This is a genomic window from Pseudomonas sp. 43NM1, assembly GCF_002836905.1.
GTDB lineage: Bacteria > Pseudomonadota > Gammaproteobacteria > Pseudomonadales > Pseudomonadaceae > Aquipseudomonas > Aquipseudomonas prosekii.
Window position 1 is genome coordinate 1 of sequence record NZ_MKGS01000153.1, and the last position, 43,947, is coordinate 43,947.

46 protein-coding genes, 1 tRNA gene and 1 pseudogene are annotated in these 43,947 nt (G+C 58.6%); 18 read left to right on the top strand and 30 right to left on the bottom strand.

Translation table 11 applies throughout. The features are described 5' to 3' along the window. Positions 1-1,097, bottom strand: a 1,097-nt coding sequence (locus BI292_RS17620; RefSeq protein WP_178076595.1) for an ABC transporter ATP-binding protein, incomplete at its 3' end; no start/stop codon positions are given. Positions 1,098-1,275: 178 nt separating this feature from the next. Between BI292_RS17620 and BI292_RS17625 the strand changes: the two genes are divergently transcribed. The 4 genes from BI292_RS17625 to folD all read left to right on the top strand — a co-directional run bounded on the left by BI292_RS17625 (position 1,276) and on the right by folD (position 5,325). Continuing rightward, positions 1,276-1,878, top strand: a complete 603-nt coding sequence (locus BI292_RS17625; RefSeq protein ID WP_256592705.1) for a hypothetical protein — start codon at positions 1,276-1,278, stop codon at positions 1,876-1,878. A gap of 154 nt (positions 1,879-2,032) precedes the next feature. Then, positions 2,033-2,446 carry a VOC family protein gene (locus BI292_RS17630; protein ID WP_092280115.1) on the top strand — a complete coding sequence of 138 codons (414 nt, stop codon included), beginning with the start codon at positions 2,033-2,035 and terminating at the stop codon, positions 2,444-2,446. A 946-nt stretch (positions 2,447-3,392) separates the two neighbouring features. Then, the gene (locus BI292_RS17640; protein WP_092280113.1) at positions 3,393-4,154 is read left to right on the top strand and encodes a DUF4239 domain-containing protein; all 762 of its coding nucleotides are present in this window, start codon (positions 3,393-3,395) and stop codon (positions 4,152-4,154) included. Positions 4,155-4,383: 229 nt separating this feature from the next. After that, positions 4,384-5,325: a bifunctional methylenetetrahydrofolate dehydrogenase/methenyltetrahydrofolate cyclohydrolase FolD gene (folD, locus tag BI292_RS17650; protein ID WP_101208651.1), complete on the top strand. Its 942-nt coding sequence runs from the start codon at positions 4,384-4,386 to the stop codon at positions 5,323-5,325. 239 nt (positions 5,326-5,564) lie between these two features. Here the strand turns inward: folD and BI292_RS17655 are convergent, their stop codons facing one another. Both BI292_RS17655 and BI292_RS17660 read right to left on the bottom strand, forming a co-directional pair. Next, positions 5,565-6,839 (bottom strand): glucarate dehydratase family protein, encoded by a 1,275-nt coding sequence (locus tag BI292_RS17655; protein ID WP_101208628.1) that lies wholly within the window; start codon positions 6,837-6,839, stop codon positions 5,565-5,567. Positions 6,840-6,871: 32 nt separating this feature from the next. After that, complete coding sequence (locus BI292_RS17660) at positions 6,872-8,239, bottom strand: MFS transporter (RefSeq protein WP_306092824.1); 1,368 nt, start codon at positions 8,237-8,239, stop codon at positions 6,872-6,874. A 105-nt stretch (positions 8,240-8,344) separates the two neighbouring features. On the opposite strand from BI292_RS17660, the gene BI292_RS17665 reads away from it, so the two are divergent. After that, positions 8,345-9,247, top strand: a complete 903-nt coding sequence (locus BI292_RS17665; RefSeq protein ID WP_101208629.1) for a LysR substrate-binding domain-containing protein — start codon at positions 8,345-8,347, stop codon at positions 9,245-9,247. Here the strand turns inward: BI292_RS17665 and BI292_RS17670 are convergent. From BI292_RS17670 to BI292_RS17690, 5 genes are all read right to left on the bottom strand, one after another. Next, positions 9,244-11,361 (bottom strand): EAL domain-containing protein, encoded by a 2,118-nt coding sequence (locus tag BI292_RS17670; RefSeq protein ID WP_101208630.1) that lies wholly within the window; start codon positions 11,359-11,361, stop codon positions 9,244-9,246. The two genes, BI292_RS17665 and BI292_RS17670, sit on opposite strands and share 4 nt — an antisense overlap. A 9-nt stretch (positions 11,362-11,370) precedes the next feature. After that, positions 11,371-11,760 carry a response regulator gene (locus tag BI292_RS17675; RefSeq protein WP_101208631.1) on the bottom strand — a complete coding sequence of 130 codons (390 nt, stop codon included), beginning with the start codon at positions 11,758-11,760 and terminating at the stop codon, positions 11,371-11,373. Beyond that, the gene (locus tag BI292_RS17680; RefSeq protein WP_092280105.1) at positions 11,745-13,475 is read right to left on the bottom strand and encodes a PAS domain S-box protein; all 1,731 of its coding nucleotides are present in this window, start codon (positions 13,473-13,475) and stop codon (positions 11,745-11,747) included. Before BI292_RS17680 ends, BI292_RS17675 begins: the two co-directional genes overlap by 16 nt. A 239-nt stretch (positions 13,476-13,714) precedes the next feature. Continuing rightward, positions 13,715-15,949, bottom strand: coding sequence for an ATP-binding protein (locus BI292_RS17685; protein ID WP_101208632.1), 2,235 nt, complete (start codon positions 15,947-15,949; stop codon positions 13,715-13,717). Continuing rightward, positions 15,946-16,560 carry a biliverdin-producing heme oxygenase gene (locus BI292_RS17690; protein WP_101208633.1) on the bottom strand — a complete coding sequence of 205 codons (615 nt, stop codon included), beginning with the start codon at positions 16,558-16,560 and terminating at the stop codon, positions 15,946-15,948. The genes BI292_RS17685 and BI292_RS17690 overlap by 4 nt, the downstream gene beginning before the upstream one ends. A gap of 220 nt (positions 16,561-16,780) precedes the next feature. On the opposite strand from BI292_RS17690, the gene BI292_RS17695 reads away from it, so the two are divergent. Next, positions 16,781-17,293: a hypothetical protein gene (locus BI292_RS17695; protein ID WP_101208634.1), complete on the top strand. Its 513-nt coding sequence runs from the start codon at positions 16,781-16,783 to the stop codon at positions 17,291-17,293. Between the two features lie 388 nt (positions 17,294-17,681). Here BI292_RS17695 and BI292_RS17700 read toward each other — a convergent pair. The 9 genes from BI292_RS17700 to thrS all read right to left on the bottom strand — a co-directional run bounded on the left by BI292_RS17700 (position 17,682) and on the right by thrS (position 25,136). Beyond that, positions 17,682-17,758: transfer RNA gene (locus BI292_RS17700), tRNA-Pro, on the bottom strand. A gap of 88 nt (positions 17,759-17,846) precedes the next feature. After that, positions 17,847-18,203: a MerR family transcriptional regulator gene (locus BI292_RS17705; protein WP_003179985.1), complete on the bottom strand. Its 357-nt coding sequence runs from the start codon at positions 18,201-18,203 to the stop codon at positions 17,847-17,849. Beyond that, entirely contained in the window at positions 18,184-18,486 is a 303-nt protein-coding gene (gene ihfA, locus BI292_RS17710) for an integration host factor subunit alpha (protein WP_002553164.1), read from the bottom strand. The genes BI292_RS17705 and ihfA overlap by 20 nt, the downstream gene beginning before the upstream one ends. Before the next feature lie 3 nt (positions 18,487-18,489). After that, complete coding sequence (gene pheT, locus BI292_RS17715) at positions 18,490-20,871, bottom strand: phenylalanine--tRNA ligase subunit beta (protein WP_101208635.1); 2,382 nt, start codon at positions 20,869-20,871, stop codon at positions 18,490-18,492. A 26-nt stretch (positions 20,872-20,897) separates the two neighbouring features. Next, the gene (pheS, locus tag BI292_RS17720) at positions 20,898-21,914 is read right to left on the bottom strand and encodes a phenylalanine--tRNA ligase subunit alpha (RefSeq protein ID WP_007905876.1); all 1,017 of its coding nucleotides are present in this window, start codon (positions 21,912-21,914) and stop codon (positions 20,898-20,900) included. Between the two features lie 109 nt (positions 21,915-22,023). After that, positions 22,024-22,380 carry a 50S ribosomal protein L20 gene (gene rplT / locus BI292_RS17725; protein WP_007905879.1) on the bottom strand — a complete coding sequence of 119 codons (357 nt, stop codon included), beginning with the start codon at positions 22,378-22,380 and terminating at the stop codon, positions 22,024-22,026. A gap of 27 nt (positions 22,381-22,407) precedes the next feature. Continuing rightward, on the bottom strand, positions 22,408-22,602 hold the full coding sequence (gene rpmI, locus BI292_RS17730; protein ID WP_008145659.1) for a 50S ribosomal protein L35: 195 nt from the start codon (positions 22,600-22,602) through the stop codon (positions 22,408-22,410). 60 nt (positions 22,603-22,662) lie between these two features. Then, the gene (gene infC / locus BI292_RS17735; protein WP_176469887.1) at positions 22,663-23,214 is read right to left on the bottom strand and encodes a translation initiation factor IF-3; all 552 of its coding nucleotides are present in this window, start codon (positions 23,212-23,214) and stop codon (positions 22,663-22,665) included. Next, positions 23,214-25,136, bottom strand: coding sequence for a threonine--tRNA ligase (thrS, locus tag BI292_RS17740; RefSeq protein ID WP_092279966.1), 1,923 nt, complete (start codon positions 25,134-25,136; stop codon positions 23,214-23,216). Before thrS ends, infC begins: the two co-directional genes overlap by 1 nt. Before the next feature lie 372 nt (positions 25,137-25,508). Between thrS and BI292_RS17745 the strand changes: the two genes are divergently transcribed. Together BI292_RS17745 and BI292_RS17750 are read left to right on the top strand one after the other, a co-directional pair. Then, positions 25,509-25,811: a hypothetical protein gene (locus BI292_RS17745; RefSeq protein ID WP_092279964.1), complete on the top strand. Its 303-nt coding sequence runs from the start codon at positions 25,509-25,511 to the stop codon at positions 25,809-25,811. Between the two features lie 293 nt (positions 25,812-26,104). Continuing rightward, a complete protein-coding gene (locus BI292_RS17750) occupies positions 26,105-26,317 on the top strand; it encodes a cold-shock protein (RefSeq protein ID WP_003179963.1) in 213 nt (70 codons plus the stop codon). Positions 26,318-26,389: 72 nt separating this feature from the next. Here the strand turns inward: BI292_RS17750 and BI292_RS17755 are convergent, their stop codons facing one another. After that, positions 26,390-26,710 (bottom strand): I78 family peptidase inhibitor, encoded by a 321-nt coding sequence (locus BI292_RS17755; protein ID WP_101208636.1) that lies wholly within the window; start codon positions 26,708-26,710, stop codon positions 26,390-26,392. A 167-nt stretch (positions 26,711-26,877) separates the two neighbouring features. Then, on the bottom strand, positions 26,878-27,183 hold the full coding sequence (locus BI292_RS17760) for a hypothetical protein (protein WP_101208637.1): 306 nt from the start codon (positions 27,181-27,183) through the stop codon (positions 26,878-26,880). A 134-nt stretch (positions 27,184-27,317) separates the two neighbouring features. Between BI292_RS17760 and BI292_RS17765 the strand changes: the two genes are divergently transcribed. Continuing rightward, positions 27,318-27,530 carry a hypothetical protein gene (locus tag BI292_RS17765; RefSeq protein WP_092279958.1) on the top strand — a complete coding sequence of 71 codons (213 nt, stop codon included), beginning with the start codon at positions 27,318-27,320 and terminating at the stop codon, positions 27,528-27,530. A 33-nt stretch (positions 27,531-27,563) separates the two neighbouring features. Here BI292_RS17765 and BI292_RS17770 read toward each other — a convergent pair whose 3' ends face one another. The 8 genes from BI292_RS17770 to BI292_RS17805 form a co-directional block, all read right to left on the bottom strand. Next, positions 27,564-28,592: a nucleoside hydrolase gene (locus BI292_RS17770; protein WP_101208638.1), complete on the bottom strand. Its 1,029-nt coding sequence runs from the start codon at positions 28,590-28,592 to the stop codon at positions 27,564-27,566. 44 nt (positions 28,593-28,636) lie between these two features. Continuing rightward, positions 28,637-29,041: a D-ribose pyranase gene (rbsD, locus tag BI292_RS17775; RefSeq protein ID WP_101208639.1), complete on the bottom strand. Its 405-nt coding sequence runs from the start codon at positions 29,039-29,041 to the stop codon at positions 28,637-28,639. Beyond that, positions 29,038-29,955, bottom strand: coding sequence for a ribokinase (gene rbsK, locus BI292_RS17780; protein WP_101208640.1), 918 nt, complete (start codon positions 29,953-29,955; stop codon positions 29,038-29,040). The genes rbsD and rbsK overlap by 4 nt, the downstream gene beginning before the upstream one ends. A gap of 37 nt (positions 29,956-29,992) precedes the next feature. Then, on the bottom strand, positions 29,993-31,012 hold the full coding sequence (locus BI292_RS17785; RefSeq protein WP_092279950.1) for a LacI family DNA-binding transcriptional regulator: 1,020 nt from the start codon (positions 31,010-31,012) through the stop codon (positions 29,993-29,995). A 3-nt stretch (positions 31,013-31,015) separates the two neighbouring features. Further along, positions 31,016-31,993, bottom strand: coding sequence for an ABC transporter permease (locus BI292_RS17790; protein WP_092279948.1), 978 nt, complete (start codon positions 31,991-31,993; stop codon positions 31,016-31,018). Further along, entirely contained in the window at positions 31,990-33,543 is a 1,554-nt protein-coding gene (locus BI292_RS17795; protein WP_101208641.1) for a sugar ABC transporter ATP-binding protein, read from the bottom strand. Before BI292_RS17795 ends, BI292_RS17790 begins: the two co-directional genes overlap by 4 nt. Positions 33,544-33,600: 57 nt before the next feature. Continuing rightward, positions 33,601-34,554: a sugar ABC transporter substrate-binding protein gene (locus BI292_RS17800; protein WP_092279944.1), complete on the bottom strand. Its 954-nt coding sequence runs from the start codon at positions 34,552-34,554 to the stop codon at positions 33,601-33,603. Positions 34,555-34,750: 196 nt separating this feature from the next. After that, a complete protein-coding gene (locus BI292_RS17805) occupies positions 34,751-35,212 on the bottom strand; it encodes a hypothetical protein (RefSeq protein WP_101208642.1) in 462 nt (153 codons plus the stop codon). 342 nt (positions 35,213-35,554) lie between these two features. Here BI292_RS17805 and BI292_RS17810 point away from each other — a divergent pair, with 342 nt between their 5' ends. The 3 genes from BI292_RS17810 (at position 35,555) to BI292_RS17820 (ending at position 37,782) form a co-directional block, all read left to right on the top strand. Further along, complete coding sequence (locus tag BI292_RS17810; protein WP_101208643.1) at positions 35,555-36,643, top strand: asparaginase; 1,089 nt, start codon at positions 35,555-35,557, stop codon at positions 36,641-36,643. A 154-nt stretch (positions 36,644-36,797) separates the two neighbouring features. Further along, positions 36,798-37,088 (top strand): DUF1654 domain-containing protein, encoded by a 291-nt coding sequence (locus BI292_RS17815; RefSeq protein WP_092279938.1) that lies wholly within the window; start codon positions 36,798-36,800, stop codon positions 37,086-37,088. Between the two features lie 4 nt (positions 37,089-37,092). After that, positions 37,093-37,782, top strand: coding sequence for an endonuclease (locus BI292_RS17820; protein WP_101208644.1), 690 nt, complete (start codon positions 37,093-37,095; stop codon positions 37,780-37,782). Between the two features lie 56 nt (positions 37,783-37,838). Here BI292_RS17820 and BI292_RS17825 read toward each other — a convergent pair whose 3' ends face one another. Next, the gene (locus BI292_RS17825) at positions 37,839-38,741 is read right to left on the bottom strand and encodes a siderophore-interacting protein (protein ID WP_101208645.1); all 903 of its coding nucleotides are present in this window, start codon (positions 38,739-38,741) and stop codon (positions 37,839-37,841) included. A gap of 103 nt (positions 38,742-38,844) precedes the next feature. Continuing rightward, positions 38,845-39,210 carry a penicillin-binding protein activator LpoB gene (locus tag BI292_RS17830; RefSeq protein WP_092279932.1) on the bottom strand — a complete coding sequence of 122 codons (366 nt, stop codon included), beginning with the start codon at positions 39,208-39,210 and terminating at the stop codon, positions 38,845-38,847. 248 nt (positions 39,211-39,458) lie between these two features. Here BI292_RS17830 and csrA point away from each other — a divergent pair, with 248 nt between their 5' ends. Then, entirely contained in the window at positions 39,459-39,653 is a 195-nt protein-coding gene (gene csrA, locus BI292_RS17835; protein ID WP_007938114.1) for a carbon storage regulator CsrA, read from the top strand. Between the two features lie 182 nt (positions 39,654-39,835). On the opposite strand, the gene BI292_RS17840 is transcribed toward csrA, so the two are convergent. Next, positions 39,836-40,294, bottom strand: coding sequence for a DUF2214 family protein (locus BI292_RS17840; RefSeq protein ID WP_101208646.1), 459 nt, complete (start codon positions 40,292-40,294; stop codon positions 39,836-39,838). A 155-nt stretch (positions 40,295-40,449) separates the two neighbouring features. Between BI292_RS17840 and BI292_RS17845 the strand changes: the two genes are divergently transcribed. From BI292_RS17845 to BI292_RS17865, 5 genes and pseudogenes are all read left to right on the top strand, one after another. Further along, complete coding sequence (locus BI292_RS17845) at positions 40,450-41,160, top strand: alpha/beta fold hydrolase (RefSeq protein ID WP_101208647.1); 711 nt, start codon at positions 40,450-40,452, stop codon at positions 41,158-41,160. Between the two features lie 95 nt (positions 41,161-41,255). Further along, positions 41,256-41,795 (top strand): annotated as a pseudogene (locus tag BI292_RS17850) (alpha/beta hydrolase); the annotation flags it as partial. A 127-nt stretch (positions 41,796-41,922) separates the two neighbouring features. Beyond that, positions 41,923-42,180, top strand: a complete 258-nt coding sequence (locus tag BI292_RS17855; protein ID WP_101208648.1) for a DUF2790 domain-containing protein — start codon at positions 41,923-41,925, stop codon at positions 42,178-42,180. A gap of 99 nt (positions 42,181-42,279) precedes the next feature. After that, positions 42,280-42,951: a heavy metal response regulator transcription factor gene (locus BI292_RS17860; protein ID WP_101208649.1), complete on the top strand. Its 672-nt coding sequence runs from the start codon at positions 42,280-42,282 to the stop codon at positions 42,949-42,951. After that, on the top strand, positions 42,948-43,947 hold a 1,000-nt coding region (locus BI292_RS17865), incomplete at its 3' end, for a histidine kinase dimerization/phospho-acceptor domain-containing protein (protein ID WP_101208650.1). The genes BI292_RS17860 and BI292_RS17865, both read left to right, overlap by 4 nt.

A 43,947-nucleotide genomic window follows, 5' to 3' on the forward strand; every position in this document is an offset into this window, starting at 1 on the left:
GGATAACGAAAACCGACATTCTCGAAACGCAGCCCGTCACCCGGCAGCGCGCCGACCGTGAGGTGGCCGGTGTCGCTGACCACCGGTTCGGCGAGGTATTCGTAAAGGCTCGACAGATAAAGCCCATCCTCGTACAGACCGCTGATCGCGCTGAGGCTGCTGCTGACGGCGGTTTGTCCCTGTTTGAACAGCACCAGGTACATGGTCATCTGCCCAAGGCTGATCTGGCCGTGCACGGTGTCGACCACCACCCACGCATACGCGAGGTAGAACGCCCCGGTGCCGAGCAAACCGAGGAGAAATCCCCAGCCATCGCGGCGCAGGGTCAGTCGGCGATCCTCGGCGTACAGCCGCGCAAAAGTGTCGCGATAACGCTTCAACAACAACGGCGCGAAGCCGAATAGCTTGACCTCTTTGATGAAGCCTTCGTGGGACAGCAACGTCTCGATGTAACTCTGCTGCCGACTCTCCGGCGCACGACGGGTAAACAGGCGAAACGCATCCCCGGAAAAATGCGCCTCGGCAAAGAACACCGGCAACGCACCGACCACCAGCAACACCAGCGCCCACGGCGAAAAATGCACCAGCAATACGCCGAAGCTGATCAGCACAATCAGGTTCTGGATCAGCCCCAGCGACTTCATCACCAGCGCCAGCGGCCGAGTCGACGCCTCGCGCCGCACCCGCACCAATTTGTCGTAAAACTCCGAATTCTCGAACTGCACCAGCGACAACGTCTGGGCCTTCTCCAGAATCATCGTGTTGACCTTCTGCCCCAACTGCACCCGCAACAACGACTGCTGCACCGACAACGCCCGCTGCGTCGCGCTCAACAAAGCGAGCACGCCCGCCTCCATCAACACAAAACGCACCACCGGCCACAACGGCGCACTGCCCTGCTGCGCGTGCAACTGCATCGCCGCCACCACCGCATCGACAATCCGCTGGCCGAGCCACGCCGCCAGCGCGGGCAGTACACCGGCGATCAAGGTCGCGAGGACGAGCCCGAGAAACAGCCCGCGCGAAGTGCCCCACACCAGGAGCAAGGCGCGTTTGGACTGGTCGAGCAGCGAGGTGAAGCGTGTGAGGGTTGGCATAGGGCGGCGGGCTCTGCGAGGACGGCGGCGATCTGGGCGAAGGCGCCATGGTACTTCAGCTGACAGCGACGGCGGCGATTGCTGCGGCCGTCGCGCTAATGCGCAGTGGTTTGAAGCCTGCAAAGGGTTGAGCCTGAGGGCATAATGGCGGCCCCTCAAAACACCAAAAGGATTTCGTGTGTTATCGCGCCTCAATACCCTCTGGACATGGCTGTACTACGCGATGAGCTGGCTCGTCGTTCTCGTGCTGATCTTGCACCACGCCTTTTACGACTGGTTGTTGATGGAACCCATCGACGTCGGCGGCACGTTCATGGGCGGCGGCATGGCGATTCAGCTGTATTTATTCGGCTGGATCGTCGCCACGCTGGGCATCATCGTTGCGGTGTTATTGCGTTTGCCGGGCGCGATGTGGGGCTGGATCGGCGCCGGCGTTGTGCCTTTGGGATTCGGAGTCTGGTGGCAAGTGAATTATCCGGACAACGCTGAACAGGTGATCTACAGCGTCAGTCAGCACGAAATCGGCAGCTTCATGTTGATCGGCGTTTTATTGCTGGCGAGCGGATTGTACGTTCGCGCACGCCGCAAACCCCGCGCCCCGGACCCCGAGCAGATGCCCGTGCAATTCATCGCCGCACTGCTGTTGGCCGGTTTTTTTATTGGCGTGCCGATGGCGATTTATAAACAGCAGACGATGCCTAATTGCGCGTTCAGCAAAGAGGGTCAGCAACTGACGGTTTGCCTGGGCGATGACGACAACGAACGCGTGATCGTCGACTGATCGCGCGGGCAATAAGCCGCCGCGCCGCTATAGAAAAAACGTCTGAATAAACCCGGCAGGATCTGACCTCTAAGGCTTTGCTAATTGAGGTCGAACCCCATTGAAGTTGAAGGCCGCCCTGGCCTTCAGCTCACTCGGTAACCGGGAGCACACCATGAAAATCAATCCCTATCTGATATTCAACGGCGACTGCAAAGCCGCGTTCACTTTCTACGCCCAGGCCCTGCCCGGCCAAATCGACATGATGATGACGTTCGGCGAAAGCCCGGCGCGCGAACATGTGCAGGCGGACTATTACAACCTGATCATCCATACCAGCTTGTCGGTTGGCGACCAGTCGATCATGGGCTCGGACACCACCCCCGACCGCCCCACCGACGACATGGCCGGCTGCTCGATCTCGCTCAACGTCGACAGCATCGCCGAGGCCGAACGCGTCTTCGGCGCACTGGCGGACGGCGGCAGCGTGCAGATGCCGCTGGAGCAAACCTTCTGGGCGGCACGATTCGGCATGCTCGTGGACCGCTTCGGGGTTTCGTGGATGGTCAACTGCGAAAAGGAACAGTGATCCTACAAAACACCTGATCCCCTGTGGCGAGCGGGCTTGCCCGCGTTTGAGTGCGCAGCGCTTGCAGGATTTTTGGGGCCGCTGCGCAGCCCAACGGGGGCAAGCCCCCTCGCCACACGGGGTGGTGGTGTAGCGAATACCGTTGTGGCTCTGCCGGGATGGTCACGGCGAAGAATGGCCCGACCTCCGGGAACGCCCGATACCCTGTGGCGAGCGGGCTTGCCCGCGTTTGATTGCGCAGCGCTCACAGGATTTTGGGGCCGCTGCGCAGCCCAACGGGGGCAAGCCCCCTCGCCACAGGGGGGGTTGGTGTAACGAATACCGTTGTGGATCTGCCGAGCTGGTCACGGGCAAGAATGACCCAACTTCCGGGAACACCCGATACCCTGTGGCGAGCGGGCTTGCCCGCGCTTGAGTGCGCAGCGCTCACAAGATTTTGGGGCCGCTGCGCAGCCCAACGGGGGCAAGCCCCCTCGCCACAGGGGGTGGTGGTGTAGCGAACTGGGTGGTGGCTCTGCGGGAATGATCATTGGCAAGAATGACCCAACTTCCGGGAACGCCCTATACCCTGTGGCGAGCGGGCTTGCCCGCGTTTGAGTGCGCAGCGCTCACAGGATTTTGGGGCCGCTGCGCAGCCCAACGGGGGCAAGCCCCCTCGCCACAGGGGGGGTTGGTGTAGCGAATACCGTTGTGGCTCTGCCGGGATGGTCACGGGCAAGAATGGCCCAACTTCCAGGAACACCCGATACCCTGTGGCGAGCGGGCTTGCCCGCGTTTGAGTGCGCAGCGCTCACAGGATTTTGGGGGCCGATGCGCAGCCCAACGGGGGCAAGCCCCCTAGCCACAGAGATTGGGTGTTGGCTCGGTTCGCATCGGGCTTGATGGCAACTCTATAGGTGTCTGCTACCGTCAACCCGACGTTTCGCGTGGTGTTGTCGGAGGCTGGATGAATCATCTGCTGCTCGCATTGATCGTATTCATTTGCCTGTTCGGCAGCGCACTGGTCGGTTCGGCGGTGCGGCAGCGTTTGCCTTCGCATCATTTGAGCGACGATTCGGTCGCGGTCCTGAAACTCGCCACGGGCCTGATCGCCACCATGTCCGCGCTGGTGCTCGGTTTGCTGGTGTCTTCGGCCAAGGGCACCTTCGAAACCACCAATGCGCAACTGGAGGGTGCGGCCGCCAAAGTTGTCGAGTTTGATCGGGTGCTGGCGCGCTACGGTCCGTCGGCCCAGCCGATCCGAACGCAGCTTAAGCACAATTACGCGGAGATCGTGCAAATCCTCGCCTCCCGGGATGAGTCGAGACTGGCGCTGCTCGACAGCCCTGAGGCGATCAATCGCTCGGAAGCGCTGCAACAACAAGTCGCCGACCTGTCCCCCGCCACCGACAATCAACGCGTCCTCAAGGCCTCGGCCCTGCAGATGATGGACGCGGTGTTTGCCGCGCGTTGGCTGACGGTGTTGCAGGCCAATCAGTCGATCCCGCCGGTGATGCTGGTGATTCTGATCTCGTGGCTGTCGATCATCTTCGGCTCGTTCGGCCTGTTCGCGCCGCGCAACGGCACGATTGTGGTGGTGCTGATGCTCTGCGCCGGGTCGACCGCGGCGACGATTCTGCTGGTCGAAGAGCTGAATCGGCCGCTGGACGGGTTGATCAGCGTGTCGCTGGAACCGATGGTGCATACGCTGGAACGGTTGGGGCAGTAATCCTGAATCGCAGACACGCCGTAGTCCCCCTGTAGGAGTGAGCCTGCTCGCGATGGCGGTTGATCATTCAACATCGATCTTGGCTGATCGGACGCCATCGCGAGCAAGCTCGCTCCCACAGGGGTGGTGGTGTTTTGGCGATAGCGTTTCCCCCGCGACATCCTGTCCATCTGCTGCCGGTAGTACACCGCAACCCTCGGCTGGTAACCTGCGCGCTGCTCTTTCAATGATGACGGTGACGCATTTGATCAGCAGTACCCCAACGCTGGCCCGCAATATCGATGGCAAAGCCATTGCCGCCCTGGTGCTGGAAGAAGTTCGCGCAGAGGTCGCAGGCCTTGCCGAACAGCAGATTTTCCCGGCGCTGGCGGTGGTGCTGGTCGGTGATGACCCGGCCAGCCACGTTTACGTGCGCAACAAAATGCTGCGGGCCAAGGAAGTCGGGATCCGCTCGCTTGAGCATCGCCTGCCGGACACTGCCAGCCAGACGCAGGTGCTGGAGCTGATCGCGCAATTGAACGCCGACGTCACGGTGAATGGCATTCTGGTGCAACTGCCGCTGCCGGCGCATATCGATGAAGCGGCGGTGATTCACGCCATCGATCCGATCAAGGATGTCGACGGTTTTCACCGTGAAAACGTCGGCGGCCTGGTGCAAGGCATGGACGTGCTGACCCCGTGCACGCCGAGCGGCTGCATGCGCCTGTTGCAGGAAACCTGCGGTGACATCAGCGGTTTGCACGCGGTGGTGATCGGCCGTTCGAACATTGTCGGCAAACCGATGGCGACCTTGTTGCTGCAAGCTCACTGCTCGGTCAGCGTCGTGCATTCGCGCAGCGTCGATGCGCCGGCGCTGTGCCGATTGGCGGACATCGTAGTGGCGGCGGTCGGTCGTCCGGGGTTGATCGATGCCAGTTGGCTCAAGCCTGGGGCGGTGGTGATTGATGTCGGGATCAACCGTATTACTGACGAATCCGGCAGCCGTCTGGTTGGCGACGTCGATTACGCCAGCGCACGCACGGTCGCCAGCGCAATCACGCCAGTGCCGGGCGGCGTCGGGCCGATGACGATTGCTTATTTGCTGAAGAACACGCTGATCGCAGCGCGGTTGCAGCGTGCGGTGAAAGCCCGGGAGCCGGACCCGGATGGCTGTGATTCGGATATCAACTGAGCAACTGCGCCGAACCCTGTGGAAGCCGCGTCCGCTTCTGTAGCAGCTGCCGAGGTACGAGGCTGCGTTCGGCTGCGCAGCAGTCGTGAAACCTGTGTATGCGGTTTTCCTGAAACACCGCGTCAACTGATTTCACGACTGCTTCGCAGCCGAACGCAGCCTCGCAGGCTCGACAGCTGCTACAGAACCGACGTGGCCACGTTTGGCAGCTGCTACAGGATTGTCGGTAGCTGGGGGATTCAGAACCTTGGCTTCAGGGTTTTCCAATCCGGTTTATAGCGCTGCATCTGCTTCACATCGTCGCGTTGGCGAATCCCGCAGGTCAGGTATTGATCATGCAGTTTGCCGAGCTGATCGTGGTCCAGTTCCAGGCCCAATCCAGGTGCGCGGGTGATCTTCACGCAGCCGTCGACAATCGGCAGTTTGCCGCCCTTGATCACTTCCTCGTCCGGCTCCTGCCACGGGTAATGCGTGTCGCAGGCGTAATCCAGATTAGGCACTGACGCCGCCACGTGCGCCATCGCCACCAGACTGATGCCCAAGTGCGAATTGGAATGCATCGACACACCGACGCCGAACGTCTGGCACATTTTCGCCAGCGCCTGAGTGTCGCGCAGGCCGCCCCAATAATGATGATCGGCCAGCACAATCTGCACACTGTTCAACGCCACGCTGCGGCGAAACTCATCAAAATCGGTGACCACCATGTTGGTCGCCAGCGGCAGCCCGGTGCGTTTGTGCAACTCGGACATGCCTTCGAGGCCCGGCGTCGGGTCTTCGTAATATTGCAGGTCGTCGCCGAGCAATTCAGCCATGCGAATCGAGGTCTCCAGCGACCAATTGGCGTTCGGATCAATGCGCAGCGGATACCCCGGAAAAGCCTTTTTCAACGCCTTGATGCACGCCACTTCATGCTCCGGTTCGAGGGCGCCGGCCTTGAGCTTGATGCTCTTGAAACCATAGGTTTCGATCATCCGGCGTGCCTGGGCGACGATCTGCTCTTCGTTCAGCGCCTCGCCCCAACTGTCGGGTTTGTACGGCGAATCAATGTGCTGCGCGTACTTGAAAAACAGATAGGCGCTGAACGGAATTTCATCGCGAATCGCCCCGCCCAACAGGTCCACCAGCGGCACGTTCAGCGCGTGCGCCTGCAGGTCGAGAAACGCCACTTCAAATGCCGAATACGCGTTGCTCACCGCTTTGCTCGCGTGCGAACCGGGCGCCAGTTCAGCGCCAGCAACGCTCGAAGTTTTGTTCGCCGCCACGGTGGCCTGGACGATCGCGCGCAAGTGGTTGAGGTTGAACGGGTCGAGGCCGATCAGTTGCGCTTGCAACTGTCGCTGGATCGCCAGCGCCGGGGCATCGCCGTAGCTCTCGCCGAGGCCGATGTAGCCGTTGTCGCTCTCGATTTCGATAATCGAACGCAAGGCAAAAGGTTCGTGAATGCCGCTGGCGTTAAGCAGTGGCGGATCGCGGAAAGCGATGGGGGTCACGGTCACTCGTTTGATTTTCAAAGGTCAGGCTCCGATTGATCAATATCCAGGGCTTAATGCGAGGCGGCGTGGCTCGGCACCACGACGTCAGGCGAATTGCCGTTGCGTTTGCGCGGCGTTGGCGAGGTGGCTTTTGGCGTGGTGCGGGCGAAAAAGATCACCACGGCAGCCACCAGCGACGTCGCCGCGAGGCCGTACATGCCGCCCTCGATCGAGCCGGTGGTTTGCTCAAGAAAGCCGAACGCGGTCGGGGCAACGAAGCCGCCGAGGTTGCCGATGGAGTTGACCAACGCAATCACCGCCGCCGCGATCCGTGCGTCCAGATAGGCTTGCGGAATCGGCCAGAACAGCGCCGAGGCAGCCTTGAAACCGATCGCGGCAAAACAGATCGCGACAAACGCGAACACCGGCCCGCCGGTGGTGGACATGAACATGCCGAACGCGGCGATCACCAATGTCAGCGCGACCCACGCCTGCTGGAATTTCCATTTGCCGGCCAGCGCCGCGAAGCCATACATCGCCACGATCGAGATGATCCACGGCACCGAGTTGAACAAGCCAACCTGGAAGTCGCCCAGATTGCCCATTTTCTTGATCATGCTCGGCAGCCAGAACGTCGCGCCATAAATGGTCAGGGCAATGGAAAAGTAGATGAAGCAGAACAGCGCAATCTGCCGGTCGGCCAACAGTTTGAACATCGATGGCTTGACGCCTTTCACCGCTTCGCGCGCCTGCTGTTCTTCGGCAATCGCCGCGATCAAAGCCCCCCGCTCCTCGTCGCTCAGCCATTTCGCCTCACGCGGATGCGATTGCAGCCAGAACCAGACAAACCCGCACAAGACGATGGACGCGAAGCCCTCGATCAGGAACATCCACTGCCAGCCATGCAGGCTCAAGCCGTTGATGTTCAGCAACGCACCGGAGACCGGGCCGGAGATCACCGAGGCAATCGCCGAACCACTGAGGAATACCGCCATGGTCTTGCCGCGCTCAGACGCCGGCAGCCACTGGGTGAAGTAATAAATGATGCCGGGGAAAAATCCGGCTTCGGCGGCGCCGAGGATAAAGCGCAGCACGTAGAAACTGGTTTCGCCCTGAACAAAGGCCATCGCCATCGCGGCGGCGCCCCAGGTGAACATGATGCGAGTCAGCCAGACGCGCGCGCCGTAGCGCTGCAGCAGCATGTTGGACGGCACTTCAAACAGCGCGTAACCGACGAAAAACAGCCCGGCGCCCAAGCCATACGCCGCCGCACCGATGCCGAGGTCGGTTTCCAAATGGCTGCGCACGAAGCCGATATTGACCCGGTCGATGTAGTTGACGATAAACATGACCACGAACAACGGCAGTACATGACGTTTCACTTTGGACGCGGCACGGGCGAGTACCGTGGGCTGCGGTGAACTCTGCAGGGTTTTCAAGAGGCAACTCCCAATCTTGTTTTTGTAGGGACGAGCCGATCATGGACGCGACAATTGATCCCGTCTAATCTAACTTGGCATTCGATTGATACCTGGATTAGATCAATGTTCGAGCTTACCCAACTGCGCTGCTTCACCACGGTCGCCACCGAACTGAACTTCCGTCGCGCCGCCGAACGCCTGAACATGACCCAGCCGCCGCTGAGTCGGCAGATTCAATTACTCGAGCACCACCTCGGTGTCGAGCTGTTCACCCGCACCACCCGCAGCGTCGCGTTGACCGCCGCCGGCCGGGCGTTTTTCATCGAAGCGCAGAACTTGCTCGAGCGCGCCCAACAAGCCGCCGTCACCGCCCGACGGTTCGCCGAAGGCGATATCGGCTCGGTCAATATCAGCTTCGTCGGCAGTGCGGTGTATGAATTCCTGCCCAAAGTCATCGCCGAAGCACGGCTGAAACAGCCTCAGGTGAAAATCGATCTGACGGAGATGAACACCTACCAGCAGCACGAAGCCCTGCGCGCACGCCGTATCGACCTCGGCATCGTCCGCGCGCCGCTGCTGGAACCGGGTTACGCCACCGAATGCCTGGTGCGCGAGCCGTTTGTGCTGGCAGTGCCGAGCAATCATCGACTGGCCAGCGCTGACAGCGTGTCCGTGCAGGACCTCGATGCCCAGCCGTTCCTGATGTACTCCCACGCTGCTTACCCACCGTTCAACGAACTGCTGACCGGCATGCTGCGCTCGGCCCGGGTGGCGCCGGAATACGTGCAATGGCTGGGTTCGTCGTTGACCATTCTGGCGCTGGTCAACGCCGGAATGGGCTTGGCGCTGGTGCCGCGTTGCGCGACCAGTGTGGTGTTCAAGAATGTGCAGTTTCGCGATATCGATCTGGGCGAAGGGGTGCAAAGCGAACTGCACCTGATCTGGCGCGAAAACAATGACAACCCGGCGTTTGCGATGTTGCTCGAAGGGATACGCCGGGCAGTCAGTGAGGGCTGGGGTGGCTAGGGCTCGGAGCCCTGCCGCTCACGCAAAAACACTTCCAGTTGGCCAATCGGCAGCGGTCGGCTGAACAGGTAGCCTTGCACCTGATCGCAACCGTTTTCAGTCAGAAATGCCAGTTGCTCGGCGGTCTCGACCCCTTCGGCGATCACTTGCAAATGCAAGCTGTGCGCGAGTTCGATAATCGTCCGCGCGATCGCCGCATCCTGCGGGTTGCTGGTGACTTCGCGGATGAACGCGATATCGATTTTCAGCTTGTCGATCGGGAAACGTCGCAAATAAGCGAGGCTGGAATAACCCGTGCCGAAATCGTCGATCGACACCTTGATCCCCAGCGCCTGCAGCGTTTGCAAACTGGCGATGGTGTGCGAGGTGTTTTCCATCAAAGAGCTTTCGGTCAGTTCGATTTCCAGCCACTGCGGATCAATCCGATGGTCGATCAACGCTTGGCGAATACTGTCGATCAAGTCGCCCTCGATGATCTGCTGGCCCGACACGTTGACCGCCACCTGGAACGGCCCCAATCCGGCGGTTTGCCACTCGGCCATTTGCTGACAGACGCGGCGGATCACCCAACTGCCCACTTCGGAAATCAGCCCGAGGGTTTCCAGGATCGGCACAAACACCGCCGGCGAGACAGGCCCCAGGCCTGGGCGCGACCAGCGCAACAGGGCTTCCAACCCGCAAACGCAGCCATCCGCCAGACTGATCTTGGGCTGATAGAACAACTCGAATGCCTGCTGTTCTACCGCTTCGCGCAAGGCCGTTTCCAGCTCTTGCCGCGCCGACGCGTCGGCGTTCATTTGCGCGGTGTAAAAACGATAAGTGTCCCGGCCGATTTTCTTCGCGCGGTTCATCGCGGTGTTGGCGTGTTTGATCAACCGATGGGCGTCGTCGCCGTCGTCGGGGTACAGCGCGATGCCGATGCTGGCGGTCATCGCTGTGGCGTGGTCAGCCAGCTGAAACGGTACGCGCAAGGCTTCGCGGATGCGTTCGACGGTTTGCAGCGGATCGGCCTGGCCCTCGCGAATCATCAGGATCAGCGCAAATTCGTCACCGTCCATGCGCCCCAAGGTGTCGCTGACGTTGAGGCAATGGGTCAGGCGCTGACTGAGCTCGGTGAGCATCTGATCACCCAGTAGATGGCCCCAGGTTTCATTGACGCTTCTGAAGTCATCAAGGTCGACGGTGACCACTGCCAATTGCCAACCGCTGAGCGCCGCTTGGGTCAGGCCCATCTGCAACGTGGTGAAGAACAGATTGCGGTTGGGCAAGCCGGTCAACGTGTCGTAATGAGCCATTTTCAGCATGCGCTGGTCGGCTTCCTGGCGTTCGGTGATGTCGCGGGCAATCCCGACAATGATCCAGTCATCGCCAGTCTTGTAGGCCTGGCGGTGGATTTCTACCGGGATATGCCGGCCGTCCTTGCAGTGGATGTGCGCTTCCATCGGCTCGCTGGGGCCTTTGCCGGCGATGATCTGGTCATACAGGCGCTCAAGCTGTTCGAGGGAACCATCGCTGAGGTCGGCGGGGGTTTTCTTCAGCAGTTCTTCGGGGCTGTAGCCCAATATCTGGCAGGCGCGCCGATTGAATTCGATCAGGCGCATGGTGCTGCGGTTGACCAGGAAAATCGCATCGCCCGAAGCGTCCATCGCCGAACGAAACCGCTCCAGGTCGATGGTGCGCTGTTGCAATTGATCTTCCAGCATCAGGCTGTGGCTTTTCAGGTAATCGCCGAAAGCCTTGAGCCGCAGCAGATTGCGCACGCGCAGCCATAACTCGGCGCTTTCCACCGGTTTGCTGAGAAATTCCTCGGCACCCGCCTCCAGCCCGGAGATACGCGCACTCTGTTCGCCGAGGGCCGAGAGCATGATGATCGGGATGTTGGCGGTGGCCTTGTGGGACTTGAGCTCGCGCGCCACTTCGTAGCCGTCCATGCCCGGCATCATGATGTCGAGCAGGATCAAGTCGGGCGGTTGTTGCGCGACCAGCGCGAGGGCTTCCTCGCCAGAACTGGCGGTCAGGGTCTGGTAACCCTGATTCTGCAAGAGGATTTGCAGCAGTTTGCGGACATGGGTTTCATCGTCGACGATCAACAGGGTAGCGGCAGTGTCGGGCATGTAGAGAGCTCAGATAGAGGGCTGTTGAGGCAAAGTGTCTTGCAGCAAACGGTCGATGACCCGGTAGAGCTCCTTGTAGCGCAGCGGTTTGATGATGTAGGCGTTGCAACCGGCCAGACGGGTTTTCTCCTCGTCTTCTTTCATGGCCATGGCGGTGAGCGCGATCACCGGGATCGCGGCGGTCAGCGCGTCTTGCTTGAGTAAAGAAGTGGCTTTGAGGCCATCCATTCCCGGCAACTGGATGTCCATCAGGATCAGCGCGGGTTGTCGCTCGCGGGCCAGCTTCAGGCCGGTCTCCGCATCGGCTGCGCACACCACGCTGTGGCCGGCGCTGGTGAGCAGCAACCGGGCAAGGCGCATGTTGGCGGCATTGTCTTCGACGATCAGGATCTCGGCCATGGCGCCTCCACAGTGGTTGAATGTCGGATCGGCAGCCACGCCACGAATCGCGCGCCCGCCCCTTCCAGGCTGGCGACGGCGACACTGCCGCCGTGCAGCTCGGTCAATTGCTTGACCATCGCCAGGCCCAGGCCGGTGCCCTCGAATTTGCGTGCCAGGCTGCTGTCGATCTGGCTGAACGCCTTGAACAACTTGTTCATGTTGCCTCGCGCGATGCCAATGCCGGTGTCGCTGACGCTCAACTCGAGAAACTCCGGGTAATCGCTGTCGGGAATCTGAAAGCCGTGCACCGGCCAGTCACCTTCAAGCGTGCCCACTTGCTCACGCCCGACCCGGCGCACCGCCAACGTGACCAAACCGCCCGCCGCGCTGAATTTCACCGCGTTGGCCAGCAGGTTGTAGACAATCTGTTTGGTCTTGCGCAGGTCGAGTTCGAAGGTGCCGATGTCGCTGTCCGATTGCAGTTTCAGCTGGATGCGTTGCAGTGCGGCTTTCTCGCGCACGATCAGCAGGCTGTTGCTCAACAGGCTTTGCAGTTCGACCGGTTCGAGTTCCAGTTCCATCATCCCGGCTTCGACCTTGGACAGGTCGAGGATGTCATTGATCAATGACAGCAAGTGTTGGCCACTGTTGAAAATGTCGCCGATGTACTCGCGCTGGGTTTCGGTCATGTCGCCGACCATGCCGTCCTTGAGTGCTTCGGAAAAACCGATGACCGCGTTCAGCGGCGTGCGCAGTTCGTGGGACATGGTGGCGAGGAATTCGGACTTCATGTGGCTGGCATGTTCGAGCTCGATGTTCTTCTCTTCCAGCGTGCGTTCGAATCGTTTGCGTTCGGTGACATCGCGGGCAGCAGCGAATACGCCTTGCAGCTTGCGGTCGCGGTCATGAAAGGTCGCCGCGTTGTACGAAACCACGGTTTCAGTGCCGTTGTAGGCGCGCACGGTGAGCTCGTAATCGCTGACCTTGTGTTCGCTGAGCACACGCTTGATCGCCGCTTCGGCGCGCGCCGGGTCTGTGAAAAAGTTCTTGCACGGCGCACCGATCAGCTCGTCCCGGGTGCGCCCGGTCAACGCCATCATTTGCATGTTGACGTCGGAGATGATGCCTTGCGGGTCAGTCATCATCAGCGCATCGATGTTCGATTCGATCAGCGAGCGGGTATAAAACTGCTGATCGCGCAGGCGTTGGTCAAGCAAGGCCTGGGTCGCCTCCTCTTGCTTGCGCGCAGTGTTATCGGTGCCGATCAGCAGGTAACCGATGATGGTTTCGGCGCTGTCGCGCAGCGAAGTCACCGACACCATCGCCGAGAGACGGCTGCCGTCCTTGCGGATGTAGGTCAGTTCATAAATGTCTTCGATGCCCCGGGACGCCTTGAACACCAACGCTTCGAACCCCGGCGTGATCGGCGTATTGAGTTCCAGGCTGAGGGCGGCGGCGCGGGTGATCAGTTCATTAGGGTCGGAAATGTCCGCCGGGGTGATCTTGTCGACCACGTCTTCGGACTTGTAACCGAGCATGCGTTCGGCGCCGACATTGAAGATCTGGATCACGCCTTTTTCGTCAGTGGCGATGCTGGAAAAGTAGGCGCTGTTGAAGATCGCGTCCTGCAACGCGCCGGTCTTGAGCAGGGTTTTCTGCCGACGAAACTCGACGATTTTTTCAGCCCGAGACTGGGGCTCGGCAGGCGGACGATCGATTGGCGGTGTGGGCATGATGCGTTTCTCGTGAACTCGCGAACCTGCCCGTAATGACGGTGCCGCAAAGCTGCTTACGGTAGATCATCCGACTGGATGAAAAGAGGTCTTCAAAACAATAGCAGAGCAATTTGCCAGAGAGTGCACTGGCAAGCTTTCAACATGCTTTCAGGTGAAGGATAACCTCGGGTTATCCGCACTTGCCGAGGTCAATCGCCGGCCGCGTGCCGGCGATCAATTGGCTCTTTCCTGACGGCTCAAACCTTGGGCACGGTAAACCGAAACTCGGTGCCGCGACCCACTTCACTCTGCGCTTCGATGCGCCCACCGTGGGCCTCGACGATGCCTTGGGTGATGTAAAGTCCCAGCCCGGTTCCGGAAGGATTGCCCTCCTTGACCGTCCAGTAGCGATCAAACACAAACGGCAATTGGTCTGGCGGGATCCCCTCGCCGGTATCACGCACGCTGAAGACAATTTCATCGCCCGAGGCCATCGCCACCACGCCGATCTTGCCACTGCGCGGTGTGAACTTGATCGCGTTGCCGACCAGGTTCGACAACACCTGGAACAGCCTTTCCGGGTCGGCGTTGATCTTCAGTTGCGGCTCGGCGTGGAAGGAAATTTCGATGTCCTTGTCCAGCGCCAGCGGCGACAGCAAGGCATTCGCTTCTTCGAACATTTCCGCCACCGCCAACGGCTGCGGGGTGATGGTGTAGCGCCCGGCATCGATCTTCGAAGTGTCGAGCAAATCTTCCAGCAGCGTGTTCATCCGGCTGGTCGCCTGCTGCATGGTGTCGATGGCCGTAGCGATGCGCCGCGAGGTGTGCTGGCCGTCGGAGCTGAAGGCCTTTTGCATCATCCCGCAGAGCATCGAAATGACCGTCATCGGATTGCGCAGGTCGTGAGACACCACGGCCACCAGGTCATCTCGCGCCTGAACCGCACGCTGCTCGCGCAGCACCTGACGCGCCAGGTCACTTTCGAGCGCCGAACGCCGCAAATCGTTGGCGGCGAACAAATCGCCGTGGCTCCATTTGGTGGAAATCCCGGCCATCTCGACTTTCCAGATCTCGAACGAAGTCCGTGGACGCAAACGCAGGCCGCCGTCGGAATTTTCGAGGTTGAGTGGCTTGTTCGGGTCGCCACTCCAATTGATGTTTTCCTTCACTTCGGGGCGAAACCACAACACGCCGTTGTCCACCGGTTTGGGCAGGCTCATGGCGAGCACGCCGCTGGCGACTTGGGTGAACGCGGCGGCCGGCGGATACAGCAGCGACAGTTGATGACTGGAAAAAACCTTCTGCGAAGAGGTCTGCAACCACTTGTGCAGCGCGCGAATTTCTTCGGGCTCGGGGCAGTTGCCGTAGCGATGCAGTTGCTTGTCTTCGATAATCGCGACACCGCCGGCATTGGCCAGCGCCATCAACAACTGTGGCTGCTGCGCGAGGCCGTCGAAAACGTTTTCCGTCGAGTCGATCATCGCTTGATTGAGCAACGCCAACGCGTCGATTTTGTCTTCACGTTGGCGGCTGACTTCCAGCGCTTCCATCGCGCTGATCTGCAGCGACAACACCTGGCCGATGGTCTGGCAGGCACTGCGCAATTCGTGCGGGACGTGCAACGGCTGACGATTGCCACAGCTGATCAGGCCCCAGAGCTTGTCGCCCTTGAGCAGGGAAATGCTCATAGAGGACAGCACGCCCATGTTCTTCATGTACTGGCAGTGAATCGGCGACACGCTGCGCAGGCTGGCGAAGCTCAGGTCCAGCGGCTGCCCGGTATCGGGGCGCAGCTTGGGCACCAGCGGCACCGGTTGATAATCGGCGTTCGGGATAATCCGCAACCAGTTGGTGCGGTACAACTCGCGCGCCTGCTCGGGAATGTCCGAGGCGGGGAAAAACAGCCCCTGAAACACGTCCATATCCGGCGACGTCGCTTCGGCGATCACCTGACCGTGACCTTCTTCTTCAAAGCGATAGATCAGCACCCGGTCGTAACCGGTGATCTGCTGGATTTCCTCGACACTGGTTTCATACAACGCCTGCAGCGTTTTCGCGCGCTGAAGGCGCTGCAACATACGGCCGAGGTTATTCGGCTTGCCGTCGACCGTGCGCGGCTGAAACGCCGGATCCTTGACCTCCAGTTCCAGCACCAGAACACCTTGATGACGGTGCACAAAACCTTCGAACGTGGCGCCGTTGAGGCTGAAAAACAACTCGGCGCCATCCAGCGAATTGTCCTGCTGCGCCGCTTGTTCGATCGCTTGTGCGTAGTCAGCGCCGACCAGCCGCTGCAATGGCTCGCCGACCATCTCCTGCGCTGCGCGGCCCAACAGGTCCTGGACGTTGGCGCTGATCTGCACAATACGCAGATCCGGCTCGGACAAGGTCAGCAGCACGCCGTGTGGCTGGATCGCGCCGGGCGTGCGAATCGGCTCGTCGCTACAATTGTTGAGCAACTCGTCAAAAGCGTCTTTGTCCAACGGATTCATAAAAGCACCTCTGTGCGATCGAGCCAGCGCTCAAAGCAGGCAAATGTTTGCTGGGCGGCGTCGACGACAGCTTGCCGACTGGACGCGTCAAATGGGCTGGTGGCCAGGTAATCGGTGAAATCGCGCCAGCGACGACCGGTGGCGGCACCGTAGATATCCAGAAAAGCGGCGCCATTGTCGGCATCCAGATTCAGTCGCGCGGCAATCTCGCGACGCAGGATTTGCCCACCCAGGGTCGCGCCTTCGAGCACGTACAAAACGCCGAGACAGGCTGGAGCAGAAAGGGTCGCGGGCAAGATGTCGCAAAGCGGCAATTGATCGATAGCCTGATCACTCAGCCCCAGCGCCAGCAAGTCGCTGCGCAGCGTGCGCGTCTTCAGGCGCACGGCCAGATCAAAGTCGTCGGGAGTATGGCCACTGTCTTTCAGGCGCTGTTCCAACGGCTGGTAAAAACCGTAATAGGCCTGAATAAGACGCTGGTAATGAGCGTGGTCCAGCGAGGGGGAGAAGAACGGCAGGCGTTTCTCTAAAGCAATGTGCAGCTGCGCGGTACCCGCTCGCAAGTTCTGCAGGAGCAAGGAAGCGCCGACGCTGCGGTTATTTGATTGCATGTATAAGCTCTAGCGGTCGGGCCTCATCACGGCCATGGGCGAACGGGGGGCGAAACGTTTGGGCGGGAATTCTAACGCAAAGGAGAATGGAGCTTGTGGGTGTCAGATGTCTGGGGTTCGAAAAAATTCAAAGAATTTGGATGCAGGGTTTGGATCTTACGATTTTGTTCAGCCATGTCACGATGCACGGAATGCGATCAAACAATAGGGAAAGTGGGTAATGTCGATCTGGTCACGTGTTGAATCCGTGTTCATTTTTCTCGAAGCATTATGGGTATTGATTGCTTTCGGAGTTTGGGTAACCGCTGATTCAACCAACCCCAAAATGAGCCAGCGGCTTACCGCACTGGTGGCCACCATGAACGAACATCGGATTTCCCATTACCAGAATCAGGACTGGTGCACGCGTATCGATTCCGAATCTGGAAACTACGCAGACCAACCGAGTTCCACGTGTGGCAGCGATGACGGGAACAAGCCTTTCGACGCACACGGAGCGCGGCTTTTCAGTGTGGTCAGCGACGCGGCAGAAGAAGCGCAGATAGCGCCCATCAGGATCGACATTCAGTCAGAGCATGGGCGCGTAACGTTCGCGACAATCAGCCTTTCGTGCTTCCTGAGCTACGCGTCCTATATTTATTCGCCACAAAAGCCTTATGTCACTCAGGAGCGCAAACCCACAGATGTGATCAATATGACTGGGGATTGGTATTACGAAAACACCGGGATTTGAAAGGTATCTGGCCGAACTCACCGGCCGGATGGCAATCTGGAACCGTCTCCGGAGTTTTCGTGAAGTAACTAAAGCAATGATTGCCCGGCTGTCGCGGGCATCGCATCAATGGGCTTTGGATTGGACCTTAAAGCCATATGCGAACGTCATCTGAGCAAGCGTGTCGCCTAAATAAGCACCTGAAAACGAAAATCCGACTCTCATGATTCTCATGTACGAGACGCGAATCACGCTGCCACCCGAAGTCGAGCTTATCTCCATTAAGGGACTAACTCTGGCCTTTGTATCAGCTGAGGTTTCCACCCAGAGCCAGTGGTTTTGTAGGGGTAAAAACCACTGAAAATAAAAAGGGGCCGCGAGATAAAATCTCGCGACCCCTTGAATTATATGGTCGGGACGGAGTGATTCGAACACTCGACCCCTAGCACCCCATGCTAGTGCGCTACCGGACTGCGCTACGCCCCGACTAGGCGTTTAACCTGTCCTTCACCTCGAAGAACGCTCAAGAATATATCGCAAGCTTTTGAAAACTGGAAGTATTCAAACGCTGGATTTATTTCTTGAGAACAACCAGCACGTCTTCCAATTCGGCAATCATCTGCCGGATCATCTGCTTGTACTGAGTGGTGTCGTCTTTGGCTTCATCGCCGGACAAACGCAAACGCGCGCCGCCGATGGTGAACCCTTGATCGTAAAGAAGCGCGCGGATCTGCCGGATCATCAGTACGTCCTGGCGCTGATAATACCGGCGGTTTCCGCGGCGTTTGACGGGGTTGAGTTGAGGAAACTCCTGCTCCCAATAGCGCAGCACGTGCGGTTTTACCGCACACAGCTCGCTGACTTCACCAATGGTGAAGTAGCGTTTGCCTGGGATGACGGGTAGCTCGTCGTTATGACTTGGTTCCAGCATAAGCCTCAACTCGGGCCTTCAACTTCTGCCCTGGACGAAAGGTGACCACACGGCGAGCCGTGATCGGGATTTCTTCACCCGTTTTCGGATTGCGGCCAGGCCGCTGGCGTTTGTCCCGAAGGTCGAAATTGCCGAAACCGGACAACTTGACTTGTTCGTTGTCTTCCAGAGCGTGCCTGATTTCTTCAAAAAACAGTTCGACCAATTCCTTGGCCTCCCGTTTATTCAGGCCCAGCTCCTCATACAGACGTTCCGCCATCTCAGCTTTCGTCAGAGCCCCCATACGTCACTTCCTTAACGTGGCGTTCAACCTTTGTTCGAGCGAGGTGAGGATATTTTGCGTCGTGGTATTCACCTCATCGTCATTAAGAGTGCGCGATGGATGCTGCCAGGTCAAGCCGACTGCAAGGCTTTTTCTATCAGGATCAATGCCTTTACCCTGATATACGTCAAATAGCCTGAGGTCCGTCAGCCATTCCCCTGCATTTTCACGGATTACGTCCAGTACGGCGCTGGCGGCGACGTCTTTTTCGGCAATCAGCGCAAGGTCACGTCGCACTTCAGGAAAACGCGACAACTCCTGGAATTTAGGCATTTTACCCAAAGCCACTTCAGCCAGAACCAGCTCGAAAACGAACACCGGACGGTCCAGACCGAGGGTTTTCGACAGCTCAGGATGAATCGCGCCGACAAAACCTACGAGGCGCCCTTCACGCTCGATGCGCGCGGTTTGACCCGGGTGCAGCGCCGGGTGTTTGCCTGGGACGAACGTGAACGAATCCAGTGCACCAGCAAAGCCCAACACCGCTTCAACATCAGCCTTGATGTCAAAGAAGTCGATGACATCGCGCCCTTGCGCCCAGCCTTCCGGCAGACGGCTGCCGCAGACTACACCGGCGAGCATCGGCTCTTGCTTCAGGCCGTCCAGTTGACCGACGAAACGCAGGCCGCTTTCGAACAGACGGACGCGATCCTGCTGACGATTCAGGTTGTGCTGCAGCGATTTGACCAGGCCTGGCCACAGCGACGAACGCATGGCTGCCATGTCATTGGAAATCGGATTGGCCAACAGCAGCGGTTCAACGCCCGGATTAAACAGTTCGAACTGTTTCGGATCGATGAAGCTGTAAGTGATCGCTTCCTGATAACCACGTGCCACCAGCAGACGACGCAATTCAGGCAAGTCGCTGCGAGCTTCAGCTTTGGCCTGCGGTGCGAGGCGGGCTTGCGGATAACGAACCGGCAGACGGTTGTAGCCGTACAGACGGGCCAGTTCTTCGATCAGATCAACTTCCAGGCTGATGTCGAAGCGATGGCTTGGCACTTCTACGCGCCACTGCCCTGCTCCATCGGCGCTAACCTTCAGGCCCAGGCCATTGAGTAGACGCTCGACTTCGACCGGGTCCATTTCCATGCCCAGCATCTGCGTGATGCGCTGCGCTCGCAATGTCACCGGGGCGATCGACGGCAGATGCTGTTCGCTTACGGTTTCGATGATCGGGCCAGCTTCGCCGCCAGTGATCTCCAGCAGCAGGCCAGTGGCGCGCTCCATGGCTTCGCGGGCCAATTGCCAGTCCACGCCGCGCTCGTAACGATGCGAAGCGTCGGTGTGCAGGCCGTAGGAACGGGCCTTGCCGGCGACAGCAATCTGATCGAAAAACGCGCTCTCGAGGAATACATCACGCGTGGTCGCAGTGTTGACGCCGCTGTGCTCGCCACCCATGACGCCGGCGATTGCCAGGGCGCGGGTGTGGTCGGCGATCACCAGCGTATCGCTGCGCAGGCTGACTTCCTGACCGTCGAGCAAAACCAGCTTCTCGCCTTCTTCGGCCATGCGCACGCGAATGCCGCCATTGATTTCAGCGAGATCGAACGCGTGCAGCGGTTGACCCAATTCGAGCATCACGTAGTTGGTGATGTCGACGGCGGCGTCGATGCTGCGCACGTCGCCACGGCGCAAACGCTCGACCATCCACAGCGGTGTTGGCTTGGACAGGTCGACGTTACGGATCACACGACCCAGATAACGCGGGCAAGCGGCGGGCGCCAGCACTTCGACCGAACGCACTTCGTCGTGCACGGCAGGCACAACAGCAACTACCGGACGGGTGACTTCGGCGTTGTACAGCGCGCCGACTTCACGGGCCAGACCGGCCAGGGACAGGCAATCGCCGCGATTCGGGGTCAGGTCGACCTCAATGCTGGCATCGTCCAGGCCCAGGTATTCACGAATGTCCTGACCAACCGGTGCATCGACCGGCAATTCCATCAGGCCATCGTTGCCTTCGCCAACTTGCAGCTCGGCTTGCGAGCACAGCATGCCGTTGGACTCAACGCCACGCAGCTTGGCTTTCTTGATTTTGAAGTCGCCCGGCAGTTCGGCACCGATCATGGCGAACGGAATCTTCAGGCCCGGGCGCACGTTCGGCGCTCCGCAAACGACCTGGAAAGTCTCCGAGCCATTGCTGACCTGGCACACGCGCAACTTGTCGGCGTCCGGGTGTTGCTCGGTGCTCAGCACCTCGCCCACCACCACACCGGTGAATTCGCCGGCGGCCGGCGTAACGCTATCGACCTCAAGACCGGCCATCGACAGACGAGCAACCAGCTCGTCACGACTTACCTGCGGGCTTACCCAGCCGCGCAGCCATTGTTCACTGAATTTCATCCTGCTCTCCTAAGAATTCGTTACGACTAGCGAAATTGCGCGAGGAACCGCAAGTCGTTGTCGAAGAACAGACGCAAGTCGTTCACGCCGTAACGCAGCATGGCCAGACGCTCAACGCCCATGCCGAAGGCAAAGCCCGAGAACTCTTCCGGGTCGATCCCGGACATGCGCAGCACGTTCGGGTGAACCATGCCGCAGCCCATGACTTCCAGCCAGCCAGTCTGTTTGCAGACACGACAGCCTTTACCGCTGCACATCACGCATTCCATGTCGACTTCGGCGGATGGCTCGGTGAACGGGAAATACGAAGGACGGAAACGCACGGCCAGTTCTTTTTCGAAGAACACGCGCAGGAATTCCTCGATGGTGCCTTTCAGGTCGGCGAAGTTGATATCGCGGTCGACCAGCAGGCCTTCGACCTGGTGGAACATCGGGGAGTGGGTGATATCCGAGTCGCTACGATACACACGGCCTGGGCAGACGATGCGGATCGGCGGCTGTTTCGATTCCATGGTGCGGACCTGTACCGGCGAGGTATGGGTGCGCAGCAACATGTTGGCATTGAAATAGAAGGTGTCATGCATCGACCGGGCCGGGTGATGGCCTGGGATGTTGAGCGCTTCAAAGTTGTGATAGTCGTCTTCGACCTCAGGGCCTTCGGCGATGCCGTAGCCAATGTGGGTGAAGAACTGTTCGATACGTTCGAGAGTGCGGGTAACCGGATGCAGACCACCCGAGGTCTGGCCGCGGCCAGGCAGGGTCACGTCAATCGACTCGGCGGATAGTTTGGCGGCCAGATCGGCCTCTTCAAACAGTGCCTTGCGCGCATTGAGAACCTCTGTGACGCGCTCCTTGGCAACGTTGATCAGGGCGCCGACTTGCGGACGCTCTTCTGCCGGCAAATTCCCCAGGGTCTTCATCACCTGAGTCAATTCACCCTTTTTGCCAAGGTAGTGAACCCGGATTTGCTCCAGGGCATTGATATCTTCAGCGCTTTGCACAGCCTCTAGTGCTTGAGAGACCAGCGCATCCAGGTTTTCCATGTACAGACTCCAGATACAAAATAGGGGAAGAGCTTGAAGGCTCTTCCCCTATTTATGACGTTTAACACCTGGCCCCACAAAGATGAGGCCGGGTGACTGTCGGGGGTACTTAAGCCAAGGTGGCTTTAGCTTTCTCGACAATCGCAGCAAACGCCGCTTTTTCGTTCACTGCCAGATCAGCCAGAACCTTGCGGTCGATCTCGATGGACGCTTTTTTCAGGCCGGCGATGAAACGGCTGTAGGACAGACCGTTGATACGTGCACCAGCGTTGATACGAGCGATCCACAGAGCGCGGAACTGACGTTTTTTCTGACGACGGTCACGGTAGGCGTATTGGCCTGCCTTGATTACCGCTTGCTTGGCAACACGGAATACGCGCGAGCGAGCGCCGTAGTAGCCTTTAGCAAGTTTCAGAATTTTTTTGTGACGTTTACGGGCAATGACGCCACGCTTTACACGAGCCATGAGTTACTTCCTCTATTCTTGACTAAATTAACGAAGGCGCAGCATGCGCTCGACTTTTGCCACGTCACACGGTGCCAGCAAGCTGCTACCGCGCAGTTGACGCTTACGCTTGGTCGACATTTTAGTCAGGATGTGGCTCTTGAAAGCGTGCTTGTGCTTGATACCGTTAGCAGTTTTCAGAAACCGCTTAGCAGCACCACTTTTAGTTTTCATTTTTGGCATGTTCGGATACTCCGCATTCAGTTGATAAACATAATCAGTAGGCCTGCCGTGCCCAAATGATTACTTCTTCTTTTTCGGGGCGATGACCATGATCAGCTGGCGTCCTTCCATCTTAGGATGCTGTTCGACCGAACCGTACTCGAGCAAGTCACCTTCAACTCGCTTGAGGAGTTCCATCCCCAGCTCCTGGTGGGCCATCTCACGGCCGCGGAATCGCAAGGATACCTTGGCCCTGTCCCCATCACTCAGGAAACGTACCAGGTTGCGCAGTTTTACCTGGTAATCCCCTTCCTCCGTCCCTGGACGAAACTTGATTTCTTTAACCTGAATCTGCTTCTGGTTCTTCTTGGCTGCGGCAACCTGCTTCTTCTTTTCGAAGATCGATTTGCCGTAGTCCATCAGCTTGCAGACAGGGGGTACAGCATCGGCGGAAATTTCCACCAAATCGAGCTTGGCTTCTTCAGCCTTAAGAAGCGCGTCTTCAATTGACACAATCCCAAGCTGCTCGCCCTCAGCCCCAATTAACCGAACCTCACGTGCCGAGATATTCTCGTTGATCGGGGCTTTCGGTGCAGCTCGTTTATCTTGTCTCATTTCACGCTTAATAGTAATTACTCCGAATCTGGGCGACCACGCCGGGAAACCGCTTGCGCGAGAAACTCAGCGAACTGGGCGACGGGCATCGAGCCCAGGTCAGCACCTTCACGAGTACGCACAGCGACAGTCTGCATCTCGACTTCCCGATCTCCGATAACCAAGAGATAGGGAACCTTGAGCAAAGTATGCTCGCGGATTTTAAAGCCGATCTTTTCATTTCTCAAGTCAGACTTGGCACGAAATCCGCTTTCGTTGAGAGTTTTTTCAACCTCAGCGGCGAAATCAGCCTGTTTGTCAGTGATGTTCATGATCACTGCCTGGGTCGGAGCAAGCCACGCAGGGAACGCGCCCTCGTAGTGCTCGATCAGGATTCCGACAAAACGTTCGAAGGATCCAAGGATCGCCCGGTGCAACATTACCGGGTGCTTGCGACTGTTGTCTTCGGAGACGTATTCGGCTCCCAGACGGACAGGCAGATTAAAATCGAGCTGAAGGGTACCACACTGCCAGACACGGCCAAGGCAATCTTTCAGCGAAAATTCGATCTTCGGACCGTAGAACGCGCCCTCCCCTGGCTGCAGATCGTACGGCAGGCCAGCGCTATCAAGGGCTGCAGCCAATGCCGCTTCAGCGCGATCCCACAACTCATCGGAACCTACGCGTTTTTCCGGACGAGTGGACAGCTTCATTTCGACGTCTTTGAAGCCGAAGTCGGCGTAAACGTCCATGGTCAGCTTGATAAACGCAGCGGATTCGGCCTGCATCTGCTCTTCAGTACAGAAGATGTGCGCATCGTCCTGAGTGAAAGCACGTACACGCATGATGCCGTGCAACGCACCCGACGGCTCGTTCCGGTGGCAGGCACCGAATTCGGCCAGACGCATTGGCAGCTCGCGGTAGCTCTTCAAGCCTTGGTTGAACACCTGCACGTGGCATGGGCAGTTCATTGGCTTGATCGCGTAGTCGCGGTTTTCCGACTGCGTGGTGAACATGTTGTCGGCGTAGTTGGCCCAGTGCCCGGATTTCTCCCACAGGCTGCGGTCAACGACCTGCGGAGTTTTGATCTCCAGATAGCCGTTGTCGCGCTGAACCTTGCGCATGTACTGCTCGAGCACTTGGTACAGAGTCCAGCCGTTCGGGTGCCAGAAAACCATGCCCGGCGCTTCTTCCTGGGTGTGAAACAGGCCCAGGCGCTTGCCGATCTTGCGGTGATCGCGCTTTTCAGCTTCTTCAATGCGCTGGATGTAAGCCGCCAGCTGCTTCTTGTCCGCCCAGGCAGTGCCGTAAACGCGCTGCAATTGCTCGTTTTTGGCATCGCCGCGCCAGTAGGCGCCGGACAACTTGGTCAGCTTGAAGGATTTCAGGAAACGCGTGTTCGGCACGTGCGGGCCGCGGCACATGTCGACGTATTCTTCGTGATAGTACAGGCCCATGGCCTGCTCGTTCGGCATGTCCTCGACCAGGCGCAATTTGTAATCTTCGCCACGGGCCTTGAACACTTCGATCACTTCGGCGCGCGGAGTGACTTTCTTGATCACGTCGTAATCTTTTTCGATCAGCTGCTGCATGCGCTGCTCGATCGCGGCCAAATCGTCCGGAGTGAAAGGACGCTCGAACGCGATGTCGTAATAGAAGCCTTCGTCGATGACCGGACCGATGACCATCTTGGCGGTCGGGTACAGCTGCTTGACCGCGTGGCCAACCAGGTGGGCGCAAGAGTGGCGAATGATCTCCAGCCCCTCTTCATCCTTTGGCGTAATGATTTGCAGCGTGGAATCGCTGTCGATGATGTCGCTGGCGTCAACCAGCTTGCCATTGACCTTGCCGGCCACGGTGGCTTTGGCCAGGCCTGCACCAATGGATGCGGCGACCTCGGCTACGGAAACCGGGTGATCGAATGAACGTTGACTGCCGTCGGGAAGAGTAATAGTTGGCATGGCGCCTCCTCTCCTAGTGGTGACCCCTACCAAAGGTCACGTGGGTTGGGATGAGCCAGTACAAGATCCGATCCAGGCCATTCAATGACGAACGCCTGCCTTACAGCGGCAGGAGCCTTACGGCCAACCGGAAAACCGAACCAGAGTGACTGGGATTCAAATCAGGGTTATTCGGTCGTTGCCGCTGCCGGGACGAAAAGTCAGCCGGAGCCTGCAAAAGCCCGAGCGGGGCATGCTAGCACAGATGAACGGTCATCGCGGCAACGAGCTTTTGTGCCAAGGCAAATCAGCCGTTTTATGCCAGAGTGATGAACTAGAACGCCGCTTTACCCCTCATATAACAAGACATTGACCCAAAAGGAGCATCCCAGCATGCGTCTGAATCGTTTGTTCGCAGTCGTCGCACCCATCGCCCTGTTGCTGCCACTGGCCGCCCACGCAGACTGGCCAAAGGGCGAGCGCGACAAATACATGGCTCAGTGCACTCAGGCCGCCACTCCACAGATTGGCGCCGCAGCCGCCAAGGCGCACTGCGCTTGTGGCGCCGACGCGATCAAGTCGTATCCGGCCAAAGACATTCAGGCATTGATGGACAACAAGGCAACGCCTGAACTGCAACAGAAGGCACTGGGCAAAATTGCCGCGTGCAAAGCCGATACTGCGCCGAAAAAGTAAGCGCCAAAATGCGCTTTGAGGACTCTGACAGACGATGAAATGCCTGCAAAAAGCGTCTTTTCCGACAAATTTTGCAGGTTTTACAGCTTTTTTTCATCGTCTTTACTTTCGGCTGAAAGCCTTTTAAATCGGGGCTTTCAGCCAGATTGAGCAACAAAGAATGGACGGTTATGGGGTAAACAGCACCCGCGGGGGGCTCCCAAATCGTACATTTCGACTATGATAGTCCCGTGTGCCCAGTTGGCCTGAGCAGCACAGTACTACTGAAAATATATGTTTCTTGGAGATACACCATGTCTAATCGCCAAACCGGCACCGTTAAATGGTTCAACGATGAAAAAGGCTTCGGCTTCATCACTCCTCAAGGTGGCGGTGACGACCTGTTCGTACACTTCAAAGCTATCGAAAGCGACGGTTTCAAAAGCCTGAAAGAAGGCCAAACCGTTTCCTTCGTGGCTGAGAAAGGCCAAAAGGGTATGCAAGCTGCACAAGTCCGCCCAGAGTAAGTTTCTGGCGCACTAAAAAAACCCCGTCCATGTGACGGGGTTTTTTATGCGCGTAACAAAAGCCTGAAAAGATCAGCCGCAGTTGATGCGCGTGATCACCAGGTTGTCGTCGGTATTCAGATTCAGGCGATCGGAGCGGTATTCCAGAGTCACCATGTCGCTAGGCTTGAGGATCCGGGCGTTCTGCGCACCTGCGCGAGCTCGTGCCTGCTCCAGCAATTCTGGCGAAGCTTTTTTGCCGATGGTGAATTCTGCAGCCTTCGAATCACAGCGGCTATGACCGGTCTCGGTCGCCACAGCATCAGTTGCTGTCGACTCGGTGGAGGGTGTGCTGCAACCGGCCAGCATGGCGACGGCCAACAAAGTACCCAATGACGCGAGCTTCCAAGGCATGAAGCCTCCTTTATTCAATAGATAAGCTGAGTTCGTGCGACCGCCGATCCTGCGTTTGGTTTCACGGGACAGCGCTATCAGAGCGCCGCAGGATTGGACAATCAGCGAGTTTGCCTGAGCAGCGCCGAGCCGTTCAGCACTCAATCGTGACTGAATATGAACGGCGCTCAATAGACGTCGATGTAGTCGAATGGCGGGTTAGGCCAGTTTTCTTTCAAGGCGTTGAAGATCTGCATGACCCAGACTTCATCGCTGGCCGCGACCAATCCGACGTAACCCGAGCCCTTGGCCCACGTCTCCAGACGAAACAGCAGCCCACCAATGTCGGTGCCGCCCACCACGCCTGACGAAATGTAAGCGATGCCTTCTTTGGTCACGCGCAATTGGGTGTGCTCGTCATCGCTGGCGGAGGCCAGCAATTGGCGCACGGCTTCAAGGGTCAAGGCGTCAGGTTTATTCAAATCGATCTGCACAGCGCGGTCCTTGAAAATCCATCAAAGAACCAAGTGTCGCATAGCCCTCCCCTCATGCCTAAGTCGGAGTGCCAAACGCCAGACAAAAATGGTTAACTCGACACTCAGACATTCCCGACTTCACGAGCGCCATCATGACCACCGTAAGCATCGACGCCGACATCAAAGCCAAGTGGCCTCAGGGTCACAGTTCTTATAGCCCCGGCAGCCCGGAAGAACTGGCAATCATTGGCATCGACCTGCTGGTCAAGGAGTTGGGAACGCAAGCCGCGCAGTCGTTCATCGCCCAGGTATTTGAAAAATACCCGGCCAATTATCTTGGCTTGGTGGGTTCAGGCAGGGAGTAAAAACCCGCAGGCTGGCACCTGCGGGCATGCAGCTTACTTCAGACGAGCCAGACGCTGAGTCAGCAGGTCGAAGAAGCCTTGAGCATCGCCATTCTCGACCCAGAAGGCGTTTTTCGGCGCTTTCAGGCCGTCGTACCAGTCGACGATGGTTTGGCCAAAGGTCGGGCCTTCGCGGCTATCAACAACGACATTCACCGCACGACCGGTGAACAGCTCCGGCTTCAGCAGGTAAGCAACGACGGTCGCGTCATGCACCGGGCCACCCGGAATACCGTAGTGCTCCATGTCGCCCTTGACGTATTCGTTGAGAATATCGCCGACGATCTTGCCCGCATTGTTGTTCAGCGCGGCGATCTGCTTCAGGCGCGCGTCGCTGGTGAGGATCTTGTGGGTCACGTCCAGCGGCAGATACGTCAGCTTGACGCCACTCTTGAGCACCACTTCCGCAGCCTGCGGATCAGCGAACAGGTTGAATTCGGCCACTGGGGTAATATTGCCGCCGTTGAAGTGCGCGCCCCCCATGATCACCACTTCCTTGATGCCCTGCACGATCTCGGGTTCCTGAATCAGCGCCAGCGCCAGGTTGGTCTGTGGACCGAGCATGGCGATGGTGATGCTGTGCGGCTTGGCGGTTTTCAAGGTATCGATCAGGTAATTGACCGCGTTGCCTTCAGCCAAACCCTTCTTCGGCTCGTGAACCGTGACACCCGACAGGCCTTCCTTGCCATGGATGTTCTCGGCGTAGATCGGCGTGCGCATCAGCGGCTTCGGCGCGCCAGCGTAGACCGGCACTTCTTCGCGCCCCGCCCACTCCCGCGCCAGACGCGCATTACGCGAAGTCTTGTCGAGGCGCACGTTGCCGGCGACGGTGGTCAGTGCGCGGATGTTCAGTTCTTCCGGCGAAGCCAGGGCAAACAGCAAGGCAACGACGTCGTCGGCACCCGGGTCGGTGTCGATGATCAGGTCGATCTTTTCCGCCGCTTGGGCGCTTGTTGCGGTGATGAAAGACAAGAGCAGCAGACTCCGAAGCAGATGATGCAGTTTCTGAGCATAGCGGTGCATAGCGCACTCCTTGTGCGTGGGAAAGCATAGAAGGAAACAGCGAGTTAGAACGTTACCCCGGACACCAACACGATGTTGCAGTACGGCTGACATTCGCCTGTACGAATAATCGCCCGTGCTTGTCGGCTAAGGACTTTGAATTGGTCATGGCTGAGCAGCTCGCGCCGGCCCAGTTCACCGTCGGCATCCAGCTGATCCAGAGTCGCCAAAGCCGTTGGCTTTTTATCAAGAATCTCTTGGGCGAGGACGTGGCTTTCGACCTGCATTTCGCTGAGCACAACTTTCAACGTGCTGACGAAATCCGGAATGCCGTGGGTCAGCGCCAGATCAATCAGTTCGACGCCCGGCGGCACCGGCAGACCGGCATCGCCGATCACGACTATGTCGCCATGGCCAAGAGACGCGATCAGCCGCGACAGCGCGACGTTGAGCAAAGGGGTCTTTTTCATGGTGCTTTAAATGCCTGTACGTCGGACAAGGTAGGAATAGAAGGTTGCGCACCGGCTCGGGTCACCGACAGCGCCGCCGCGACCTGGCCGAAACGGATCGCCTCGGCTTCGGATTGGCCGGACGCCAACGCCGCAGCAAAACCGCCAACAAACGTATCGCCAGCCGCAGTGGTGTCCACCGCGTGCACTTGTGGCGCGGGGAAATGCTGAAAGCCTAGGCCGTCGGCAAACAGCGAGCCTTGAGCGCCAAGGGTGATGATGACTTTACCGGCGCCCATGCCGATCAATCGCGTCGCGGCCGTCTCGGCGGTTTCCAAGGAGTCCACCGGCAAACCGCTCAGCGCCGCCGCTTCGCTTTCGTTAGGGATCAGGTAGTCGATGGCAGCGTACCAATCCGCAGGCAACGGCCGGCTGGCGGGTGCGGGATTGAGGATCACGGTTTTGCCCAGTTCACGCCCGCGCTTCAACGCATGACCGACCGTCGCGTCTGGCACTTCCAGTTGGCAGATGATCACGTCTGCCGCTTGCAACACGGAGTCAAAACGATCGATCACACCCGGCGTCAAAGCACCGTTGGCGCCTGCGACAATCACGATCGCGTTCTGGCTGTTGTCATCCACAACGATCAACGCGACACCGCTGGCGCCGTCGACGATGCTGATGGCATCACAATCAATCTGCTCGGCCAACAATGCGTTGCGCAACTGCTGCCCGTAGGCGTCGGAACCGATGCAGCCAACCATCGAAACTTCAGCGCCCAGTCGAGCCGCCGCTACAGCCTGATTCGCACCTTTGCCGCCGGAGACGGTTGAAAACGACTGGCCGATCAGCGTTTCGCCGCCACGCGGCAGGCGCGGCGCGCGGGTGACCAGGTCCATGTTCAAGCTGCCTATTACCACTACTTTTGCGGGCATACGTCACTACTCATCAATTCGGTTTGAGCGCTGCTTATTAGCGAAGCTGGGCGAACACGCCGGCCAGCGGCGCAGTCGATTCTCGCAAAACAATACTCGGGGTCACGATCCGTTGATCGGTGGCCAGGGCCGGCGTGGCAATCCTTCGCAACAAGACTTCGGCGGCCATTTCGCCGAGTTGCAGGATCGACTGGCCGACGGTGGTCAGTGCCGGGTACACATAACGACTCATTTGAATGTCGTCGAAGCCGATCACCGACAGCTCGTTGGGTACGCGAATGTTGCGCTCGGCGGCCGCGCGCAACACGCCGATACCAATCATGTCGTTACCGGCAAAAATTGCGCTCGGCGGATTATTCTCCAGCAGAGTCGCAGCGGCGTTGTAACCACCGGTGCTGGTGAAATCACTTTCCAGCATGCGCTCACGCGGCACATCGACGCCCGCCTCTTTCAGCGCCCGGCAATAACCAGCCAGACGCATTTGCGCCACGCTGGTATCCGCCGGCCCGCCGATGGTGGCGATGTCACGATGGCCCAATTCGAGCAGATGCCGGGTCGCCAGATAGGCGCCGTATTCGTGGTCAATCCGCACCAGATCGGCATTCACCCCTTGCAGTCCCCGGTCGACAATCACCATCGGCGTGCGCACCGCCGCGAGGCCCTCGGCGAGTCCGGCGTCGCCACCGGCCGAGGCGACGATCAAGCCGTCGATGCGTTTTTCCAGCAACACCCTTAAATAGCTGCGCTGCTTGTCCGGGTTGTCGTCAGAGTTGCAGAGGATCACGCAATAGCCATTTCGCTCGCAGTAATCCTCGATGCCACGGGCCAATTCGGCGAAGTACGGGTTGAGGCTGTTGGGCACCAGCAAACCGATGGTCGCCGTGGTTTTGGCTTTCAACGACCGCGCGACGGCGCTGGGCACGTAGTCGAGCGTCTTGATCGCCGCTTCGACTTTAACCCGCACTTCCTCGCTGACCGGCCGCGTCTTGTTCACCACGTGAGACACGGTGGTGTAGGAAATGCCCGCAAGCGCCGCCACATCCTTGATTGTTGCCATGAATCAGGTCCGCCGGCTTGCGCGCTGACTGCGATAAGTATCGAGCACCACGGCGACCACAATAACGGCGCCAGTGATGATGCGTTTGGTCGGTTCGCTCGCGCCGATTTGCGCCAGGCCTGCGGCCAGTACCGAGATGATCAACACCCCGAAGAACGTACTGATCACCGAGCCACGGCCGCCCATCAGGCTGGTGCCGCCGATGACCACAGCCGCGATCACTTGCAGCTCCAGACCCGAACCGGCGTTGGGATCGGCAGCTTCCAGACGCGAAATCTGAAACAGTGCGGCAATCCCGGCCAGCAGGCCCATCAGGCTGAACACTAGAATCTTGTAAGGTTTCGGGTTGATCCCCGCCAGACGCACCGCTTCTTCGTTAGTGCCGATGCCGATCAAGTAGCGACCGAACACGGTGCGCGTCAGCACAGCCTGAGCCACGATGATAATCACAAAGGCAATGATGAACGACGGCGAAATGCCGAAGGCAATCGGGTTCGACAGCCAGGCAAAGGAATCACCGATGTAAGCCGTGCGCGAACCGGTCATCTGATACGCCAGGCCGCGGGCCATTTCCAGCACGCCGAGCGAGACGATAAACGACGGAATCCGCCATGCCACGGTGATCGAACCGGTCACAGTGCCGGCCAACGCCGCTACGCCCATGCCGAGCAAAGCGGCGGGCAAAACGCTCCAGCCCCAGCCGAGAATCGCCACGCTGACCGCCGACGCCGCGAGCGCGAGTACCGAACCGACCGACAAATCGATGCCACCGATGATCAGCACGAAGGTCATGCCGACCGCCAGCACCATCAAATCCGGGATCTGGTTGGCCAGGGTACTGAAGGTGTCATACGAGAGAAAATGGCTGCTCAGGACCGAGAACAGCGCGATCATCGCCAGCAAGGCGCCGGCCAACCCCAGGTAAGTACCGAGGCCGTAGAAATTGCCACCACGTTTACCGGCGGACGTTGCAGTTTTCATGGGAGATCCCTAGGCGCTGCTTCGTTGAGCAACGCATCACGTTTTTGGTAGCCGGCAAATGCGGCGGCAAGCAAATCATCCTGGGTCCAGCTGTCGCGCTCGAATGTGTCGATCAAACGCCCTGCCGACAACACGCCGATGCGGTCGCAAATCAGCATCAGTTCACGCAGGTCACTGGACACCACCACCAGCGCTTTGCCCTGGCGCGTCAATTCGCCGAGCAAGGCATAGATGTCGAACTTGGCGCCGACGTCGATGCCGCGTGTCGGCTCGTCGAACAACATCACCGAACAATCGCGCTCCAGCCAGCGGCCGATCACGACTTTCTGCTGGTTGCCGCCGGACAGCTCCGACACCAGTTGCGTCGGGCTGGAACTGCGGATGCGCATGGCGCTGATCTGCCGCTGAGCCAGCGCGATCTCGTCGCCGTTATTGACCACGCCCGCATTGGAAATCACCGGCATATTGCCCAGCGCTATGTTGGCGCTGATCGATTGGGTCAGCAGCAGGCCTTCGCCCTTGCGGTCTTCGGTGATCAGCGCGATGCCGTGACCGACCGCATCGGCGGGTGAACGGATGCTCACGACCTTGGCCGGCGAACCCAGCGCGACGGTACCGCTGTCGGGCGTATCAGCGCCGAAGATCAGCCGCAGCAATTCTGTGCGCCCTGCCCCGATCAATCCGGAAATACCGAAGATCTCACCGGCGCGCACTTCAAAGGAAACGTCGCGAACTTTGTCGGAACGGGTCAGTCCTTTGACCGTCAAGGCCGGCGCGCCGATCTTGCGCTCGCCCATGTCCATGTGTTCGCCCAGCTCGCGACCGACCATCAAGGTCACCAGTTGCTCACTGTTGTAATTGACCATCGGCTCGACGCACACCAGATTGCCGTCGCGCAGCACTGCAATGCGCTGCGCCACTCGCGCGAGTTCTTCGAGGCGATGGGAGATGTAGATGATCGACACACCACGCGCTTGCAGGCGAGTGATCTGCTCGAAAAGCATCTCGACTTCGCGCGCCGTCAGCATCGCGGTCGGCTCGTCGAGGATCAGCACATGACAGTCGCCGATCAGGTTGCGGGCAATCTCGACCATTTGCTGGTGACCGATGCCCAACTCGCCGACCAGTGTGTCCGGGTCAATCGCGTCGAGGCCAACTTGCGCCATCGCCTCGATCGCCGCTTTGCGCAACTGCTTGCGGCTGATCCAGCCACCGTTGCTCGGCAAGTTATCGAGAAACAGGTTCTCCGCCACTGACAATGTCGGCAGCAGATTGAGTTCTTGCATGACCATGCGAATGCCCAGGTCTTCAGCCTGGGTGCGGCTGCCAGGGCGGTAATCCTGACCCTGGAATTGCATCTGGCCAGTGGTCGGTGTGACCAGGCCGCCGATGATTTTCGACAAGGTACTTTTGCCGGCGCCGTTCTCACCGGTCAGCGCCAGCACTTCACCGCGCATCAGCGTCAGGTCGATGCCGGTCAGGACAGGTTGCGCGTAGGTCTTACCGATGCCGCTGACCGAGAGGACAGCGTTCGGGGCGGAAACTGACATAGAAAACTCTCCATGCACCCGCCCGGACGGGCGAGTGCCATTGTGTCGCCAGAAGGATTACTTGGTAACCAGCTCCACGGGAGTTTCGATCACGCCGTTGGTGCCGCTGTCGACTTTTTCGCCTTTGATGATTTTCAGCGCAGTCTCGATACCGAACACGGCTTGCTTGGCAGCAAACTGGTCAGCGGTAGCCAGGACGCGGCCGTCCTTGAGCATCGGCTTGATGGCATTGATGTTGTCGTAACCGACGACTTGCACCTTGCCAGCCTTGCCTGCTGCGCGAACGGCGGAAACGGCGCCGACGGCCATGCTGTCGTTACCGGCCAGCAACGCTTTGACGTCCGGGTATTCGCTGAGGATCGACGCGGCAACCTTATTGCCCTTGTCGATTTCCCAATCACCGGATTGCAAGGAAACAACCTTGATCTGCGCCGCTTCCATTGCATCCTTGAAACCGGCGGTGCGCTGCTGGGCGTTGGTGGTAGTGGACACGCCTTCGATGATGCCGACTTCGTCACCGGCCTTCAGTTGCTTGGCCAGGTACTCACCGACCAGACGCGCGCCTTTGCGGTTGTCCGGGCCAACAAACGGTACGGTGATGTTCTTGCTTTTGACGACAGTCGGGTCGAGTTGGTTGTCGATGTTGATCACGGTAATGCCGGCATCGACAGCTTTCTTGATCACCGGGACCATGGCTTTGGAATCGGCCGGTGCAATCACCAGCGCGTTGACCTTGGCCAGAATCATTTGCTCGACGATGCGCGTTTGGCCCGCGGTGTCGGTTTCGTCCTTGATGCCGTTGGAGATCAGGTCGAAATCGGCGGAATGGTCTTTCTGATAAGCCTTGGCGCCGTCTTCCATGGTCAGGAAGAATTCGTTGGCCAGGGACTTCATGACCAGCGCGACTTTAGGTTTTTCAGTGTCGGCGAACGCCGAAGAGAGGGGTAAAGCAGCAGAGGCGGCAGCCAGCATAGCGACAGCGAGAAGACGTCCAGCGAATGGCAGCTTCATGGGTTCACTCCGATCTTATGATTATTTGTGAGCAACGCTTGCGCTAGCGTAGGCTACTTCGCGTCCGGCAATGGATCGATCCACTGCGGGTGCCGCGCAAACGTTTGCGTAGATCGAACTATGCGAACCCAGCAGAGATTTGTCAACGGCCAGAAACGGCCATTATGTAACCCGGCAGCAAAACCGGGTTTGTCACTTACGCCGTGGTGTCGACCACTGAACCGGTGCTCGCGCCCTTGGCCATTTCCTTGACCAGCGCGCCCGCCACTTCGAGCATCGCGCCGTTGGTTTCGGCAATCTGACCTTGAATCGCCATGACCGCCGTAGCTTTGGCTTCCGGTGTCGGATACGGCGCTGCCTGGGCGGCAGCCAATTGTTGCTGCTGTTCGCGCAACTGCTGCTGCAACTCTTGCAGACGCTTGAGCAGAATCTTCACCGCCGCGCTTTGATTGCTTTTGGCCTCGGTCGCAGCTTCGGCGCCGGCACTTTTATCCAGGCCCAAAGCGCCGGTCTTGACCTGTTTGCCATCGTCTTCCTTGGTGCCCAGCGCAGCGGCCGCGGCTTCGGTCGTGGCGTCATTCAACGCGCGGATCGTCGCGGCTGATTTGCCACCAATGGTGACGCCTGCGGCGTTGGGAAGACCTACTGATAACGACATGCGAGCTCCACAGAGAAAGATCCTTTGAAGGGTCATCGACCTGCGCGCGAGTTTCTTTAGCACAGGTTTGCAATCCGGCAAGCGGACTAATTCGACAGAATCCGTAGGGCTTTTCGGTGGGCCGAACACAAACGCTCCACATGTTCGGAAACCCGGACAACGGGGCGTTTAACCAATCCTGTCCTCTGCATTAATATTGATATAAATCATCAGGTTAAAAGTTTTTCTCGTTCAAAGTCAGGCTGGTACAGATCCTGCTCCATTTCGCATACCCAGGCGTTCAGATCTGCCGGGCGTATCTAGATGAACTGCATCAGCACCGTCACTACTAGAGAGAAAATAATGAAATCTGCTTTCAACACTTTTATTCCGGGCGCTTTGGCCCTCCTGCTGCTCCTGCCGACCGCCGTTCAGGCGAAAGAAGCTCAAACTCAACAGAAACTGGCAAACGTCGTGGTCCTGGCCACCGGCGGCACCATCGCCGGTGCTGGTGCCAGCGCGGCGAACAGTGCGACCTACCAGGCGGCCAAGGTCGGTATCGAACAATTGATCGCCGGCGTGCCTGAACTCAGCCAATTGGCCAACGTGCGTGGCGAACAAGTCATGCAGATCGCCTCTGAAAGCATCACCAACGACAACCTGCTGCAACTCGGCCGCCGCGTTGCGGAACTGGCTGACAGCGAAGACGTCGATGGCATCGTCATCACTCACGGCACCGACACCCTGGAAGAAACCGCTTACTTCCTGAACCTGGTGGAAAAAACCGACAAGCCGATCGTCGTGGTTGGCTCCATGCGCCCGGGCACCGCGATGTCCGCCGACGGCATGCTCAACCTGTACAACGCCGTGGCCGTGGCCAGCAGCAAAGAAGCGCGCGGCAAAGGCGTACTGGTGACGATGAACGACGAAATCCAGTCCGGTCGTGACGTCAGCAAAATGATCAACATCAAGACCGAGGCGTTTAAAAGTGCCTGGGGCCCGCTGGGCATGGTCGTTGAAGGCAAATCCTACTGGTTCCGCTTGCCAGCCAAGCGTCACACGATGGATTCGGAATTCGACATCAAAACCATCAAGAGCCTGCCTGACGTAGAAATCGCCTATTCCTACGGTAACGTCAGCGACACTGCCTACAAAGCATTGGCGCAATCGGGTGCCAAAGCGATCATCCACGCCGGTACCGGCAACGGCTCGGTGTCTTCACGTGTAGTTCCGACCCTGCAAGCCCTGCGCAAGGACGGCGTGCAAATCATTCGTTCGTCCCACGTCAATGCCGGCGGTTTCGTTCTGCGTAATGCTGAACAGCCTGACGACAAAAACGACTGGGTCGTCGCACATGACCTGAACCCGCAGAAGGCACGCATTCTGGCCATGGTCGCGCTGACCAAGACCAACGACAGCAAAGAACTGCAACGGATGTTCTGGGAATACTGATCGCCCCTCGCCCGACCGATTCCGGTCGGGCACTGCTTACGCCGTTTGCCGACTCTGGCAAGCGGCGCCCCCTACAAATAAATTCGAACCGTCCTACACCAAACGGGTAAAACGGCTGTCAGAGGATTTTCTTGAATTTTAAGCAGTTGCGAAAATGCTTACAGTTAAATACTGTATGCACGTACAGCTTAATAAGGATAATTCCGTGGCCACCCCTTCTGCCTCTCCTGACTCCTTTGAACGCATGGGTTTGCGCGTTCAGAAAATCATCAATTCCCCCACCGCGCAAAAATCCAAAGCCGCGCTGATCTTCCGTTTGCCGGACGAACCGGTGGACGAATGGGAACGCCTGCTCGAAGAAATCGACGAGAACGATAACGTCACCCTCGCCTACCGCGACGATGGCGGCGTGCAGATTTTCTGGGTTGTGCCGAAGGAAGATTGAGTCAATGAGTGTCCGTTGTTTTGCGTTTCTGTTTATGTTCATCGCCCTGGGCGCCCAGGCGGCTGCGCCACGTACTTTCAGCGAAGCGAAGAAAGTCGCCTGGAAGCTCTACGCCCCACAGTCCACCGAGTTTTATTGCGGCTGCAAATACACCGGCAACAAGGTCGACTTGGCGGGATGTGGCTACGTGCCGCGCAAAAGCGCCAAGCGTGCCGCGCGTATCGAGTGGGAACACATTGTTCCGGCGTGGCAGATCGGCCATCAGCGCCAATGCTGGCAGTCGGGCGGGCGCAAGAACTGCACGCGCTACGATCCGGTTTACAAGAAAGCTGAGGCTGACTTGCACAACCTGGTGCCAAGCATTGGTGAGGTAAATGGTGATCGGAGCAATTTCAGTTTTGGCTGGCTGCCGGTGCAAACAGGGCAATACGGTTCGTGCCTGACCCAAGTCGACTTCAAAGCGAAGAAGGTCATGCCCCGCCCTTCGATTCGCGGGATGATCGCCCGGACTTATTTCTACATGAGCAAGCAGTACGGTTTGCGCCTGTCGAAACAGGATCGCCAACTGTACGAAGCCTGGAACAAGACCTATCCGGTGCAAACCTGGGAACGCCAGCGCAATCAGAGCGTGGCGTGTGTGATGGGGCGCGGCAACGAGTTTGTCGGCCCAGTGGACATGAAAGCCTGCGGCTGAGCGAATGCTAAACGCAGAAAGGCCTCGGGCGTTTAAAACCCGAGGCCTTTTTTGTATCAGTTGCCGACCTTGTTGTAGCGCCAATAACCCATCAGGTTCAGCGACTCGCGGGGAATGCCGCGCTCCTGGATCAGGTATTTGCGCAAGCTCATGACGGCCACTGTCTCGCCGGCGATCCAGCCGTAGAAGCCGTCATTGGCCGATTCGGAGGTTTCCCAGAGGATTTCCTCATCAACATTGACCTCCTCCACCTCCAGCACTTCGCAAGACTTTGACGCCGACGTCGGCAGGTCGGCCCGCTGGATGGCTTCGACCATCAATAATCCTGCATCAGCGTGATCGCGAATCAACCATTCAACCGAAAGCCCGGGCCAGTCAGGCACTGGCAATGCGTCTTCGCGACTGTCGATTTCAAAAAATGCCTGGGTGACCGGTGGCTGGGCCAGGGTCGCCAGTTCATCGAGAATCCCCAGTGCGGCGGGTAACGCCGTTCCATCAGCGACCAGCAGCAATTGCTTGAGCGCCTGTGGCGGCTTCCATTCGAAACCGCCTGCGTCCTGCGCCGAGAAGCGTCGATCCGGTGCGCGGATCTGGATTGATTCGCCCGGCATCGCATTAATAGCCCATCGAGAGGCTGGACCGGTCTCGCCGTGCAACACAAAGTCGATATCCACTTCGCCCTGCTCGGCGCGCAGATGCCGAATTGTGTAAGTGCGCATTGCCGGACGTTCAGCGACTGGCATTGAACGATATCGGGCGAGCCAATCGTCACTATGAGCTAGCCTAGCAGGCGAGCCGTCCGCCGCCGGAAAAAACAGTTTCACCCGCTGATCTGGCGCCCATGTGGCCATTTCGCTGACCATCGGCCCGGCCAGAGTGACCCGCATCATGTGCGGGCTCAGGGTTTGTTTACGCTGCAACACGGCGTCGAACATTTTGTAAGGATTGGCGTTGGCCATCGGGGGGCTCCTTGCGGGAATCGACAGTGACTACGTATGAATACGAGCCGCCGTGGACGCCCTTTAAGCTTCCCTGCTGAACGGTGCCTGAACCATTACGCGATTACTGAGCGGCCGGACGCTCGATGATCAGCGTTTCAATGTTCTGCTTTTTCGCTTTGACCAGCGCCGCGCTCACTTGCGCCTGCCGCGCCTCGGCCTCTGCCTTGGAGCTGAATGGCCCAAGCAGGATCCGGTCCTTGCCGTTTTCCCGGACGACATTGGAAACAAAACTGTGCTCGATCAACCAGCCGCTCAAGTCGCTGACTGCCTGGGTCGTCTCACCGCGGACCTCAATTTCCCATTGCGGACCTGCTGCAACGGCTGGGGCGGAAACGTTCGCGGACGACGACTTTTGAGCACCTGCATCCCTGCCCTCACCACATCCCGCCAACGCCAATACTGCGATTACCAAGGCCATTTTGCGCACAACGTTTCCCTCTGAAGGCTGAAAGCGCGGATTTTAACATTCATGAATACTTCCCGAGTGCCGCAAAATGGGCTTAAAACAACGAGAATCATGGTTGCCGCCTCTGTATAGTTACGCCTTGGGAATTAATGCAGCATCTGCGCGTCAGAAAGAGGCACCCAAACCGTGAGACTTCGCACTAATCTATAACTACACCGACCTCTGCACTGTCTGAATCAGGTGCCCTACAAGCAATCAAGGAGAAGACCATGCTGATACTCACCCGCAAAGTCGGTGAAAGCATAAACATCGGTGATGACATCACTATCACCATCCTGGGCGTTAGCGGCCAACAAGTGCGCATCGGCATCAATGCTCCGAAAGACGTTGCCGTACACCGTGAAGAAATCTATCAGCGCATTCAGGCTGGCCTGACCGCTCCAGACAAGCCACAAACCCCCTGAATCCTGCTGCAGTCAGTAGCCAGCCCGTTCGCCTCAGCGCAATGGCTGGCTAAAGATTCAAATACCCCGCTTCGCTCTTCCTGCTTCATCGCTTATCCCCCTCGTGACCTGGAGCCGATACTAACGGCTTCGGCGACGTCTTGGCTGTCAGACCATTCGCTTTAATCCCGAGGAATCGTCCGTCACGACCCGAAGGTCACGCCGCGCGCCATGCCGGTGGCCGCAATCACCATCAGCATCATCAGCAGCGCTTCCATATGACTGATCCGCGCGAACAGCCTTGCCCGCCCCAGATCAATCGAAGCGCCCCGCCCCAATGCGATCCGCCACTTGATCAACGTGATCATCGGCATCAGCTCCAGCAGCAGAATAATCACGAACAGGGTCATTTTCAGATGGAACAGCGGCTGCTGCAGATAGTAGTCGGTGCCCTTCTCGAACCCGGCAAAAGCGCGCATCAGCCCCGTGATCAGCAGAACAATCGCCGAAATCCCCCAGACGTTATCCGCCACCAGCACATTGCGCACCTGCGCCGTACCTGCGGCCAAACGGCTGAACGCAGAGCCCCGCACGAGGACGCCCGACAGCCCCAAGGCAAACGCCAGCAAATGGATTGCCGCAAGAAACCAGTGAGACAACATAGGGATCTCCTGACAGGAAAATGGAAAATGGCCTGTCAGTAGTAGTTCAAAATTCGACGACTTGCTGCCTGCGTCCTACAGAAAAAGAGGCCAAATCCGCAGACCATGACGCAACCCAAATAGGCCAGAATGGGGACTCGCCAAGGATGGAAGACATGGACCGATCAAACCTGCCAACGCTTGTACTGCTACCGGGAATGGATGGAACGGGTGAGTTGTTCGAACCTTTCGTTTCTGCCCTCAAGGACGTTTGCGACATTGTTGTCGTTTCTTACCCGTGCGATATCCCGCTGAGCTACATCGAACTGCAAGCCATTGCCAGGCAGTCGCTGCCCACGGACCGCCCGTTCGTTTTACTGGGTGAATCGTTTTCTGGACCGATTGCAATCGCGCTGACGGCGTTATGTTTGCCGCAGCAGGTTGGAATGGTGCTGTGCTGCACCTTCGCCAGCAACCCGCGACCGCTGTTCAAACATTTCGGTTTTTTACTTAAATGCCTGCCGATGAACGCCTTGCCCACCGGATGGCTATTACCCGTGCTGCTCGGTCGATTTTCTACAGCCCATTTGCGTGCCGCTCTGCGCCAAGCCATCAATCAGGTCAGACCTGAGGTGATGCGCTCAAGACTGCGCTCGGTGCTCGATGTCGACACGTCTGCGCAGCTTGGCCAAATCGAGATCCCAAGCATCTACCTGCGTGCCACCGACGACCATGTGGTACCGGAGGCAGCCTCCGAGCGAATCTCCCAGCTAAACCCAAAAACGCAAATCATCGACATCAAAGCCCCGCACTGCCTGCTTCAAGCAGCCCCGGAAGAGGCGGCAAGCCAAGTCATCAAATTTCTACGGGCCATCGCCCCGCCGTAACGGATTACAGCTTTGTCATGGAGATGTCAGCGTAGTTCGCGCCCTCGATTCGTAGAGTGGAATCGTCAGTTACCCAAGTCTGGGCAACTCGCCTCGTCGCCGCCACCCAACGCGTACTCAATCAACAGGACGGCCCGACGGTGCTGGTCGGTCATTCCTACGCTGGCACCGTGGTCAGCGAAGCCGGGGTCGATCCGAAGGTCAGCTCGTTGGTCTACGGGGCCGCGCGCGCACCGGATGCCGGCGAAGATTTCGTCGCACTGTCCGCCAAGTATCCAACCATGCCGGTGCGCGCCGGCACCGAAGAACACGACGGTTACGTCACGTTGAAGCAGGACGCGTTCCTCAAATATTTCGACGGTGACGTGCCGCGCGACAAAGCCATGACGCTGTTCGCCGTGCAGCAACCGATTGCCAAAACCCTGTTCGGCGAATGCACCACTGCCGCAGCCTGGCACAGCAAACCGTCGTGGTACGCAGTGTCGAGCCTCGACCAGACGATCAATCCGGACCTAGAGCGCTTCCTCGCCAAACGCATGGGCGCAACCACTATCGAGTTGCCGTCGAGTCATTTGTCACTGGTTTCCCATTCGAAGGAAATCGCCGACCTGATCCTCGAAGCCTCCGGGCGCTAGCCGTAATGCCGGGCTCGATTGCATTACAACTTTGTCATTCAACTGTTGGTCGGCTGTCCGCATCGCCTCGGTAACCTGAGTTCACTGTCGCGCAGTTGCCCGCAGAAATCTTAAAGAGAGACACATCATGAAAATGTTAATTCTCGGTTTCGCCGCCCTCCTCGCCACCGGTTCGGCGTTTGCCGACACCCAACCACAGCGTTCGGTGATTCATGACAAACCCGGTTTCTTCGTTCACCTGGATGTCGACAAAGTGCTGTCCAGCACCGATATCTCACAAGCGTGCGGGATTATTCCTGCGCGGCTCGACTACCTGGACCACAAAGGCCTGGAGCACGTGCTCGATTATCAGGTCGAAGGCGCCGGTTGCATCAATGACAATTGAGTGGGCGGCCAACGATGTGCGGCCCGCGTCACGCGCAGATGATCGGGCTACACTGGCTCACGCGCGCCACGGCGCAATGACTTTTTACGGAAATAGATCATGAACATCCTTGTCGTTGAAGACGAGCCGAAGGCAGGCAATTACTTGCTCAACGGCCTGCAGGAACTCGGTTACTCGGTGAGCCTGGCGCGCAATGGCGTCGACGGCTTGCACCTGGCACTGGAAACCTCGTTCGACGTCATCGTGCTCGACGTGATGATGCCGAAAATGGACGGCTGGGAAGTGTTGCGGCGCTTGCGCAAAGAGGCCGACACGCCAGTGTTGTTTCTCAGCGCTCGAGATGACATTGCCGACCGCATCAAAGGCCTCGAACTGGGCGCTGACGATTACCTGATCAAACCGTTTTCCTTCGCCGAACTGGTGGCGCGCCTGCGCACGTTGACCCGTCGCGGCCCGTCCCGCGAAGAGGAACAACTGCAAGTCGCTGACCTGCAGATTGACGTGCTCAAGCGCCGCATCACCCGCGCGGGCGTGCGCATTACCCTGACCAATAAAGAATTCGCCTTGCTACATTTGTTTGCCACGCACCAGGGCCAAGTGCTGTCGCGCTCGCTGATTGCGTCGCGGGTGTGGGACATGAATTTCGACAGCGACACTAATGTCGTCGATGTCGCGGTGCGGCGTTTGCGCATGAAAGTCGATGACCCGTTCCAACTGAAACTGATCCACAGCGTGCGCGGTATCGGCTACCGCTTTGATACGCAGCCATGACCCGCAGAGCGCACTCCCTGACGCTGCGCCTGGCGTTGTTGTTTGCCCTGCTCGCCTTCGCCTCGTTGGCGACATTGGGCGTGGCGTTGTACCGCGAACTCGAACGCGAGCTGGTACGCCGCGATGATGCGGCGCTGATCACTCGCGTCGATCAGATGCGCACGCTGCTCAATGACAGCAATACGCTGGACCTGATCAAGACCAAACCGGCGCTGTTCCAGAACATGCTCGGCAACCGCGAGTCGGTGCTGACCATTGGCGAGCCGGGGCAAAAGCCGCTGCTGGTGGTCAACCCCGGCAACCTGCTGATACCGACGTTGTCGCCGGTGGCGATGGACCGTCCGCTGGCGTTGAGCGACGTGCAGCATTTCCCCAGCGTCGATGGCGTGCCGTTTGCGGCAGCGTCGGCGATCATCGATTCCGGCGACGTCGGCAGCCTGCAAGTGCTGACCGGGCGACTGATGACCGAGCGCACCAGCGTGCTCGCCAACTACCGGTTGCGCGTGTACATCCTGGCCAGCGTCGCCGCGTTGCTGCTCGCGCTCTGCGGTTACTGGCTGCTTTATCACGGACTGCGCCCGCTGCGACGGCTCGCCGTGCACGCGCAAGGCATCGGCGTCGGCAACCTCGGCGAACGCCTTGGCAGCGAAGGCGCGCCGCTGGAAATCGTGCCGATGATCGAAGCGTTTAACGGCGTGCTCGACCGCCTCGCCACCGGCTTCGTGCAACTCGGCCAAGTCTCCACCGACATGGCCCACGAACTGCGCACGCCGATCAACAATTTGCTCGGCGAAACCCAAGTCGCCCTCCAGCAAAACCGCAGCGTCGAAGCCTACCAACAACTGCTCGCCTCCAACGTCGAAGAACTCGAACGCCTGGCGCGCATGCTCGACAACATGCTTTTCCTCGCCCGCACCGACCCCGCCAGCGCCCTGCGCCAACGCCAGGAACTGGACGCGGCCGACGAAATGGAACGCATGACGGATTATTTTGAAG

What these genes read in the sequence shown, in the direction of transcription:
- pheS (WP_007905876.1), bottom strand. Translation starts at nt 21,914, where the DNA reads ATGGAAAACCTGGATGCGCTGGTCTCTCAAGCACTAGAGGCTGTGCAA.
- BI292_RS17685 (WP_101208632.1), bottom strand. Translation starts at nt 15,949, where the DNA reads ATGAATCCGTTGGACAAAGACGCTTTTGACGAGTTGCTCAACAATTGT.
- csrA (WP_007938114.1), top strand. Translation starts at nt 39,459, where the DNA reads ATGCTGATACTCACCCGCAAAGTCGGTGAAAGCATAAACATCGGTGAT.
- BI292_RS17705 (WP_003179985.1), bottom strand. Translation starts at nt 18,203, where the DNA reads ATGCTGGAACCAAGTCATAACGACGAGCTACCCGTCATCCCAGGCAAA.
- BI292_RS17810 (WP_101208643.1), top strand. Translation starts at nt 35,555, where the DNA reads ATGAAATCTGCTTTCAACACTTTTATTCCGGGCGCTTTGGCCCTCCTG.
- folD (WP_101208651.1), top strand. Translation starts at nt 4,384, where the DNA reads ATGACGGTGACGCATTTGATCAGCAGTACCCCAACGCTGGCCCGCAAT.
- BI292_RS17800 (WP_092279944.1), bottom strand. Translation starts at nt 34,554, where the DNA reads ATGAAGCTGCCATTCGCTGGACGTCTTCTCGCTGTCGCTATGCTGGCT.
- BI292_RS17745 (WP_092279964.1), top strand. Translation starts at nt 25,509, where the DNA reads ATGCGTCTGAATCGTTTGTTCGCAGTCGTCGCACCCATCGCCCTGTTG.
- pheT (WP_101208635.1), bottom strand. Translation starts at nt 20,871, where the DNA reads ATGAAATTCAGTGAACAATGGCTGCGCGGCTGGGTAAGCCCGCAGGTA.
- BI292_RS17755 (WP_101208636.1), bottom strand. Translation starts at nt 26,710, where the DNA reads ATGCCTTGGAAGCTCGCGTCATTGGGTACTTTGTTGGCCGTCGCCATG.
- BI292_RS17840 (WP_101208646.1), bottom strand. Translation starts at nt 40,294, where the DNA reads ATGTTGTCTCACTGGTTTCTTGCGGCAATCCATTTGCTGGCGTTTGCC.
- BI292_RS17790 (WP_092279948.1), bottom strand. Translation starts at nt 31,993, where the DNA reads ATGAAAACTGCAACGTCCGCCGGTAAACGTGGTGGCAATTTCTACGGC.
- BI292_RS17680 (WP_092280105.1), bottom strand. Translation starts at nt 13,475, where the DNA reads ATGCCCACACCGCCAATCGATCGTCCGCCTGCCGAGCCCCAGTCTCGG.
- BI292_RS17640 (WP_092280113.1), top strand. Translation starts at nt 3,393, where the DNA reads ATGAATCATCTGCTGCTCGCATTGATCGTATTCATTTGCCTGTTCGGC.
- BI292_RS17670 (WP_101208630.1), bottom strand. Translation starts at nt 11,361, where the DNA reads ATGCCCGACACTGCCGCTACCCTGTTGATCGTCGACGATGAAACCCAT.
- BI292_RS17765 (WP_092279958.1), top strand. Translation starts at nt 27,318, where the DNA reads ATGACCACCGTAAGCATCGACGCCGACATCAAAGCCAAGTGGCCTCAG.
- BI292_RS17855 (WP_101208648.1), top strand. Translation starts at nt 41,923, where the DNA reads ATGAAAATGTTAATTCTCGGTTTCGCCGCCCTCCTCGCCACCGGTTCG.
- BI292_RS17785 (WP_092279950.1), bottom strand. Translation starts at nt 31,012, where the DNA reads ATGGCAACAATCAAGGATGTGGCGGCGCTTGCGGGCATTTCCTACACC.
- BI292_RS17750 (WP_003179963.1), top strand. Translation starts at nt 26,105, where the DNA reads ATGTCTAATCGCCAAACCGGCACCGTTAAATGGTTCAACGATGAAAAA.
- BI292_RS17770 (WP_101208638.1), bottom strand. Translation starts at nt 28,592, where the DNA reads ATGCACCGCTATGCTCAGAAACTGCATCATCTGCTTCGGAGTCTGCTG.
- rpmI (WP_008145659.1), bottom strand. Translation starts at nt 22,602, where the DNA reads ATGCCAAAAATGAAAACTAAAAGTGGTGCTGCTAAGCGGTTTCTGAAA.
- rplT (WP_007905879.1), bottom strand. Translation starts at nt 22,380, where the DNA reads ATGGCTCGTGTAAAGCGTGGCGTCATTGCCCGTAAACGTCACAAAAAA.
- BI292_RS17665 (WP_101208629.1), top strand. Translation starts at nt 8,345, where the DNA reads ATGTTCGAGCTTACCCAACTGCGCTGCTTCACCACGGTCGCCACCGAA.
- rbsK (WP_101208640.1), bottom strand. Translation starts at nt 29,955, where the DNA reads ATGCCCGCAAAAGTAGTGGTAATAGGCAGCTTGAACATGGACCTGGTC.
- BI292_RS17695 (WP_101208634.1), top strand. Translation starts at nt 16,781, where the DNA reads ATGTCGATCTGGTCACGTGTTGAATCCGTGTTCATTTTTCTCGAAGCA.
- BI292_RS17805 (WP_101208642.1), bottom strand. Translation starts at nt 35,212, where the DNA reads ATGTCGTTATCAGTAGGTCTTCCCAACGCCGCAGGCGTCACCATTGGT.
- ihfA (WP_002553164.1), bottom strand. Translation starts at nt 18,486, where the DNA reads ATGGGGGCTCTGACGAAAGCTGAGATGGCGGAACGTCTGTATGAGGAG.
- BI292_RS17825 (WP_101208645.1), bottom strand. Translation starts at nt 38,741, where the DNA reads ATGGCCAACGCCAATCCTTACAAAATGTTCGACGCCGTGTTGCAGCGT.
- BI292_RS17820 (WP_101208644.1), top strand. Translation starts at nt 37,093, where the DNA reads ATGAGTGTCCGTTGTTTTGCGTTTCTGTTTATGTTCATCGCCCTGGGC.
- BI292_RS17675 (WP_101208631.1), bottom strand. Translation starts at nt 11,760, where the DNA reads ATGGCCGAGATCCTGATCGTCGAAGACAATGCCGCCAACATGCGCCTT.
- thrS (WP_092279966.1), bottom strand. Translation starts at nt 25,136, where the DNA reads ATGCCAACTATTACTCTTCCCGACGGCAGTCAACGTTCATTCGATCAC.
- BI292_RS17845 (WP_101208647.1), top strand. Translation starts at nt 40,450, where the DNA reads ATGGACCGATCAAACCTGCCAACGCTTGTACTGCTACCGGGAATGGAT.
- BI292_RS17690 (WP_101208633.1), bottom strand. Translation starts at nt 16,560, where the DNA reads ATGCAATCAAATAACCGCAGCGTCGGCGCTTCCTTGCTCCTGCAGAAC.
- BI292_RS17860 (WP_101208649.1), top strand. Translation starts at nt 42,280, where the DNA reads ATGAACATCCTTGTCGTTGAAGACGAGCCGAAGGCAGGCAATTACTTG.
- BI292_RS17630 (WP_092280115.1), top strand. Translation starts at nt 2,033, where the DNA reads ATGAAAATCAATCCCTATCTGATATTCAACGGCGACTGCAAAGCCGCG.
- BI292_RS17815 (WP_092279938.1), top strand. Translation starts at nt 36,798, where the DNA reads ATGCTTACAGTTAAATACTGTATGCACGTACAGCTTAATAAGGATAAT.
- rbsD (WP_101208639.1), bottom strand. Translation starts at nt 29,041, where the DNA reads ATGAAAAAGACCCCTTTGCTCAACGTCGCGCTGTCGCGGCTGATCGCG.
- BI292_RS17795 (WP_101208641.1), bottom strand. Translation starts at nt 33,543, where the DNA reads ATGTCAGTTTCCGCCCCGAACGCTGTCCTCTCGGTCAGCGGCATCGGT.